Here is a 57671-nt window from a genome sequence, read left to right as displayed (position 1 = left end):
GAGATCAGCCGCGAGTACCGCGAGTTCGAGCGGACGTCCACGGTGGTGGCCAACGCGTTCGTGGGCCCGCTGGTGAGCGACTACCTGGGACGCCTGGAGGACCGGCTGCGGGAGGGCGGCTCCGGCGCGGCCCTGGCGGTGATGCAGTCCAACGGCGGCGTGTCCGACGTGGTCACCGCGTCCGGCCAGTGCGTGCAGATGCTGGAGTCCGGCCCGGCCGGAGGCGTGGTCGGCACGATCGCGCTGTGCGAGGCGCTGGGGCACCGCGAGGCGATCGCGTTCGACATGGGCGGTACCACGGCGAAGTCGGCGGTGATCCGCGACCTGACGTTCCCGATGGCCAGCGACTACTTTCTCGGCGGCTACGCCACGGGACTGCCGATCCGGATCCCCTGCCTGGACATCGTCGAGGTCGGCACGGGCGGCGGCAGCGTCGCCTGGCTCGACCAGGCCGGCGGCGTCCACGTGGGGCCGCACAGCGCCGGCGCCGACCCCGGCCCGGCCTGCTACGGCCGGGGCGGCACGCAGGCCACCATCACCGACGCCTCGGTGGTGCTGGGGCATCTGGCGCCGCGGGGCACGCTGGCCGGAGGACTGGAACTGGACGGTGACGCCGCCCGGCGCGCGGTGGGCGCCCTGGCCACCGAGCTCGGCATGGACACGGCGTCCACCGCGGCCGGGATCACGGCCATCGGCGCCGCCTCGATGGCGAACTCGGTCCGTGCGGTGACCACCGAGCGCGGCCTGGACCCGCGGGACTTCGTGCTGGTCGCCTACGGCGGCAACGGCCCCCTGCACGTGTCGCTGGTCGCCCGCGAGCTGGCGATCCGGCGGGTGGTGGTGCCGCCGAACCCCGCCCTGTTCTCGGCGTTCGGCATGCTCATGGCGGACCTGCGGATCGACGTCGTCCAGACCGGCGTCCGGACGCTGAGCGAGGTGACGGCGGAGGAGATCGAGTCGTCCTACCGGGAGCTGGAGGACGAGTGCGGACGCGCGCTGGCCGAGGGCAAGCTGGAGTTCGGCTCCATCGAGTTCCTGCGCGCGGCCGACATGCGGTACGTCGGCCAGGAGCACACCGTCACCGTGAACGTGCCGTCCGGCCTCGACGATGTCGGCGACGTGAAACGCGCGTTCGACACCGAGCACGAGCGCCGCTACAGCCACAGCGCGCCCGGCGAACCCGCGCAGATCGTCAGCCTGCGCGTCTCGGCGGTCGGCCGGCTCCGCAAGCCCGAACTGACCACGATCCCCGAGGGGACGGCGGTACCGCCGGACGAGGCCGCGACCGGCGTCCGCGACGTCGTCTTCGTCCCCGCCGAGGGCGCGGTCCCGACCCCGGTGTACGCGCGGGACGCGCTACGTGCCGGCAACCGGATCGCCGGGCCCGCCGTCATCGAGGAACCCACCGCCACCACGCTGCTGCGCCCCGGCGACCGCGCCGAGGTCGACGGCTACGGAAACCTGCTGCTGGAGATCGGAGCCCGGCCATGAGCATCACCGACGCCGCGTCCGGCGCGAGCACGATCGACCCGATCACCGCCGAGATCATCCGTGCCGGGTTCGTCGCGATCACCGAGGAGATGAAGACGAACCTGATGCGCACGGCCTACAACCTGATCATCTACGAGGCCCAGGACTTCACCGTGGGGCTGTTCGACGCCAACGGTGACACGATCTCGGTCGGGCTCGGCCTGCCGATGTTCGTGGGCGGGCTGTCCGACGCCATCAAGGCGAAGCTGGAGTTCTACGGCCGGGACGGGATCAAGCCCGGCGACATCCTGCTCACCAACGACGCCTACATCATGGGCAGCCACCTCAACCACATGATCTTCACTCTGCCGATCTTCCACGAGGGCGAGCTGATCGCCTTCGCCTCGTCGATGGCGCACTGGATCGACGTGGGCGGCGTGCTCGGCGGCACCACCACCGACATCTACTCCGAGGGCCTCCAGGTCCCGATCGTGAAGATCTTCAAGGAGGGCGTCCAGGACGACGAGCTGACCCGGCTGATCGCGCTGAACGTCCGGTTCCAGGACCTGGCGATGGGCGACTTCCGGGCGCAGGTCGCCGCCGTCCGCACCGGGGAGACCCGGATGCGCGCGATGCTGGAGCGCTACGGCGCCGACGTCGTCAAGGCCGGGATCGCCGACGTGTTCCGGCGGGGCGAGGAGCTGAGCCGGCAGGCGGTGGCGCGGATCCCGGACGGCGAGTACCGCGCCGAGGCGTACATGGACGACGACGGGGTGAAGGTCGGCGAGCGGGTCCCGGTCCGGGTGCGGGTGGTGGTCGAGGGCGACACCATGACCATCGACCTCGGCGAGATGAGCCCGCAGGTCGCCGGCTACTTCAACTCGGGCGCCACGGCCGGGCGGTCCGCCGCCCAGGTCGCGTTCAAATGCCTCACCTCGCCGCAGGAGTACCCGATCAACCACGGGTCGCTGCGCCCGCTGAAGGTGGTCCTGCCGCCGGGGACGGTCGTCAGCGCGGTCCGCCCGGCCGCGATGCGGCTGTGGATGACCTATCCGATGACCGTCGTCGACTGCGTCTTCCGGGCGATGGCCGAGGTCATGCCGGACGCCACCATCGCCGGCCACCACGCCGACCTGGGGATGTCGCACACCTACGGCGTGGACGAGGCGACCGGGCGCTTCTTCCAGTTCTTCGGCGGGCCGCAGGGCGGCGGCTGGGGCGCCACCTCGCGGGCGGACGGGCAGAGCGCCACGATGTGCATCAACGACGGCGACACCCACAACGCCCCCGTCGAGGTGGTGGAGGCCAAGTCCCCGATGGTCACCATCGAGGAGTACTCGCTCGTCCAGGACTCGGGCGGAGCCGGGCTGCACCGCGGCGGGCTGGGGACCAGGCTGCGCATCCGCGTCCACACCGCGGCCAAGCTGGACACCTGGATCGAACGCACCTCCTGCGCACCATGGGGACTGAAGGGCGGGCACGCGGCGGCCGGCAACCACGTGCGGATCGAGCGTGCCGACGGCGAAGTGATCGACTTTCCCAACGGCAAGGTCGCGGCGCTCGACCTGGCCGCCGGAGACGCCCACGTCATCGAGCTCGGCGGGGGCGGCGGCCACGGCGACCCGAAGGCCCGTCCGGTCGATCGGGTGCTGGCCGACGTACGGGCCGGATACGTCTCGCAGGAGCAGGCCCGTGCGGCATACGGGGTCGTCATCACCCGGACGGGCGATGACCTCGCGGTGGACGAGGCGGCGACGGCCATGCTCCGCTCGGAGGTGAGCCGATGAGCGGCAGGACGGCCATCACGCTCGGAACGGCCGTGGCGAAGCGGACGCTGACCGACATCCATGGCGCCGCCGTCCCGATCCCCGAACCGGGCCGCCTCGTCCATCTACAGCTACGGCGCTTCGCCGGATGCCCCGTCTGCAACCTTCACCTGCGGTCGGTCGTGGGCCGGCACGCGGAGATCGAGGCGGCGGGCGTCCGGGAGGTCGTGGTCTTCCACTCGACGGCGGACCTGCTGCGCGAGCACGCGGGTGACCTGCCGTTCGCCGTCGTGGCCGACCCGGACAAACGGCTGTACGCCGAGTTCGGCGTGGAGTCCGCGCGCCGGGCGATCCTGCACCCCCGGGTGTGGGCGACGATCGTGCGGGCCGTGCTGCGCTCCCTGTGGGGGGTCCTCCGCCACCGGCGGCCGATGCCCGCGCTGTTCCCCGAGGGCGGCCGCTTCGGCCTGCCCGGCGACTTCCTGATCGACGAGGACGGCCGGGTGCGGGCGTACAAGTACGGCGAGCACGCCTACGACCAGTGGTCGGTGGACGAGCTGCTCGACCTGGCGCGCAAGGAGGGGCGATGACCGACTGGACGTTCGGCGGGCTGTGGCCCTACGAGCCGCGATGGTTCGACACCCCCGACGGGAGGCTGCACTACGTGGACGAGGGCCCCCGCGACGGACGTCCGGTGGTGCTGCTGCACGGCAACCCCACCTGGGGTTTCCTCTACCGCGACTTCATCGGCCCGCTCGTGGACGCCGGGCACCGGGTGATCGTCCCGGACATGCTCGGGTTCGGACGCTCGGACAAGCCCGACCGGCCCGCGCTCTACCGGATCGGCGAGCACATCCGGCGCACGGACGCGCTGCTGGAATCGCTCGACCTGCACGGCGCCGTCGTGGTGCCGCAGGACTGGGGCGGCCCGGTCGGCCTGGCCTGGGCGGTGGACCATCCCGAGCGGGTCGCCGGGCTGTTCCTGCTCAACACGGCCGTCCACGTCCCGCGCGGCAGGTTCAAGGTCCCGTTCTCGCTCACCTTGTTCCGGGCGCCCGGCCTCGGCGAGGTCATGGTCAAGGGCCTGGCCGCCTTCCACCGCCTCTTCCTGTTCAAGGTCGGCGTGATGGCCCCCGAGCGGCTGACCCCGATGGTGAAGCGCGCCTATCTCGCCCCGCATCCGACCTGGTCCAGCCGGACCGCCGTGCTGGTGTTCCCGCGGGAGATCCCCGTCCGGCCCGACGAGCAGCCCTGGGCGAGGCTCGCCGCGCGGATGGAGGAGGGACTGGAACGGCACTTCCGCGACCGGCCGGTCAAGATCGTCTGGGCGATGCGGGACCCGGGCTTCACCCCGGACGTCCTGCGGGAGATGTGGCTGGAGACCTTCCCCGACGCCGATGTCGTGCGTCTGGACGAGGTCGGCCACTACCTCCAGGAGGACGCCCACGAGCGCATCGTCCCCGAACTGCTCGACTTCCTGGCGAAAGAGGACTTCCATGGATGACCTGCGATCCCTGTTCGAGGCGCAACGCCGCGCCGCCCGCGGGCCCGCCCCCACCCTGGACGAACGCCTCGGCCATCTGGGCATGGTCGCCGAGATGGTCATGGCCAACCGCGCACGCATCGAACGCGCGATGTCCGATGACTTCGCCGTCCACCCCGAGCAGCTCACCGCCATGACCGAGGTGCTCGCCGTCGCCGGGCAGGCCGCCTACACCATCGAGCAGCTGCCCGGATGGATGGAGCCCGACCCGCGTCCCGCCGACCCGGCGCTGGCCGGCACCGCGACCGCCGCCATCGAGTACCAGCCCAAGGGCGTCACGGGGATCATCTCGCCGTGGAACTTCCCCTTCCTGCTCTCCCTCGGCCCGCTGATCGACATGCTCGCCGCCGGCAACCGGGTGCTGATCAAACCGTCGGAGCACACCCCCGCCAGCTCCGCGCTGCTGCGCGACATGGTCGCGGAGACCTTCGCCCCCGACCACGTCGCCGTCGTGACCGGCGACCTGGAACTGGCCAGGCGGTTCCCGACACTGCCCTGGGACCACCTCCTCTACACCGGCAACGCCGCCGTCGGCCGCGAGGTCGCCCTCGCCGCCGCCCGCAACCTCACCCCGCTCACCCTCGAACTCGGCGGCAAGAACCCGGCCATCGTCGAGGTCGTGGACGCCGAGACCGTCGCCCAGATCGTCGGCGGCAAGATGGTCAAAAGCGGCCAGGTGTGCATCGCACCGGACTACTGCCTGGTCCCCGCCGCGCAGGCCGCCGAGTTCGTCGACCTCGCCAGGTCCTACGTGGCCGACGACTACTCCCGGTCCCCGGACTGCACGGGCATCATCACCGACCGCCACCTCGACCGCCTGCTGGCCCTGCTGGACGAGGCGAAGGACAGCGGCTGTGAGGTGATCACCCTGGAACCCGGCGCCGAGGTCGACCGTGCCACCCGCCGGATACCCCTCACCCTCGTCCTCGACCCGGACGACGACCTGGGCCTGATGCGGGAAGAGATCTCCGGTGCCATCCTTCCGGTCAAGACGTACACGTCCCTCGACGAGGCCATCGACTACGTCAACGCCGGTGACCGTCCGCTCGGCCTCTACGTCTTCACCTCCGACGCCACGGTCGCCCGGGACGTCCTGGATCGCACGATCTCCGGTGGCGCCTGCGTCAACACCTGCGCGCTCCAAGGCGCCCTGCCCTCGCTCGGCTTCGGTGGCAGCGGCACGAGCGGCTACGGTCGCCACCGCGGCGTGGAGGGTTTCCGCGAATTCTCCAACGCCCGCGGCGTGGTCATCCGAGGCGAGAACGACGCCCTCGCCGCCTTTCACCCCCCGTACTCCGGCCTGGCCCAGGCCGTGGTCACCGCCGCCTTCTCCCAAGAAGGATGACCCACGGGCGCCGGGCGGCGACGCCGTCCAGCGATTCCCTGCCACGGCGACGGCTGTGCGGGCGCGTCGTCCTCGACGCCCTTCCGCATGCCCGCCGTGGCAGGGATGCCGGACGTCCTTCGCGGGGCGTGTCAGCGGTCGGCCAGGGCCAGGCGGGCGCCGAAGGCGACCAGGACTCCCCCCGCCACCATGTCCATGCCTCTGCGGAACCAGGCACGGATGATCAGTGCGCGCGCCTTGTCGATCACTACGCTGTAGAGGACGAGCCAGGCGAAGGTGAGCAGGCAGAACACCAGCCCCAGGGCCAGCATGACGGGCAGGGCACCGCCACCGCTCGGGGCGAACTGCGGCAGGAGGCTCATGAAGAAGGCCGCCATCTTGGGGTTGGCCAGGTCATTGATCAGGCCCTGTGACAGCGCCCGGAGCGGCGTCCCGGCGGCGCTCTTCGACGTGTCGGGCACGTCCTCGCCTCCGCGCCAGGCGGACCGCAGCGACTGGACGCCCAGAAAGATCAGGTATGCGGCGCCCAGGTATTTGAGAGCAAGGAACGCCGGTTCGGAGGCATAGACAAGGCCGGCGATGCCGACGCTCGCGGCGATCGTCCAGACGCACTGCCCCAGCGAGATCCCGGCGGCCGTCCAGATACCGCCGCGCCTGCCGTCGGCCAGCGCGTTGCGGACGGTGAGGGCGGTGTCGGGGCCCGGAGTGCAGATCACCGCGACAGAGACACCGATGAAGCCCAAGAGCTGTGTGACCATTTCCCCCTCCGCCCATCACACGCCGCCACCGCCCATGAAAGCCGCCACTGCCCATGAAACTAGCAGCCGTGAAAGTAGCGGACGCCGTGGGTGCGGTGACCTCCTCGATCCGGTCCAGCTCGGTGTCCTTGCCGGGGTCATTGGACTCCTTCCAAGTGCGGGTGCGCTGGAAGGAAATACCGCGCTTGCGCAGGAGCTGCCGCAGACGTTCTCGGCCGATTTTGACCCGGCGGACGGTGTTGCGTTCCAGGTAGTCGGCCAGCTTGCGCAGGCTCCAGTGCGTGAACGGACGCCCGAGCCTGACCGGGCGCGTGGTGGCCGCCGCGACGATGAACTCCTCGTCGTCGCTGGCGACAGGCGGGGACGGCCACCCGCCTGCTTAGGGTCCAGCCAGGCCAGCCCCCCAGGCGTTGAAATCGTGAAGGACATCGCGGACGGTGTCCTCATGCGCGGCGACCAGCCGCGCGATCGCCGGAACCGTCGTCCCGACGCCGACGCCATGGTGATCATCTCCCGGCGCACCCGGATCGACTCGTGCTCGCCCCGCCGCACGATCTGTTGCAGCTTGCGGCCTTCCTGATCGGTCAGGCCGCCGCGCTTTGGCCGGCTCTGCCATCAGCGTCCTCACTCTCAACAGCCCTCACGTTGCATGAGAGTGAGGCCCAGCGGCACCAGCGGCGGGGACATCACCCGGCGTGTCACCAGACCCGACGAACGTTCGTGGACACCGCACTATAGGGGCCGACCCGGAGAGAGCCTCGCCGACGGCGCCTTCTGGTCGCATTCCGGGCAGTCTGGCAGGCATCAGGGACCACCAGACTCCGCAGGCGGTGAACGCTTGGATGACCTGGGCGGCGATGACGGGCGGCATCTTGTGCCGCATCGACTCAGGGGTGTAGCGACCCTGGCGCTGCGACCGCGAAGGCCTTCGCCTCGCCGCGTAGCGGAAGCCCAGTCCTCGAGCCTGGCGGATGAGGGCGTGGGGGGCGATCAGCCGGCTGTCCTCGTGCCGGGCGGTGTGAGCAACTTGAAAAGTGCCGACTGCGGCCATGTGACTGGCCCGCGCCCCTTCCGGAAAAAGGGCGGTCATCATGGCCGCGCCGCCGTTGCAGCCGCCCCCCCACAGCACGACGAACCGCTGCACGAACGCACCCCACATGGTGAACCGGCCGCGCGCCGATGACGGACCTGCTGAATACTAGGCGGCCTTTCGTGGGATGTCGCGTCAGGGGGCTTGGCCGTGGTCACTTCACGGGGGCCTCCATGCCAAGGGTGATGCCGACCTTCTTGAGGATGGATTCGCCCGCGACAATCGGTTCCATGGAACGTCCGCCGCCTATGGGAGGGGGCAACGGGGTCACGACGGTGTCCGGGTCGGTCTCATAAAAGAAGATGAGCGATGTCAAGTCCTCCTCGGGTACCTGCGCACTCGGTGCTTGGACGCGGTGGCGCAGCGCCGACCAGCGCCCGTCCGTCCATACCTCCATGAGGTCACCGATGATGATCGTGAGCGACTCGGGGTCATAGGGTGGGGTGAGCCAGCCCTGCGTCGGATGCCAGACCTGCAGACCGCCGACGCCGGGTTGCCGGTCCAGTATGGCGATCGTGCCGAAATCCGAATGAGGCCCGACACGCAGTTGACCCTCCTCGATTTTCCCCACCGTTCGCAGCGATGGGTACCATTGGACGTTCTGAGTCCAGGTGGCACGTTGCGATTGAGCGACAAAAAAATCATCGGCGACGCCGAGCGCTTGTGCCAGCACGGTGAGAAGGTCACGTGTCAGGGCGAGCATGCATTCGATATAGCGGTCCGCCGCCGACTTGAACTCCGGGAGGTTGGGCGGCCATTTATTGGCCGGATAGTACAGCGCGTCGAATTCTTGCCGCCCCGTCTTGAGTTCGGGCCCTATATGGAAGACCTCATGGAGGTCGGGCGCGCCGGCGGCCCCCTCCAGTGCGGTGGCATGATGCGCTCCCAGCCCGCGCCAGCCGTTGTCGTAGGGCCGTCCCACCTGATACTTGTTCTTTTCCTCGACCGGTAGCCGGAAGAATGAGCGGCCGCCGGCACGAAGCTCGTCCGCCAAGGTACTCGGCACCCCATGGCCCCGGAGCTGGAACACCGCCATGGTCTTGAGACCCGCGTCCAGCGACCTGGCCATTCGCCTGCGCTCGCCCGAGTCGGCGGCACGCCACTCGGCCAGATCGAATACGGGAATCTCGCTGTTCACGCTCACAACCTCCTGGCTGAAAGACGGCTGGGCATAACGATTCGTCTGTGATCGTCATCGGGCCGCTGTGTCCACCTTTTGAGCACAGTGGAGTACTGCCGCGGAATAATGTGCACGATCGACCGTGGCCAGCCATCCGAATGCCGTCCACAGTGCGGCACGGATCAAGTATCCGCCTGCGATATGCAAGAGTTAAGTCTCGATCGGGCGCCCGACCTGCGTAGCCGAACAACCGTGACCGACCGGGGCATGGCCGGAGGTGTCCCGGTACAGCCGCTCACCCGTCCCAGCGTGGCGCCGCGCCCCGACTTGCGCTTGAACCATCGGCTCAGCGGTGATCGCTGGACCATTCATCCACTACGCCGGTCCGCTCCACCGTCGTCGATCCCGGCCCGCGCCACGGGACGCGGCAACACGATATGAATGGGCATATCCGCTCAACCATGCCTGGTCGCGCGCCGGATCGAGCTTATGCGGGATCCTCGTGGCTGGCAGACTTGAAGCGACGGCGACGAATGAAGGCAGCGTGGGCACGCAAGCCGTGTGCAAAGCCTTCCGGCTCGCCGGCCGCAAAGGCCGAGCCCGGGACTCGGCTGGATTCACCCTTCCTTCGATAATCCGATCACGACGTTCGTTCCCGCCAAGGTTCGGCGGTCGAGCCCGGAAGGCCATGGGTCGCGATGATTTCTCCTGTCGGTCATGCTCGATTCACCGATGAGCTTCCGCTGCACCACAACCCGGACGAGCCGATCACCGCCACGGCCGCGCGTTCGGACCGATATAGCGTGCATGTCCTGCCGTCGGAAGCGGACTCGGTGAAGACCTTGCTGGGCGAGATAGACGGGCGGCGGGTGGCGCTGATCACCGATGACACGGTGGCGGCCCTGCACGCCCGTCGGCTGTCCCGCATGCTCGCCGACAACGGTGTGGACGTCTCTATGACCTCGGTTCCCCCGGGTGAGACCAGCAAGAGCCTCCGTACGGCCTTCGAGCTGCTCGACTGGCTCGCCGGCACGGCCATGGCACGCCGCGATGTCCTGATGGCCGTCGGGGGTGGCATGGTGATCGACCTTGTGGGTTGGGTGGCCAGCGCGTACATGCGAGGCATTCCTTACGTGAACGTACCCACCACCCTGTTGGCCCAGGTCGACGCCGCGCTCGGGGGCAAGGTGGCCGTCGACCATGACTCGGCCAAGAATCTGATCGGTGCCTTCTACCAGCCCAAGTCCGTCGTCTCCAACGTCAGCTATCTGAGCACCCTGGACGACCGGCAGATGCGCTCGGGACTGGCGGAGGCCATCAAGAAGGGCGTCATCGCCTCCCCCGACCTGTTCGAGCTGATCGACGTCACCGCGGCGGAGATCCTCAGAGGGGAGACCGTGGCCTTGGAACGCCTTGTGGCCGGCGCGAGCGAGATCAAGTGCCGGCTCATCGCTCGCGATCCCTACGAGGAGGACCTGCGTCGGCCGCTCAACTTCGGCCACACGGTGGGCCACGCCGTTGAGACCGTCACCGGTTACGGCCCCGTTCTGCACGGTGAGGCCGTGGCTTTCGGCATGGCGGTGGCCGTGCGGATCGCCGAGAACCGGGGGCTTGCCGACCCCGCCGACCTGGCGCCGCTCCTCGCTCTGCTGCGGCGGATCGGCCTGCCCACCTCGCTGGGCGACCTGCCGGTGCAGGTGAGCGCCGACGAGATCGTCGGCGCCCTGGGCCAGATCCGGAAGATACGAGGCGGCAGCCTCCGTTTCGTCCTGCCGATCCGGCTGGGAGAGACGCTTATCGCCGACGACCTGACGCATGAGGAGATACGGTCCGCCCTGCTGTCCGCCAACGGCGACCGCCCGGACCCGGCGCCCTCCCGGTGACCTGTCCCGACCGCACAGAGCCCGAGAGGAGCTGTCGATGTCGTTTCTCATGCCCACCGATCGCGCGGTTCTCGCGGCGGCGGTCGCGGACTGCCTGGTCGTTTCCGCGGATCCGTACGCACGCGAGGCGAGCGTGACGTTCTGGAACGCCGCGCGCCCCTGGCACGATCGCGTGATCGCCGCGATTCGCGGAGCCGACGATCTCCGGGTGCGCGACCTGGCGGGCGCGTTGATCGACGACCCGGCCTCCCCGGAGCGGCACGCGGCCCTCCGGGCGGCGCTGCGCGAGGCGAAGACCGACGATATCGCCGGTGTCTTCGACCTGGCCTGGCAGGCGGAGTGCCATTCCCGGTTGGGCTTTCATCTCGGCCGGCGTTACCGCCCCGACGGTGTCCTGGTGACGGCCGACGAGGTGAGGTCATGGTCCCCGGGAAGACCGTCGGCCGATCCGGGCGCCGCCGAGATCCTGATCGTCGTGCCGTTCCGGGACCGTGGGACGGGTGGCGAGCGACTGCGCAACCTCCTGTCGTGCCTCCTCGCGCTGCGGGACCAGTCGACGCCCCGCGAGCACTACCGGGTGCTCGTCGTGGAATCCGACGACACACCTCGCTGGCAGGAGATCATCGAGCCCTTCGCCGACTCCTACCTGTTCGCGGAGAAGCCCGGGAAGTTCAACAAGTCATGGGCGGTCAACGCCGGTGTGGTCAACGCACTCGGACGGGCCGAGGCGATCTGCATTCTGGACGCCGATGTTCTGGTCGACCGCGATTTCGTGGCGCGTAACGCCGCCCGTCTGCGGCGGCCCGGCACAGGCGGGCACCTTCCATACCGGGACATGCTGTGCGTGGACGCCACGGCCACCTCCTGGGCGATCCGTGAGCGCTTGACGCGCCGGTGCGCCGATATCGGCCGTGAGAGTCTGCGAGGCTTCGCGGTCCGGCGCCCGGTGGGGTGCTGCCTGTGGGTGCGAGCCGAGGCGTTCCTCCGCATCGGAGGGATGGACGAGCGTTTCGAGGGTTGGGGCGGCGAGGACAACGATTTCGCCTACCGGTTCGACATGGCCAACGCGTTCGACAGTTTCGAAGATCTGCTTGTGCACATGTACCACCCCGCTTCCTCGCGTGAGGACGGCTGGCTGCTGGACTCGGAGGTGCCGGCGCTGAGCTGGCGGCCCAGCGAGCCGATCGGCCGGCTGGACCGCTTCAGTGCCGATCCATCAAGTGCCGATCCATCACCCCGTCGTCGAACGGATGCTGGCATAGCTCGATGACCACGCCCCAGGGGTCACGACCGTAGACCCAGCGTCGGCCCTTTCGAGGGCCGGAGTAAATGGTGACCGGCCGACTGTTGAATCGGATGCCCGCGGATCCCAGTCGCTCGCAGGCCCTGTCGATGTCGGTGACGGCGAAGGCCACATGCCCGATTCCGGTGTCGCATACCCGTCGTACGCCGGTGCCCCGAGGCGTAAGGTATTCATGCAGTTCTAGCTGACCACCGCCCACCCTCAGAATGGCCCCGCGAAGGCGGACGCGTTCGCCCGGCAGTCCGATCGCTTCCGCGTCAACCTCCGTGTCGTGCTCGCGGCTCACGAGCACGGCACCGAAGGCACGTGCATAGAACGCGAGGGCCTGCTCCAGGTCGGGCACGACTATCCCCGTGTGGTCCAACCCGATCACGTCCGGCGCCGCGCCGACGGCAGTACCGGGCGTGGGCTCTGGACGCGTCACAGCGGGCTCCTGCCGGAATCCGGGATTGCGACAAGCCGGTCGGCGTGCCGCTGTACCTTCTCGATCGCATCCGCGATCACCTGCATCCTCTCCGGCTCCGCCAACAGAGCGGAGTGATGGAGGGTCACGCACTCTCTGTGCGCACGTTCCGCCTCCGGGAGGTGAGCCTTCTCCATGCTCCGTAGGTTCTGGATCCCCTGGTAACGCCGCTTACTCCCTGGCCGAAGGAGCGGATGCCGTGACAGTGGCGGATACACGGGATGGAACTGCGCCCCTGTCTCGGCCCGAAGTGCGGCCGCGATGGTCGGCGCGGTGTGGTCCGCGAACGCGGCGGGATCGATTCGGAACGTGTAGTAGTAATGGGTCCGTTCGGTCACCTGAGGCAATGCCTGAACCGGTGCGACTCCCGGAAGCTGCTCCAGCAGAGCGTCGAGCCGCTGCGCATTGGCCGCCCGATGCGTGTTCTGCCGGGGCAACTCCTGAAGCTGGGCGAGCAGTACGGCGGCCGACAACTCCGACATGCAGTAGTTCGACCCCATGACCTCCCCCAGCATGCTCAGCTCCATCTCCCCCGGCCGCGGCACCTGAACTCGGGAACGGCCGTCCGATCTGAGCTGGTACATACGCCGGTACAGCGCTTCGTCCCGGGTCGTGGCGGCGCCGCCCTCTCCTGCGGTGAGCAGCTTCGTCTGCTGCATGCTGAACGCGCCGATGTCGCCCCAGCCTCCCACCTTCCTGCCCTCCCAGGCCGCGCCGTGCGCCTGCGCGCAGTCCTCGATCAAGGCCAGGCCATGGCGCCTGCACAATTCGCGCAGGGCGGTCAGGTCGCAGACGTTGTTGTAGAGGTGCACAACGTTGACCGCGCGGGTTCGCGGGCCTATCGCCGCCCTCACCGCCTCGGGATCGATGCACATCGTTCGGCCGTCGACGTCGACGACGACGGGAAGCGCGTTCACGGCCATGACGGTGGAAGCCGAGGCTACCCAGGTGAGACCGGGCACGATCACCTCGTCGCCGATCCCTATGTCCAACGCCTCCAGCGCGATGACGAGGCCGGAGCTGCCGTTCGCGGTGGGAACGCAATACTCCAGTCCAAGAAAATCAGCGAACTTCTGCGCGAACCGCTCCTCGAACCCCGGATCCTCCAGCCTGGGGCCGGAGATCGCCCACCGGTGTGACGCCAGGCATCTCAGCACGTTCTCAGTCGTCGCCGGAGTCTGCGACGGCCAGGCCGGCCAGCCTCCGGACCATACTTGTGATCCACCGTTCACGGCCAACTCAGTCACGGACATCACCCAACAGTTCGTTATTGAGCTCCGGACCGGTACGGGTCCTCGGCCAAGATGCTCCCCAAATTACGCGAGGGCCTTCCGGAACCGCCATGACCGGAACTTGATTTTCCGATTTTTCCGCCGTTTTGCCGATCGAATTCCTGGCGCCCGCGCCGGCGGCTCACTTGACTGTTCCCAAGCCGAATCACATCGATATCGAGGGGGGATCTCGTGACGAGACGAGGCCGCACCGCGGAGCTGGGAACCGTCCTGACCGAGCTCCTGGCGGAGCGCGAACGGCCGATCACGGGAGCGCACCAAGTGAAGGCGGCTCGGTCCCTTCGGCGACCACGGACGACCGCCCTGCCGCCGCTCGACGAGACAGCGCTGCGCCTCTATTCCCACGCGCTGAAGAACGGCATGCTCCGAGAGGCGGATCTGGCGGATCTCTCCGGCGGGCACGCTACCGCCGCCTTGCGGACGGCCTTCGCCCAGCTGTGCGAACTGGGCCTGCTGAAAGAGCACGACGGACGCCTCGGCACCTACCTGCCGGTCGATCCCCGGCTGGTCGAGGCGCGGCTCGGCGGCGAGTGGCGGGCCACCGCGGGGCACCTGCTGGAGCAGGCGGCCCGGCTGTCCGAACTCCTACCGCCGTTCGGGCGGGAGTTTCGCGAGCTTGCCGAGGGCGGCGGCCATGACGGCGACGAGCTGGTGTACCTGACCGACGAAGACCTCATCCGCGCGGCCGTCCGTGAGGCGGTCGAGCAGAGCACGGACGAGGTGCTCACCGCCCAACCCGTGGGCCCTCGCCCCGCGGGCGTCCTTGAGGAGGTGCACGAGCACACCATCGCTCTGCTGGAGAGGAAGGTCGATGTACGCATGCTCTACCAGCACGCGGCTCGTCATGATCCGCAGCTGCGGTCCTATTTCGCGGACCTGAAGGCACACGGTGCTCAGGTGCGCACCTTGGACCACTTCTGTGAGCGGCTCATCGTGGTGGATCGCAGCACGGCGTTCCTGCCGGCGGACGCCCGGCACAACACCGCCATGCTGATCCGAAGCCGCCCGCTCGTCCGCTTCGTCGCGGAGGTCTTCGAGCACAACTGGAATCGTGCGAAGGTGTTCGACGGCACCCACAATCCGAAGGCCGCCGCCCTGGTCAGCGACTGGTTGAAAGAGACGATCGTCCGCTGCCTCATCGAAGGCGAATCGGACAGTGCCATCGCCAAGCGGATCGGTCTCAGCCCGCGCTCCTACGCCACGCACGTGGCGAAGCTGAAGGCCACCTACGACGCTCAAAGCCGATTCCAGCTCGGCTACCGGCTGGGACTGGCGATGGCAGCCGACAGGTCGAACGGCGACGCGGCCGAGGGAGCCTCCCGACCGTCTGATCCAAGGCACACCGCCGCGACGTAGCCGTCGGGCGCGTCGATGTCACAGACCCGGCCGGGTTCATCGGCGCGCATTTCCGCCACCGGATGGCGCAGGGCGTGGATCACGCCGAGGCCCCGGGCCTTGGCCCACGCCTCCTTGCGCACCCAGGTCCTGTGATAAGCGCGGGGACGCTCGGCCGGTGACACAGCAGCTATTTCCTCCCGGTCGCTGCGAGGAAAGTAGCGCGCGAGCGACGGCACCGCGGCCGCCCGCACTCGCACGAGTTCCAGATCGACGCCTACCGGCCGTCCCGGGGAGATGCCGAGCAGCGCCCAATCGCCGGAGGTGCTCAGGTTCCAATGAACGCCGACGGCAGCGGCGGGGGCGACCGTTTCCGGCTTCCCCCGTGGGCCCAATGAGTAGCGGAGTTGAACAGGGTCCACGTCGCAGAATTCGGCGAGCACCATGCGCACCCTGCCGTGGACGAGCGCGTAGTTCTCCCGCAGCGCCGCCGTGGGCAGCCGGCGCATCCGATCTCTTTCGTCGTCGTCCAGAAGCCCACGCAGCATGGGCCCGCACCGTCTTTCCTCCGCCAAGCGGATGTACCGAACGACCGGCCCCGCCGACGTGCGCGTCAACGCTCGCACGTTCCCAACTCCTTGGCGCCGATCAGGCGCACCCGCCAGACGGTCAGCGGAACGACGACCGGGGCGCCCACCACATTCGCCCCCACGATGATCCAGAAGAAGGTGTCGTGGGCGCCGCCCGGCTCGACGAGGGCGGCTCCGAGGCAGATGACCGTGGCGAAGTAGACGATATTGAGGGTCAGCGCCAGCGAGCCCTCTCCCAATTGCTCCAGCACGGTGAGCGCCATCAAGACCAGGCACAACAAGGGCAGTGTGGGACCGATCAGTTCGAGGTACCGCTCGACCAATGGGGCCACCGTCGAGGCTCCTGAGACGATCCGGGCAAGCGGCCCGGCCGCCGCCCAGATGATGAGGGCGACGACGGTGTACCAGAGAAGGGTCAGCTGCGCGCCGGCCCGGAAGGCGGCGCGCAGCTCCTGATGCCTTCCACTTCCGATCCTGTGATTCATCACGATCGCGGTGGCAGAACCGAGAGCGATCGTCGGCACGATGACCAGCATTTGTACTGTGTAAGCGGTCGAGTAGGCGGCCTGGAGGTGTGCGCCGAGCGGCGCGAGCACCCACAGCGCGGCCAGGCTGAAGCTGCTGAGCAGACCGAACGAGGCGGCGACCGGCAGCCCGACCCGGGCAAGCAGGCTCGCGGCCGAACGGACGTCGGGATGGGCGCGCAGGCTCGGTGGCAAGCTCCGGCGGCCCATGGCGAGCAGAAGACAGGCGCCCACCGCCGCCTCCGCGAGGATCGCCCAGGGGACGCTGAACACGCCCAGTCCGGCCGCGCCGGCCAGCCCGGCGACGACCGCCACCTCGGTGGTGGCGGCCGCTCCGGTGACCACGGTGGCCATGCCCGCCCGGCCACGACCGCGCAGTATCCCGGCCCCGACGACGGGCACGATCCGCACGATGTTGGCCAGCGCCGTCCAACGCAGGAAGGACTCGAAGCGCCCAGACTGGTCGGCGCTCACGTCCATGACATCCGCGACGAGCGGAGCGCAGACCAGCAAGGCACATACCGCGATGGTCATCCATACGGCGCCGAGCAGCAGGAAGCCGGCGCCGAGGTGGGCCTCCTGGTCACGGTCGCCGCGTCCATGGGCCCTGGCGGCGGCCACCTGAGTGGCGATGCCGATGCCCTCGCAAACGGCGGCGAAGCCGAACGCGACGGGCATGTACAGGGAGCGGAGGTACAGCTCGGTGTCGCCCGCTCTGCCGAGCGCCATCACGATCAGGGTCTGGGCCAGGACGCTGATCAGTCCGCCCGCGGCCAGCGGGAGCGCGAGGCGGCGTATCTCCGCCCGGACTCCCGACCCGGGACGTGATGGCCGGGGCACTGGTGAAGGGTTTGCCGCTACCGCGGGGCACTCCGCATCCTCATGTGATGCGCGTCGTGCCGCGGCCCCTTCAGACACCGGTCAGCCGCCCCTTCAAATGGCTCTGCACATAGGAGAGCTTCTGCATGTGGGACGTGCCCTCCATGAACTCCAGCCCCAGCGCGTCCCGCGCCAGTTTGTCCAGCAGCGGGTGGTCGAGGCGTGCCCCGGAGCCGAAGAAGCGTGGAGCGAGAGCGGTCGCCTGCTCGGCGAGCGCCACGGCGCGCACCTTCGCCACCGAGCCGAGGGCACCGTCCGTCGGATCGGCGTCGACACGCGCCGCCGCGAGCCGCACCAGGCGTCTTACGGTGTGGATGCGGGCCGCCAGCTCATCCAGCCGGTGCCGCTCGGCGACCCGGAGCGTGCGACGGTGGTCGGTGACGTACTTGTGCGCGGCTCTGGCCACACCTAACGCCATCGCCGCCACGCCTGGGCGGAACTGGTGGAAGGTACGGGTCACCGCGTTCATGCCGCGGGCGGTAGCGGGCAGATGCCTACCCAGGAACCGGTCCTCGCTGACCGGCACCTCCCGTAGCGTGATCGCCGACAGCCCGGCCGCCCGCAGCCCGACGGTCGGCAGCGGTACGGCGGCGAACCCGGGCTCGGACGTTTCGACCAGGACGGCGGTGACGCCCAGCGGCCCGCCCGAGCGGCGTGCCACGACCACTCCGAGGTCGGCCCGGGCCGCACCGCCGACGTAACGTTTCGCGCCGGTCAACCTCCAGGCATCGCCGTCCCGGTGCAGACGGGTCGTCAGCTGTCCCGCGTTGGATCCCTGCGCGGGTTCGGTGAGTGCGAAGAAGGTCCACCGCGGGGCGCTCAGCAGCCGCTGGTAGTACCACTCCTTCTGCTCCTCGTCGGCGAGTTGCGCGACGATCACGCCGGACAGGGACGGCCCCGGTGCGGCGAGCACGGCGGCGGCGTCCGCCGAGGCCAGCTCCTCGATCGCCACGACACGCTCGATACAGCGGGTGCCGTCGTACACGTGGGGACCGAGCCTCAAAGGTGAGGGCTGGCGGTCGGCGGGGATGAGCAGGGTGGCCAGGTAGCGCAGCGCCGGCAACTCGATCAGCTTCTCGATGTTCTCCGGGGAGGCGTCCACCTCCAGTGCCAGCCGGTGCACTTCACCGGACCACTCACGCATCTGGGCCTGCAGCCGCTGGAGCCGTTCGTCGAGCTCAAGCACCGTCGCTCCCCTCGTCCTCCACCGGATCCGGCAGATAGGCGTCGGCGATCAGTTCGGAGATCCAGGTGACCGCACCGACCCCGTTCGCCTCGAAACCGCTGGCTCCCATCAGGTGCAGCAACAGCCGGTCGGCGGTGCTGATCCCCAGGGACGCCTGGACCGCGGGCCGCCCGTCGTCCAGCGTCGGCTCTCCGAGCAACAGCGCCTCCGCTTCCAGCTGTTCCGCGAGCGCGTCGGCGAGCGTGTCCTGCACCATCTGCCGAGCGACGAGCCGCTGCTCACCTGAGTGACGCTCCCGCAGCCGCTCAACGGCCTGCGCGCGCAGCCGGTGGGACAGGCCAAGGCGTAGCCAGGCCACCGCGCTCCGCCACCAGGGCGGTTCCTCCCCGAGGCGTTCGCCGGAGGACCGGCGAAGCATGGCGACCTGGTACTTTCCCTCGTCCGGCCGTTCCACGGCCACGATGTCCAGACAGGCGGAGCGCTGCCGGTCGGTGAGCACGCCTAAGGGGACGACGGCATGCCCGCCCGGCCCGTAGGGGATGTCACCGTCCTCGCTCTGCATCCGACCGGCGACAAGATCGTCGAGCGCAGGGGCCAGCCCCTTCTCCGCCGCCAGCCGGCACAGCCGCGGACCTCTTGTCAAGGGCCCGGTCATGCCGCTGCTTCCTTTGTGGCGGGTACGGCGTCAAAAACGCACAGGTCCCAGCTGCCTCCCGTGTTCTCTTGGCGGGCGATGTAAAGCCGTTGACAGCCATCGGTGGCTCCCTCCGTCAGAACGTCGACCGCTGTAAGCCACAGCCGCATAGGTTGCGCCGGCCCGGCGACCGGCCAGAGACCGACGGCCCCGTAGGCCGTTCCAGGCAGCCGGGACAGGACCTCCTCCTGCAGCGCGTCCGCGGGGCCCACCACAGCGATCCGGGCACGATCGCGCAACGGTGGCAGGGACCCTTCGAGTGACGCCAGAGCGGTTACGAGACCTTTCGGCCCGTCATGGGGCACGGACACCCCGGTGCGGGTTGCGCGCAACGCCCAGCCGTGCGAAGCGCCCCGGTCGGCCGACCGGAAGACCATGCCGACCGCCAAGTCCTCCGCGGGTCCGGGAGCGGCATCGATACCGGCATGCGTCGTCTGATCGAGCAGGACCACGAGCGCGTTCTCTGCCCATCCGTGCCGGAGGTGGCGCCGGACCAGATCGAGGGCCGTGACGGCCGCGGTCTCACCCTGGTCGCTCACGGCGAAGCACAGCGGGTCCCCCGCGCATTCCAGGCTCACCGTCCCCGACAGCGAGCGCCTCGGGTCACAGTCCACTCGTGCGTGAGCGAACACGACGAGGTCGAGCGATGGCAGCGGACGCAACTCGGCCAGGATTCGTTCCAGCAGCAAGGAGTAGCCGTTGTGGTTCCCCTCGATCCTCCCGGAACTCTCCGCGCCGTAGGACGACAGCATGTCCCGCAGATACCGCTCGATCATCGGATCGGCCGTTCCCGCCCCGGCGGGCTCTCCCAGGACCGTCCGGGACTGAGCGGCCAGGAACGGATCCCCCGACCTCGTCCGGGGGTCCACCCGCACCGGCCGGTAGGTCCTTATCCCCTCTCTTCCCTTCATGAGATCGCTTTTTTGATGTACGCGCTGAGCGATCCGACGGTGGCGAAGTGGTCCTGCTCGAAGGTGTCGGGGTCGAACTCGACGCCGAGCCGGCTCTCCACCGCCATGAGCAGTTCCAGCACGGCGGTGGAGTCCAGGCTGAGGTCCTCGAAGAGGCGTGTGCCGGAGTCGGCGTCCGGCAGCTCGCGGTTCAGGACCTCGGCGAGTGCCTCGATGACGCTGCGGACGATGGCCTGGAGGTCGTGGTCCTCTGCGGTGGTACCGGTGCTCATGTTCGATCAACTCCCGATGGGACGGTGGTGGTGTGCAGCGGCAGTCGCTGCTTGGCGAGAAGTTCCTCAGGGAGATCGCGCTCCCGTACAAGGTGGGGCGTGCCGTCCACGACCAGCACCTCGGCGGGATGGCCGTGACCGAGGAACAGGACGGGCGACGCGGAGGGACCATAGGCGCCCGAACGGTGAACGCCGATCAGATCCCCTGGCCGGAGCGGCGGCAGCTCGGCCCGCTTGACCAGAGTGTCGTTCGGCGTGCAGAGCGGACCGGTGACGTTCCACAGCTCGGCGCCCGGCCGATCGACGTCGGTGAGCACCTGAACGGGGAAGTTCCGTTTGACGAACGACCCGGTGCCGACGGCCGCCATATGGTGGTTGGTGCCGCCATCGGCCACGGCGAACCGTTCGCCGCGGGAGGTCTTCACATAACGCACCCGCGTGACGTAAATGCCCGCCGGGGCGGTCAGATAGCGGCCGAGCTCCATGATCACACGCAGTCCCGGCCGGCGCCGCACGGCGTCGCGCACGAGCGGGTTGATCCCGTCCACCACGGTGCCGATGTCGAGGTCCCGCTCGCCCTCGAAGTACGCCACGCCCAACCCGCCGCCGACATCGACGATGTCCAGCGGGAAGCCCGCCGAGGCCGCGAGCCGCTCCGCGAGCTCAAGGATGCGGCGGGTGTTCTCCACGATCGCGGACGCGTGCAGCAGCCGGGTTCCCAGGTACGCGTGGACGCCGCGTACGCGCAGGCGCGGCCACCGTGCCGCGACATCGCCGAGGGCGTCGAACTGGTCCTCGTCGATACCGAACTGCCGCGGCTTGCCCCCCATGGTCAGCCCGGAACCCTTCACGCTGAAGGAGGGGTTCACACGCAGCAGGACGTCCGGAGTGCGGCCGTGATCGGCGGCCAGGTCGTCGAGCAGGTCCAGCTCACCGAACGACTCGCACACCACGAGGCCCACGCCCTCCTTGACACAGGCGGCGAGCTCGTCGGCGCTCTTGCCCGGGCCGAGGAACATCGTCCGCTCGGCCGGGACACCGGCCCGGGCCGCGGTCAGCAGCTCGGCCATGGACGACACTTCGGCTGAGGCGCCGACCTCGTGAAGTTGCGCACAGACGGCGACGTTCGGGTTGGCCTTGAGTGAGAAGTACACGTCCACCGCGGGATCCAGCCGTTCCCGCACGGTGCGGTATTGGGATCGGAGCACGTCGGCGTCGTAGATGAAGAGCGGCGTGCCGAAGGTACCGGCGAGGTCGCTGATGGGAATGCCCTGAACCGTGAATTCCGTGGTCATCGAGATCATGCTCCGAAGCGTTCGTTCAGCCTGGCCGTGATCTGGTCGTCCAGCGCGGCGACACGGGCGCGGTCGGCGCCCACCACCAGCCCGTACAACCGTCCCTCGGCCTCGGCGCCGGGCTCGCTCACGGCCAGGGGGGCGTTGACGGTGGCGAAGTTGTTGACGATGAGGCCCTCGCCGCCCGGCTCCGTGACGAGCAGGTCGTCCAGCACCGCGGCCAGCTCGGCGAACGAGACCGGCGCCGTGCAGCGCACGAGGTAGTGGCGGGCCAGGGCGACGCGCTCCGGGCCGACGGCCTCCGAGCGAAGCCGCTCCTGATAGCTGGACATGTTGAGCCGTGCGTTGATCTCCACGATGGGGTAGAGCCCGCCGGCCGGGTCGACCATCGCGTCGACGCCGACCACGCCCACGTAGCCGTCCGCCGCCAGGGCCCGCCCCACCATCTGGGCCGTCCGGCGAAGCTCCTCCATCTGGGGGCCTGTCAACGATGCCGGCATGAGATGGCCCTTGTGCACGCCGTTCTCGGTGACGGCCTCCTTCACGAAGTCGAAGTGCACGGACCCGTCGCGGCCCACGGTGAACTGGTAGTTGAGGTCCGCGGACTTCGGGACCCACTCCTCGATGAGAAGGTTGAGCACCGTCGCGCCGTGCCGTTGCCACCGTCGCCGGGTCATGGTGTCCAGACGGCTCAAATGCCGCGCGTCGCGGATCCTGACGATGCCCTTGCCCGAGACGCCGTAGGCGTCTTTGACGGCGATGCCGCGGCCCTCGGCCAGCAGCCTTCCGGCTCCCAGCAGCGCCTCCCCCCACTCGTCCAGCGAGGCGCAGGCCCAGCCGCGAGGTTGCCGGATGCCAAGCCGATCGGCGAGCCGCCTGCTGTAAAGCTTGCTGTTGACCTTCTTGCAGATGTCGGGCGCGGCGGTGCCCAGCGGAAGGCCGGCCTCGACCGCCAGCCGGACCTCCAGGTCGGAGGCGCCGTGCGGTATCAGGATCCCCCCGCGCTCGGCGACGCGCCTCAGCTCGCCGATCAATTCAGGCCGGTCGAGCGCCTCTTCGGTGACCGAGCGCGCCGGATCCGTGCTACCGCTGATCAGCACGCGCGGCAGCTCCAGGCCCGCCTTGCCGAGGTAGTCCAGGTACACGGGGTCGGGCGGCTCCTTGAGCACGACGACGTCGCCCGGGCCCGCGAGCAGCAGCGCGAACTCGTCCATGTGGCTCACCATGGCGTCGGAGGCCGCGAAACCGACGGAAGGCAAGCCGAACTCTCCGTGCCCCCACCGCCGTTCGACCTCGAAGTTGGCGAGCATGACGAGCGGCGCCTGTGGGGCGGCCCGCATGGCGCTCCTGAGCCGGTGCGTGAAGTTCTGAACGGACACAGGTGTCCCCCTGCGTGGTTGGTCGTTTGCGGAAGGCTCAGACCTTCGGGTCGGCCTTTTCGAGGACCATCGCCGAAAACGTCGCGCCAAGGCCGACCGCGACCATCAGGTAGATGTCGCGTGCCTTCAGTCGTCCCGCGGCCTCGGCCGAGCAGTGGTTGATGAAGGCGTCGGCGCAAAAGCAGTGCCCGGTGACGGGCACGTTGTCCAGATAGACGCGGTCGACGGGGTAGCCGAGGTGACGGCTCAGGCGCACCCATGAGATCCGGTTGACATTGTGCGGCAGGATCAGGTCGACATCGGCCATGGAGATCCCCGCCGCGTCGACGGCGGCCTGCATCACTTCCGCCACCGTTTCGGTGTAGATCTTGCCGAACCGGGCCGCCTGTTCCGGGGAAATGGTCAGCCCTTCGCGGAATTCGCCGCGCGTACGGGTCGCGTAGGAGAGCACCGCGTCACCCGGTCCGGCATCACCGCCGACGAGGACGGCCGCCGCGCCCTCCCCCATCACCGCCGTGCCCGGGATGAACTGGGCGCTGGTTGTGAACGCCTTCTCTCCCGTCAGCACCAGTGCCAGCGCCTCCGGGTCACCGTCCGAGGCCAGGAGCCGACCGGCCAACTCGACCGCCAGCAGTCCCGAGGCGCAAGCATGCTGGGTGAGCGCGAAGGCTTGGGCATGCTCCAGGTCGAGTTCCCGGAGGACCCGCCGGAGCACCGTGCCGGGGTCCGGGGCGACCACCTGCAGGGTGCGGGCAGCGATCACGTACCGGATCCGGTCCCGCTTCTCGGGGAGCGTGGTCAGCCGTTCTCCGGCGGAGACCAGCAAACCGGCCAGGTCCAGTTCCGGCGCCCAGCGCACCGAGTTCAGCCCGTAGTAGCGGCGCAGCAGCCGAACGTCCGCCTCGCTAGGACCTCCCGGTCCGCAGACCACTTCGATCGGCACCTCCTTCTCCGGGAGGAATGCTGCGACTTCCGCCAGTCGTGTCATGTCTGAGCCTTGCGGAGGAAGGCGGCCACCGCGTCCGCGAGCCGCGTGACGGTGTCGTGATCCCAGACCAGTGTCGCGGGCACGGACACGTTGAAGTGGTCTTCGATGTCGCCGCAGAGCGCGACGGCGTAGAGGGAGTCGAGACCATAGGCGGTGAAGGATTCATCCGGATCGATGTTCTCCGGCGACACCTTCACATAGTGGGCCACCTGCCGGGTGACCCATGCGTGGATGGTTTCCGCGTCCTCGCGCGGCTGCTGTGCGGTCGTCACCTGGTTCACTCACCTTGTCGCTGCGGTCAACGGTCGGTCATCCTGGGATCGCACGTGCGGTCAGATCGAAGAGCCGTCTCTCCTCATGGCGTCGAAGCGACTGCTCGAACAGCGCTTGCTCCGACTCGGCTCGCTCCTCGTGCGTGAGCACCCTGCCGCCCGGCATCCGTGCGGCCAGCCGGTCGAGCGCCGCACAGAGCCACGCCTCCTCGGCGAGGAACGCCACGCCGGCGTTTCGCGCGTGCCACCACGTACCGAGGCACGCCGCCGCCGCCAGGACGGCGGTATAGCGAGCGGCCAGGTCGTAGGCAGCGGGTGAGGCGTCGATGGTGAGGTCCGCGGGAGGCATCTCGGCGCACTCCCGGCGCAGTCCGGCCAGCTCTTCGCGGAAGCGCCGCGCCAGCCGACCGGGCGGCCCGGCCAGTTCGGCGGCGAGGGTGACAAGGGTGCCGCTCAAATTGTCGGTGCGGGTGCCCCCGGGCAGAAGGGAGGTGAAGTCCACCCGAGCCGGGACGGAAGAGGAGGGCCCGAACAGCGCCTCGGGCGCGGGCCCGTCGCTGAACCAGGACCGGCGTGCCAGGCGCGGCAGGTGCGGCAGGATGGTCACCTGACACGCCGCCCGGGACGCATGTCCGAATCCAGCGGGTGCGAGGTCCCGTGCCAGTTTCTGGAAGATGCCGTAAGGGCCTTGGCGGAGGTAGGCCCTCGCGCCGATGACGCCGCGCAGTTCGTCCATGGCGTCGATGAGCAGCCGGGACACCAGGTACTTCACCGCCGAGGCGGTCACCGGTGTCTGGTCCGGTGCTACGCGCAGCTGCCGGGCGACCACCCGGCAAAAGGCGTCGGCCATCAGCAGATCGGCGAAGACCCCGGCCAAGGTCGAGCGGACCGGTGGGATCTCCGCCACCCTTCGCCCGTACAGCCGTCGGTCCAAGCCGCACGCCAGCGCGGTCCGCAAACCGGTGTCGACGATCCCGAGACCCATCGCGGGCAACGCCAGCCGGGTGAGCTGGAAGGAGCGCAGCGCCGTCTCGATGCCGCTCCCTTCACGCCCGAGCAGCGCCTTCTCTGGAAGGCGGCAGTCGCTGAACACGGCGCCGCCCAGGTTGACGCCACGCATGCCCGAACTCGGGAAGCGAGGCAGGAAGTCGATGCGATCATCGGTGAGGGCGTCCCTGGGCACCAGGAACTGCGAGTGGCTCCGGCTGCCGAGTGCCTCGTCGGTGCGCGCGAACAGGACGAGGGCGTCGGCCCGGTAGAGGTTGGTGATGACCTCCTTCCGTCCGTTCAACACCCATTCCCGGCCGCTTCTGCGGGCGGAGAACTCGGCCCGTGAGAAGTCGTTGCCATGGGCCAGCTCGTGGTAGGCGGAAGCCACCCGCCGATTGGACAGCAGCAGCTCGGCCACGTCGGCCTGCTGGTCGATGCTCCCCGCGGCCCAGACGTTGACGCCAGCGATGAAGGAGCTGAAGCCGTAACCGAGTCCCAGGCAGGGGTCGCGACGCCACACCGTACGCATGATGTCGGCGAAGGTCTCCATGTCGTGGAACCGGCCGCCGTGGTCGGCGGGGACGAATTCCGCGTTCAGGCAGTAGGTGTCGAGCACCTTCTCCGCATCCGGGCTGGGTTCCGCGCGCTCGTCGGCCTGCAGCAAGGCGGCGAAGCCGACCGGGTTGGCGTCGTCCCAGGGGTCGCCGAAGAGTTCATCGAGATGGTCGAGACGAGCCGTAACCGAAGAGAAGGCCGGGCCGTTCTCTGGCCGTCCCGCAAGCGGTGTGGCGCCGGTCATGGTCGCACTCCTTCATCGGCGGCGAGCAACGAGCGCAAGGAAAGCGGCGCGCCCTCCGCGACCGCGTGGAGGAGCCAATCCATCGCCGCCTCCGTGGCCGGGATGGAGACATGGCCGCTGCCCGGCTCGGACGGCCCATGGCTCATACGTGGCAGCAGCTCGGCCAACGTGACCGGAAGCCACCAACCGACGCGGCCACCGCGTCCGCCTTGCCACAGGTGTAGGCAGGCCGCCGCCGCGTAGGCCGCTTCATACGCCTCGGCCAGTTCAAAGGCGACGACTGACGGGAACGGCGACGGGCTGACGCGTGAGAGCCCCTCGTGTAGTTCGTCCAAGCACTTCTTCAGGTCGGTGGCGAACGGAATTTCCGCATTGCCTTCCTCCTCGGAGAGGATGCGGGGGAGGGCCTGGACCGCGCTACAGCCGCGTGTCGCCGACAGCACGAGCCGGGTAGCGTCCAACGGCGGCACTTCGCGTCCCAGATCGGCCGTCAGGGCCAGCGCGGTGGCATCCTCGCGGCCCTCGGCGTACCCCCGCACCAGCCGTGGGAACTGGCCGATGAGCGCGGCCCGGTTGACGAGCGTGCTGCCGTCGAAGATGGCGACGATCTGGTGGTCGCGCTGCAGTTTCTGGAACATCCCGTCAGCGAAGGCCGAGAGGAGGAACGAACGCGCGCCCAGCAATTCCGCCAGTTCCTTGATCACCCAGTCGATCCATGTGGGCACGGCCGCCTTGACGACCGCGGAGACGATGCTCAGCTCCTCCGTCAGGGTGTGGACGCTCCGGGCGGCGAGGGTGCAGGCCGCTTCGGCCGCGAGCAGCACGCCGAGGCAGCGGACCAGCCTATGGCGAACGATGGGACGCTCGATGAGTGGCCGATCCTGGATGATCCGCTCGCTCGCGAAGCGTACGGACAGCCGCAGCGCGTGCTCGGCCGCGCCCAGCGACAGGCCGGTGGCGGCGACGCGGGTGAGCTGCAATGCTCGAAGCACCGTCTCCACCCCGGTCCCCTCCGGGCCGACCATGGTGTCCTCGGCGATGACCGCGTGGTGGAACGCGATGCCGCTGATGTCGGCGCCGCGAATGCCGACCGTGCGGAACTTCGGCAGGATTTCGTAACCACCCTCCGCCAGCCGGGCCTTGTCCACGAGGAACAGGCTGTGGCCGCGACCGCCGCCGACGGGATCGGTGCGGGCGAGCACGCAGATCTGATCGCTTCGCGTGGCGTTGTTGATGAGCCACTTGACGCCGTTCAGCTCGTACCCTCCGGGCACGCGTAGCGCGGTGACCTCGCCGGAGAGCAGGTCGGCACCGTGGTCGGGCTCCGATAGCGCCCAGCTGACGGGGCGACCGGCCAGCACCACGTCCGCGAGCCGGGCGCACTGGGCGTCATCGCCGGAGAGCCACACCGAGACCGAGCCGAGAAAGGTCTTCATGTGGGCGACGGCCACGGTGATGTCATGCGCCGCCACCGCCCGGACCAGCCGCAGCAGCCGCTCGTGATCGGACCATGTCCCGCCAAGCGTCGTGGGCACGTACGCGGCGGCGAGACCCAGCCCATCGAGGATGGCGCAGGCCACGTCGGGGAAGGACTCGTCGTGGTCGGCACGTGCGGACCACTCTGCGGTGAACGTGCCGTCGGCGGTAAGGGCGTGGGCCAGCGTATCGGGGAGGCCGGACGCGTCCCGGTCGGCGCTCCTGTTCTCGGCCGCCTTCATCGCCCGGCCCCCACGGCCTGCTCTCGGCGGGCGTCAGCGCGCCGCCGGGTACCCGCGTCGAGCAGCGCGTGGCGCCAGGTGAGGTCGCCGCGCAGGAACCGGTCCCGCATCGCCAAGCGTTGGATCTTCCCGCTTGTGGTCCGGCGCACGGAGCCCCGCCGAACCAGGACGACGTTGTCCACCGCCAGGCCGAGGCGCGCGGAGAGGCGTTCCTGGATGGCGGTGACGATCGCGGGCAGTTCGTGCGCCGCGGTGCGCGGATGAACCTCGTGCACGATCACCGGGATCTCGTGGGTCTCGCCCGGCACCGAGAACGCGGCGCCGACCAAGCCGTGCAGCGCGGAATGGGAGGCGCGCGCCTCGACCTCCAAGTCCTGCGGGTAAAGGTTACGGCCCCGGATGATCAGGATTTCCTTACGTCGGCCAGTCACGTACAGTTCGCCGTCCACGACCGCGCCCAGGTCGCCCGTGCGCAGCCAGCCCGTGTCGCCCCGGGTGGTGCCACGGAACGTCCGCTCGGTGGCGCCGGGATCCCGCCAGTACCCGAGCCCGACGCTCGGTCCACGCAGCCAGATCTCACCGATGGTGCCCGGAGGGACCTCATGGCACAGCTCGGGATGGACGATGCGCAGGTCGAAATCGTTGGGAAAACCGCATCCGACAAGCGGCCAAGCGGCCTCGCCGCCGGCTTTCAGTTCGCCGTGAGCCAACCGGTCCAGATCCGCGTGGAAGACCCGTGGAAGGGTATCCGATGAATTCGCGCTGACGAATACCGTGGCCTCCGCGAGGCCATAGCCCGGAGTCACCACACCTGGGGCGAGCCCGGCTCGCGCGAACCGTTCCGTGAATTCCCGCAGCACTTTTTCGACGATCGGCTCGGCGCCGTTTATCGCGAAGCGCAGGCGGGATAGGTCCAAACCGTCCAGATCGGCGTCGGAGACGGTGCGCAGGCACATGTCGTAGGCGAAGTTCGGGGCGGCGGTGATCGTGATCTCGTGACGGTCGATCACTCGCAGCCAGTCCTTCGGGCGTTTCAGGAAGGCCATCGGTGGCATGAGGACGCACGTCATGCCGAGCACCAGCGACGTGCTAAGCATCGCGAACAGCCCCATGTCGTGGTGCATGGGAACCCAGCCGCCGATACGGTCGTCCGGCCCCAATCCGAGGGCCTCGGCGAGGGCGCCGGCGTTGGACTTCATATTGGCGTTGCTGATCATCACGCCCTTCGGGTCACCGATGGATCCCGAGGTGTACTGCAGCACCGCGAGGTCGCCCGCCGCCGCGGTGGCGAAGGGCTCGATACCGTCGTCCGGCAGGGGTTCCACCAGCCGCACCAGCGCCCGAGCCTCCGGCGCGAGCGCGTTCCGCAGTTCTTCGACATCTCGTTCCATGGCCAGCACCGCGCCCGCTTCGGCGTCCCGGACGACGCCGGCGAAGCGGTGCGCGGCTTCCCGCGAGCTTTCCGGCGTGGGCACCGGGACGGCGACGAGGCCGCCGATAAGGCAGGCGACGTACGCCTCGGCGAACTCCAACCCGGTCGGCAACGCCAGTACCACTCGATCGCCTCGGTTCAGGCCATTCGCCCCGGCCATGAGCCAGTGCGCGCGCCGTGCGGCGCGGACGGCCAGTTCCCGGTAGCTGACCGACGTCCAGGCATCGTCGGCCGCATTGGCGACCACGATGAGGGCCGCCTTGTCCGGGAATGCTCGTGCATGCCGGAGAATCAGGTCCCCAACGCTGAAGTCATCCAATGTCTGGGGCATGTCCCATGGACCTCGACACTACTAGGGTTCGTTGTGTACGACTCATCAGAAGTGTCGACGACCCAGCGTTTCCCCGAAAGCTGCACATTGCTGCACTGCAGGCTTCTGCACCCGGCTGTTTTCCTGCGGACCGTGTGGTCGCTCGCCATCCCTGGGCCTGCCATCTTCGCAACCAAGCAGCTGGCTGACGTATAGGCGAACGGAATCGTGCAGCCGGTAGCGGTGGATTCCGCCGACCGTGGGGCTGGTCATGCGCACCATCTGCCAGTGCACCAGATCGTCGACGACATCGGCCGCGGCCACAGTGGTCATTTCCAGGACGTGGGCCGCTTCCTGAACGTCGAAGGCGCCGCGCAAAGAGCCGAGCCGATGCAACGCATGCCGTGCGGTCTCCGGCAGCCTGCGGAAACCGGCTTCGACGCTTGAGGCCACCGACAGGTCTCCGATGCGGAGATAGCGCATGCGCAGGTTCTCGTCCGCCAGCCGGTCAGCAAGGTCGCCCAGTTTCCGATGTGGTCGGGCGGCGATCCACCACCCAGCGATATGCAGCGCCAGCGGAAGACCTTCGCACGACCGGACGATGCTGTGGACGGCGGCGGGCTCGGCTTGCGTGCGCTCCCGTCCGGCCAATCGCGCCAGCAGCAGAACGGATTCCTGTAACGACAGCGCTCCCAACTCGATGGTGTGGCCCCCTGGGAGGGCCCAAAGTTTGCAGCGGGAAGCCACAAGCACTGCGCTACCGGACAGGCAGGGCAGCAACGGGCGGATCTGTGCCTCGCTGTCGACGTTGTCCACGACCAGAAGCACTCGCCGGTCGGCGAGGACGGCGCGAAGCATGGCCGCGCGCTCCTCCGCGGATCGCGGCCACCGATCCACCCCCAGCGCCCTGAGCAGGCGAGCCGTCACGTCGCCGACGAGCGGCACGTCATGGGAGCCGTCGAGGTCCACGAAGACCTGGCCGTCCGGGAACCGTTCCCGCAACTGATACGCGGCGTGGAGGACGACCGCGGTTTTGCCGCTCCCAGGCGGGCCCGTGACCATGAGGAGCCGGCCGGAGTTCGGCGCCGCGAGGTCGTTGGCCAGCCGCCGGCGCACCTCGGCCAGGACGTGACCGCGGCCCACCAAGATCGATGTCGCGGCCGGAAGCTCAGAAGGGCGTTGCGGGTACGTGAGGGTCGGCGGTTTCCACACGCCGTCCGCCCACCCCGCGGCCGCCATCAATCGTCCCGCCTCGCCGCCGGACAGTTCCAGGGCCGACGCGAGCAGTTCGCAGGTTCGCTTCCGGGGACGTTCTGTGCGCCCGGTCTCCAGATTGCGAATGGTCCGTACGCTGAGCCCAGACCTCCCCGACAGTTCCTCCTGGCTGATCCCGATGGTCCTGCGCAGGTCGCACAGAAGCCTGCTGAAGGCCCGCAGTCCGATACGGTCCGTGCCCTGCTCCGGCCGTTCCTCGAGCAGCACCGACGACGTCATTTGATTCCTGTCCCTTGATGCCTCATCCGGTCTTGTCGGCTCTCCTCGGTTCGAGGAGAGCCGGGCTTCGCCGGGGGACGCCCCGGCCCTCGGGTCGCCGACACGATGGGCGGCGTCATGCATCCTTGGTGCTCGTACGGCCGCTCCGCCAGCCGCGCCCGAGCGGAGGAGCAGGCGCCGAACTGGGCATGGCCGCTCGATCGGCTACGGGAGCAGGCCCTCTTGGATCGCGGTCACCACGGCGCTGGTCCTGTTAGGACTGTCGAGTTTGATGAGCACGCTGGCCACCAGTCTTTTCGCACCGTGTTCGGAAATGCTGAGCCGCCTGCCGATCTGCTTGTTGCTGAGGCCGTCCGACAGAAGTCGCAGAGTCTGCAGCTCCCGGTCCGTCAGAGCCCGGGAGCGGAACCTCTCCTGCTGCGGAGGCGCGGCGCGACCGGCGAGAAGCCGCTTGGCCAGGGCCGCCGGGAGCACCACCTCGCCGATCATCACCTGCGTCAACGCGCGGGCGAGAGTGCCGCGGTCCAGCTCGGACTGGAGCAGCAGACCATCGGTTCCGGCGACGTCGTTGGACTGGATCATCATGTGCGGATCCGTCAGGAGCAGCAGCACCTTGAGCGATCCCCAGGCGAGTACCTGGCTCAGCGTGAGGGGCCAGTTCTTCTCCGCCGTCGAGAGTATGAGAATGCTCCGTGATCCGGAGGCCAGCCCAGGAGCGATCTGGTCGAAGGTCTCCCCGGAGCGGACGGACGCCACGAACGGGATTCCGACCAACAGCGTCTCCAGGCCGCTGCGGACGACATCGTCCCGCATCACCAAGGTGACGTGCGCGGTCCTTTCCTCGGCGACGTATCCCTCCCGCGCGAGGCCGAGACGGCGATTGAGCTTGTCCTGATCGGTCACGGCGTGCGAATTTCTGTTCATGATTTTCCCTGATCACGAGTCCGACGCGTCATGCTGACGTCCGTCCCTCATTCATGGGAGCGCTCCCACACGCACCCATGAACCCCCTGTGGTCACGACTTGATTGATTGACGCTCGACCGTCTGCGGTGAACAGTCCCGCAGCCGGTTGCCGGATGAAGGTGAGGTCACGGTCGGCAGACCGGGACGCTCACGGCCGAGAAGGAGAAGGAGGGCACTCTTCCGGTTGATCGACGTGCCACTCCCGATGCGGTCCGGCCCGTTGAACGGCGTGGCCGGCCTGCTGCTGGCGTGATCATTGAGTGTGCCGGGGCCTCCCGCCGCGCTCTGTCAGGTCCTGTCCTGTTCCGTGTCGTGCGCGCACCACGTCCAGGCCCTAGCTCTGTGCATCTCCCGTGCGGATCGTGTTTCGGTCCGGCCCGGACCCGTACAACCCGTCGGCGGCATCGAAAAGCTCCGGAAGCGAGTCCGCCGCCTCCTTTTCCGCGGCGACCACGAGCAACGCCTCGAGATCACGGAGGAACCTTCTCGCGCGGTCCCGCGGGAGCATGCGCGAGTCGGAACGCAGGTGCAGTTCCAGGGCGCCCGCCGTCGAACGCAGGCGCAGGAAGAAGGTCAGGTTGTCCCGCTCGACCCCGGGATCGCTGCCCAGGCGGGTCTCGGGAAGCGCCGCCCTGATGTCCCCTGGGGCGACGGCGGCCCTCGATGCCGACCGGGGACGGGTGTCGTTCAAGTAATACGAAAGGTCCAGCTCGCAGCCTCGTTCGACGCCGATCTTCGCACGGAGTCCGTCGCTCGCCTCACGATCGCACTGGGCGTTGCGGTAAGCGGTGAGTGACGCGGACCAGGCGCTGTGAATCACGTCACCGAAGGTCGGCCCGGTCAGATCCACCGTCGCCGGCACCTCCTGGACCAGCGGGCCGACGTGTTCGCGGAGATCCGGGTCCGTCCTGTTGCCCGCGATGAGCAGGACGGTGGCATGGGACGTCCGCGCCGCGCGCCCGAGCAGGAGCGCCATGGCGGCGAGGAGAACCGCCGACGAACTGCCGCCGTATCGAACGCTCAGGGCATCGGCCGCGAGCGCGGCCGCCCGGGAACGGAGCCAGACCGCGGTGTAGCGGGGTGTCTCCGGTTCCCCGGGGTCACCCGGGAGGAGCGTGACGGGCATGCGCTCCAACTGCCTGCGCCAATGCTCGATCGAACGTTCCAGCCGGCGCTGTCCCGACGGTTCCCTTTCCCGGGCGGCCAGTTCGATCGGCTGGATGGCGGGGGCGGGCATCGGCCTTCCGCTCATCATGGCCCGGAGCTCACGGGCGAGTACCTGCTGCCCCTGGTAGTCGGCCGCCATCTGGGAGATGACCAGGCCCATCCGCCGCGGCTTCCCGTCCACTTCCAGAAGCAGAGCTCGCACCGGCCACTCGACGGCGTGATCGAAGCCTCGCTTGATCGCGTCGGAGATCGCCCGCTCGACCAGTGCCTCGGTATCGACGTCCTCCGCGGTATCGATTTCGCACATCTCGACGACCACCTCTCCCTCCGGGCACACGGTCTGGACGACCGCTCCGGAGGCGTCCCGGTGGAAGAGTGTGCGTAGCGATTCCTGTCGCGTCACGATTTGGGACAGCGCATGGAACACGCCTTCCCGAGTGGTTCCGTCCGGTACGTCGATGGGGGCGAGCGATGTGTAGAAGGATGTGTCGGGCATCAGGCGTTCGACGTCGATCCAGGCGCTCACTTGCCCACGCGTCGCCGGTGCCACAGCGCCACGCGCGTTGCGCACGGGAACGTTGTGCCTCGTGAATCGTGGCATCCGGAGCTCAATCCCTTTCGTGCTGCTCGCCGATGCGGTCGCCGGTCTCGACCAGTCCGATGACCCGCGACTCGCCGTCCGAGCGCATCGTCGGCGGGCCCGATCGCGCCACGGTGGTGTTGATCTCTTGTCTCACTCGATCAAGCATCGGGGGCGGCGGTTGCGGGATGGTTGCACCGTGGTTGCGCCGCAGGTGTGCCGTGGTTTCACAGGAGGTCCCCACGACGTGCTGGTCATGCCGGATCAGGGCATGGACCCCTGCGGCCCGGCGCACGCCGCCACATCGCCGGAAACCATAGCGTCCAGCAGCCTGGTCAGCGTGGCGGCCTCAACGGTGTTGGGAATCCGTTCGAACAGACGGTGAGCACGCCACCAGGAGGCTAGGGCCGCGTTGGGCGCACCAAGGCTGCACTGGGCGTGACCCAGGGCCTTGAGAGCCAAGGCATGTTCGTGGATGCTGCGTAGCTTGGCGCTGATCTCGACGGCCTTGGCGAGGTGGGCGACCGCCTGTTTCGGACGGTTGAGGGCGTGGACAAGCTGACCGAGCATGCGCAGTCCCGCGCCTTGGCCAAAGAGCACGCGGTGTTCGTTCAGCACCGAGAGCCCCGAGAGCAACAGATCGCGAGCCCCGGGACGTTCGAACCTGCGGTGCAGGTCACCAAGGGCGAGCTCGTGATAGGCCCTGAGGAGTCGTTCGCCACGCTGATCGCACTCGGCGAGGCCATCGTGCAGCCGGGCGATCACCTGATGAGCGGTCTCCTCATCGCGGCAGGCCGCCGCCAGCTCCCAGAGCGCGAGCACTCTCTCATACGCGGAGCCGGTCTCCTGCGCCAGGTCCAGGCTGCGCCGCGCGCAGGCGATGGCGCGATCGTAATGTCCTCGCTCACGATTGATGAGGGCGCGCATATACCACAATCGGGCCTGGCCGAGCCTGTAGTCGATGCGTTCCGCCTGGCTCATGGCCCGGTCCGCCGCAATGAGCGCGCCGTCGTAATCGCCCTTACGGCGCAGCGAGAAGAGCTGGAGGGAGAGCACGTCGACCTCGCCGTGCTGGATGCCCAGTTTCCGGAACGTCGTGAGCGCCTGATCCTTATTGTCCAAAGCGGTGAGAGGCGAGGTCCTCAATCCGACGACCCGCAAAAAGCCGAGATTGCGGGACATCACTGCCTTGCCCAGGTCGTTGTGCGCGCGGATGCACATGTCCAGCGCGAGTTCGTGGGTCTGTTTCCAGTCCTCGTGCAGTCCGCGGAAGGCGAGATAGTTGACCACGCATGCCGACAGCTCCCAGGCGAGCTCGTCCAGCCCGGCATGGCAAGCCTGCGCTACGCAAGCCACCAGAGCGCTTCGCTCGCTGTCGAACCACGCCAGCGGGTCGGCGACGAGCGCGCGTGTCGTTCGCTGATCCGGCTTCCAGCGAGGCGCCGTGCCCCGAACGTCGGCGACCACTCGCTCGGTGAGCCCGTTGTCGGCCATTTCGGCCACGGTGAGCCAGGCTCCCAGCGCCCGAGTGAGGGCGCCGACCCGTTCGCCCGCGGTCTCCTCGGCCTCGGCGCACTCGCGACCGTACAGCCGTACCAGATCATGGAAGGCGTAGCGAAACTGGCCGCAGTGATCTGTGCCGGTGAAGCGCAGCAGTCCGGCATCGAGCAGTTCATCGATGTGCTCGTCGGCTTGTTCGACGCTGCAATCGACGACCGCGGCGAGCGCCCACGATGTGAAGGTGGGCGCGTCGAGCAACGCCAACAGCCGGAACGCCCTTCTCTCCTCGGCCGTCAGCGCGCCATAGCCCAAGGCCAGGCTCGCCCTTACACTCAGATCGCCCACCGCCAGTTCGTCCAGGCGTCGGCGCTCGTCCCGCAGCAGGCGGGACAGATGCGCCAGGCTCCAGTGCTCACGGGCGGCAAGGCGCGCCCCGGCGATCCGGATCGCGAGGGGGAGGTGATCGCACAGCTCGGCGATCTCCATCGTGGCCTCCGGCTCCGCCGCCACCCGCTCAGCGCCCGCGACCCGCTCCAGCAGCACCTGGGCCCATTGCGGATCGAACCCGTCCAGCTCCAGGACATGGGCGCTGAGCCCACCCAGCCGACGGCGGCTGGTCATCATCACCGCGCATGTCGCACTGCCCGGCAGCAACGGACGAACCTGCCGCTCGTCACCAGCGTTGTCCAAGACCACCAATATCCGGCGACCTGCGACCAAGGCCCGGTACGACTCCGCGCGCGCCTCCAGTCCCTCGGGAAGCGCCCGCCCCTGCATACCCAAGGTGGTCAGAAACCGACCGAGCACCTCGTTGGGATCGGCGGGCGTCCCTGTGCCATCGCCGACGCCGTGCAGATCGACATAGAGCTGCCCGTCCGGAAACGCCGCGCGCAGGCGATGCGCCACGTGCACGGCGAGGGTCGTCTTCCCTACCCCGGCCCGGCCCACCACCGACACGACCGGCACCGCCGGTGACCGACGATCGCCGGACAGCCGTTCGAGCAGGAACTCCACCTGTTCGCCACGGCCGGTGAAGTCCTCGATGTCAGCGGGCAACAACGCCGGGACGGCCGTCGCGGGCTCGACCTGGGGGACCGGCTTCGTGGCCTGACCCGAATCCGGTCGCGCGGCCGCCATCCGCCCGAACGCGCTGGTGACCGGCTCGTCGGCGTGCAGCAAGATTTCCTGTGCGGGCTTGGTCAGAATCTCGTCCTCGCGAAGAATGGACTCGTGGATGCGCCGCAGCAGCGGGCTGGGCTGGACCCCGAGTTCTTCCACCAGCGTGGCGTGCGCCCGCCGGAAGACCTGCAGCGCCTCGGCCTGACGGCCCGTCCGGTACAGCGAGACCATCAGCAGGGCGCACAGCCGTTCCCGGTAGGGCAGCTCGTCGGCCATTCCCGACAGATCGACCACCACCTCGGCATGCCTGCCCAGATCGACCTTGACGGCCAGCAGGTCCTCCCGCGCCCGTGACCGCTGCTCCGCCAGCCGCCGCGCCTCGTCCGCGATGGTCGGGACCTCGCCGAGTCCGGCGTACGCGGGCCCCCGCCACAGCTCCAGCGCCTCTTCCAGGCGTGCCCCCGCCGTCTCCAGGTCCGCTTTCGACCAGGCATACCGTCCGCGTTCGGCCAGTTTCTCAAAACGCCACGAGTCGATCTCATCGGGTGTCACGGTGGCCGCATATCCGCCCTCACCGTAGACGATGCGCCCGTCCTCACCCAACGTTTGGCGCAGGCGACGGACATACACTTGTAGCGTTTTGCGTGCACTGCGTGGCGGAGCGTCTCCCCACAGTCCCTGCAACAGCACCGGAACCGGCACTGACCTACCAGCCCGGCACAACAAGACCGCGAGCAGACGCCGCAACATCACGGCACCCGGCGTTATGGTTTGTCCGTCGCGCGCTACCTGTAGGGGTCCAAGGACGCCGAACTCGATCACGACACAAGTATCTCCGCCACTGCCAGCCACTAGGAATTGCGATCATTCGAATGGTACGGCAACGGTCATGGAAGCGCTGCGCGACGAGAAATCTCCCAAGGAGGCACTCTCCCAGGTTTCCCATTGTGACGAGAGGCTGACAGCCAGTGCGGACGCGTGCCGAGAATTTCATCCGAGGGGCTACCCCCATACCGAAACCCACCCGCGAGTGCAAGGTGTACCGCCGTGTGGTCCTGGACACTTCCCGGACACTTCCCCGCGCACGGTGGTGGGTTGGCCGATCGCCTTGGCCCAGACCGCCGCACTGGCCACCAACGCCCTCGAAATGGCCGCCAGAACCGGCGGCCGTCGCACGGAACGCTGAAAAATTCGATCGGTGCGATACATTTCCTGGACGTTCACCCAACGCGTCAGGGGCTTCCGGCCGCCAATCGGACTTGACGCGGGCAGAACAAGATCGTGGCACCAAAATAGCCGGACCTATATTAGTTCTACATGGCTGCGGGAGCCCCGGCCCAGGGCTTTGAGGACGCGGACATCCTGGTCACCGCAGCGATCCGCCTGAACGCCTATTCCACTCGCCCCGCTCCGAGGCGATCGTCGACGCCATCCGATCGACTGTCTTCCATTTCGGACGTTTTTCGATCCGCATTACATTGTGATCAAAGGAAGGTTCGTGTCGTCCTCGTCGCCGGACACGTCCACTGCGCCGCGGCCATCGTTGCGGAAGCGCTCGCTGGATGCCGCGCTGGTGATTCCCCGTGGAATCGCCCAGGTGGAGTTCCAGCCAGGGCCTCGGCACAGTCGAATGATGTCCGTTTTCAGATGAGGCCGAGGAGGGCGAGCGGGCGGGTGGCGTCGCGGGCGTTGTGTCGTAGGCGGGTGGCGATTTTCGTCGCTCCTGCCAGGCGTAGGGCGCCGATGGCGAGGTTGCGCCAGGTGGCCATGGCTCGTGGTGCGTTCCCGGTGCGTAGCTGGGAGGCGTCTTCGGCGAAGGTGGTGTCTTTGATGTGGTGCAGGGCCTCGATCCGCCAGTGATCGCGGATCAGCTCGGCGAGCTGTGCAGGTGTGGCCTGTTCTGCGGTCAGGCTGGTGATCGCGTAGACGGTTTTGATGGTGATCTTTCCGGTTCTGCGGTGGACGCGGCGGCGTTTGAGCTGGATGGCCTGGCGGGCGCCGGGGAACAGCAGGCCGGTGACGGTGCAGACCTTGATCCGGCGGATCTCGCCGCGGCCGTGGCCGGTGCTGCGGGTGCGGCCCTGCAGCGGAACCCGGTTCCACGGGAGTTTCTTCAGCTGCTTGCGCAGGGTGCGCTGGTTGGCCTTGACGATGGCGATGTAATGGGCGCCGCGGGCAGCTATGTCGAGTACCTGCCCGCGACGACGATTCCCTTCGCCGGAGCCCGGTTCTACCAGCGCATGAGCGTCACCGCCGACCCGGAGGCCACCGTCGTCCTCGGCGAGAAGCTGATGGCGGGACGGCTGGCACGCGGGGAGCGGCACGCCTACACCGCGTACTGCACCGACCTGGAGGTGCGCGATCCGGACAGCGACCTGCTGTTCGCCGACCCGATCAGGCTCGTCCCGGCCGACCGCGCCGCGACCGGCGCCGCGGTCATGGGCGACTTCGGCCTCATGGCCAGCCTCTACGTGCTCACCTCGGCGAGGCCCGCCCAGGAGGTGTCCGACACGATGCACGAGGCGCTCACCCGGACCGGGATGCTCGGCGGAGCGAGCGTCCTGCCCGGCGGCCACGGAGCGTGGGCCCGGATGCTCGGCGAGCGGTCACCCGAGGTGGACGCGGCCTTCTTCCAGACCTGGGACGCCGTCCGCCGGCTGCTGCTGGGCGTACCCGCGCCGGACAGAAGGGAACAAAGGCCGGAGCCATCGTGAGGGAAACGATGAAAGGCCGCCTGGCCGATCGTGAACACGCCGAGGCCGTCGCCCTCAACCCGCACAAGGGCCCGCCACCGCCGCCGAAGCTGAGACCCCGCGTCATCGTGGAGATCGCGGCGGGCGGTGCGGCGGGTGTGCTCGCCAGGTACCTGCTCGGTGCAGCGATCCCGGCCACGAGGACGGGATTCCCGTGGAACATCTTCACCGTCAACATGCTCGGATGCCTCGCCATAGGCGTGCTGACCGCGTACTTGCTGAACGGCAGGCCGCACCCGCTGGCACGGCCGCTGGCGGTGACGGGTTACCTGGGCGGCTTCACCACGTTCTCGCACCTCATCGACGGCGTCTACACCATCGGTGACGGCGGCGGAGCGGGCTTGGCCGCCGTGTACGCGGTCGCCAGCGTGGTACTCGGCTGGATCGCCATCGCCATCGGCCTGGTGATCGGCCGGAGGATTCCTCGCCACCCGAACGAGGCCACATGACGACGCCGACGATGGGCCTGGTCCTCGCGGGCGGTGCCGTGGGAGCGTCGCTGCGCTACGTCATAGACGGCTACGTCAAATCGGCCGCAGGCAAGTCGTTCCCCTGGGGCACGCTCTCGGTCAACCTGCTCGGTGCCGCCGCCCTGGGCGGCCTGCACGGGGCCGGCACCGGAACCTACACCGAGGCACTACTGGGCACCGGCCTGTGCGGTGCGCTGACCACCTTCAGCACCTTCGAACTCGACACCATCCATCTCTCCCAGGACGGCTCGTACGGCAGGGCCGCCGCCAACGCCATCGGCAGCCTCCTCCTCGGGCTCGCAGCCTTCATCGCCTTCCACGCCCTCTTCAGCCGGCTCACCTGAACCAACCCAGCCCGCCACGCACACGCATCCACGTCCAACGCAGACGGCCCCCAGACCACACGCACGAGCCCCAACTGTAAAAGCCGCGCTGGAGGACGCCCGGATACGGTTCGCCGGGCTTGGAGCAGGCCAGCATTGCGGGGGCCCCTCGCCTCGTCCCCGCGGCAACAGCACCTGAGGCAGCCTGGCAGGGACGATCCATTCCGCGTCCTTGGGCATCCTGGCCGAGAACCGCTCCAGCGGGACGGTGGCTTCGCAGGCGGCGACCCGTGGACGGGCACCGCTCACATCGCGAGAGCTACCTCCGCATCGCGGCAGTATCGGGGCGACCACACCTTGTCATGGAACGCTCCTTCCATCAGTCTGGTGCCGTAAGCGCCGTCAGATGGCGCAGCGAGCCCGGTAGGCGGGCTTCAGCTCTCTGTCGACCCCCCAGCCCTCTACCGGCAAGGAGTTCCCGTGCACCCGCGTCTTTCCCGTACACCGCTACTGGCCATGGTCGTCGCAGGTGCGGTCGCTCTGGGGGCGTGTTCCGGCGGCGTGGACGAAGGGTCCTCGACAGCGTCTTCCGGCAAACCCGCGGGCGCGGACGACTCCCAGCAGACGAACGGCTGCCACCCCGAACTGCACTCCGGTGAGCTGCCGACGTGGGCGCGCAGCGGGTTTTCCGAGAACGCAAAGCAGACGTACGTGCTCGGTGAGCGTGGCTTGATCGCGGGGGTGATTTTCGGCCACCCCCTGCACGTGCCACCGGGGGGCGAACGACAGAACAAGATCCTTTGGGTCGCGAAAGAGCGGGGTTCCGGCGGGGCCGGGTCGGCGAAGGACGCGCAACTGAAGATCACCGCAGTACCCGCGGACGGAGGGCAGGCGGTCGAGCGTGCGGTCGAGGGCGGTCCCGGACCGTCCATCATCGACATGCCGAAGACCGGATGCTGGTCGTTCACACTTCGCTGGGGAGGGCTGACCGACACCCTCGACCTGCGCTACCAGGCGGCATGACACGGCAGGCGGATCTCGTCGCCTCCATGGCCGCCGGCTCCCTGTTTCCACCGCGTGACCCGGACCGGCTGAGGAGACACGGCAGTCTCGCAACGAGGCCATTGCGCGGACGCCTTCTCAAGCCAACATCTCCGCCCGTGGCCCAGATGGAAGATGACCCCAGGGGCGGGTGACCCATCCATGTCGGCCAACAGAGCACCCTCCCCTCCCCCGGCGTCAACAATGAGCGAGAAGAGCCCATACCCCAAGGTCGTCGTAAGTTCGTTGGAACTGCACGGCGCTACGTTGTTCGAGATTGACAGCCCGAAGCCCTGTCGCCGCCACCGGTTCATAGGGGAGAAGTATCCGATCGACCGCATGATGCAGCCCCGCCGCGAGTTGCTTTTGGGAGAAGAGGTACTGCGAGAACTGGGGCATGCGGTCAGCCTCGACGATCTTCATGATGAGAATCGGAAGAAATCATGATCGCCGACCAGCCGGGCTGCCCTTTCGCCCCGGCGACTGTGTGGCCGATCCTCATAAGCCTGTCATCGACCTTGCGCGCAGACTGGAGCCCGCTCCTGTGGTCATAGGACGAAGAGATCGCGGCTCGCGACCTCCTCACGGCGCAGATCATCACCTTGACCTGCTTGCACCGCTTCGCCGTGGCCGAGCACGCCCCACCGGGTTCACATCGTGGGCCTCACAGCGAGCTCGACCAGGCCCGGGCACTCCAGCAAGCCCGCAACCTCATGCTCGGCCTTGGTGAACGCGCGTCGGCATCGTGCTCACGGCACTTCCCACCATGCCGACACCGAGATCAAGATCACTCGACAAGACCGAGAACGGCGTTCTTCCGGCGCCCACACCGCCCATCGGCCACCTCGTGGGACTGGCCGAAGCCGAGCCGTCCATACGCAGCATCAGGCCACGTCAGGAACCATCGCCGGGTGTGCGATGCGGTCCGGGCGCACACATGGAGTCGCCGTTCGGATCGTCATCGAGTCGGATCTCGGAGATCCGCCGCCAGGGCGCGGGACCTGGATTTCGGTCATCCGGAAGCGGGCGGCACAGCCCCCTCGGATGGCCTCGCTGACCTGGTCGAAAAGGGTCCCCTGCCCGTCACCCTGACCGTCCCTCCGCACGTACGGCAGGGTGTCCGGCGACCCTCCGACCCCACGGATCACTTGACACTCACATGACATCCACTGGTTTGGTATGTCCGGAACAAGGTGGCAAAGTACTCCGATATTCGATGTAGCCAGGAGCCATTCGAAGAGGAGTTATGCGTGCCTTGGCCGGAGAAGACGGCGTCGGACCGTGACGTAGCGGGACGGAACGGGGGTGGCGCCGCCGGCGAGGCGCCTCCGGTCCGCGTGATACGGCATGTGTGGATCCCGCTCGCGGACGGCACCAGACTCGCCGCCCGGATCTGGATGCCCGCGGGCGCCGAGGCCGAGCCGCGCCCGGTCATCCTTGAGTACATCCCGTACCGCAAGAACGACGCCACGGCCATCCGCGACAACAGCCTGCACGCGCGTTTCGCCACGGCCGGGTACGTGGCCGTCCGGGTGGACATGCGGGGCAGCGGCGACTCCGACGGCCAGATGCAGGACGAGTACGCCCCGCTGGAGCTGTCGGACGGGGCCGAGGTCATCGAATGGCTGTCCAAGCAGCCGTGGTGCGACGGCAACGTCGGGATGATCGGCAAGTCGTGGGGAGGCTTCAACGGGCTCCAGATCGCCGCGCTGCGCCCGCCCGCGCTCAAGGCGATCGTCACGGTCTGCTCGACCGACGACCGGTACGCCGACGACGTCCACTACACCGGCGGGGCACTGATCGCCTCGGAGATGCTGCCGTGGGCGTCGACCATGTTCGCCTACAACGCCCGTCCGCCGGACCCCGCGGTGGTCGGGGAGGGCTGGCGCGAGCAGTGGTTCCGGCGGATGGCCGAGACCCCGCCGTACGGCCAGGAGTGGCTCACCCACCAGGCGCGCGACGCGTACTGGAAGCACGGCTCGGTCTGCGAGGACTACAGCGCGATCGAGGCGGCCGTGCTGGCGGTCGGCGGCTGGTACGACTCGTACTGCGGGGCGGTGCTGCGGCTCCTGGAGGGGCTGGACGCCCCGGCCCGCGGTCTGATCGGGCCGTGGGCGCACAACTACCCTCACCAGGGTGTTCCGGGACCGGCGATCGACTTCCACGAGGAGGTCGTCCGGTGGTTCGACCACTGGCTGCGCGGCCGTGACACCGGCGTGATGGACGAGCCCGCGCTGCGCGCGTGGATGCCCGAGTGGGCGGCTCCGGGCACCGACACCGAGGAGCGTCCGGGACGCTGGGTCGCCGAGGACTCCTGGCCCTCGCCGCGCATCGAGTACCGCCCGTATCCGCTGGCGGGCGGCGTCCTGGGAGCACGCGCGGAGGACGCGGACGCTCCGGTGCCGCTGCGCAGCGATGTGGCGATCGGCGCGTACGGCGGTAGCTGGCTGCAATTCGGCGACGTCGCTGGGCAGTTCATGGCGCAGGGCGCGGACGACGGCCTGTCCCACACCTACACCTCGTCCCCGCTGGACACGCGCGTGGAGGTCCTCGGGCAGCCGACGGTCACCCTGCGCGTGTCGGCCGACCGGCCCGCGGCGCTGCTGGCGGTACGGCTGTGCGACGTGGCCCCGGACGGCTCGTCCCGGCTGATCACCCGTGGCCTGCTCAACCTCACCCACCGGGACGGGCACGAGCACCCGAGCCCGCTGGAGCCGGGCGTCCCGTACGAGGTGACGGTGCCGCTGCTCCCGACCGCGCACGCGTTCGGCTCCGGGCATCGGATCCGGGTCTCGGTGTCGGCCTCGTACTGGCCGCTGGCCTGGCCCTCCCCCGAGCCGACCACGGTGACCCTGCTGCCCGGCGGCCCGTCCGCGCTGCACCTGCCCGTGCGTCCGGCCCGTGCCGAGGACGCCGACCTGCGCCCGTACGGACCGCCCCTGCCGGATCTGCCCGCCCCTCTCACGCGGCGGCTGTCGGAACCGGCGCGGACGATCGAGCACGACACGGTGCGGGGACGGATCACCATCACCCTCGACCAGGGCGGCGAGGACTTCACCGACCTCACCGACGGCGCGTACCGGCGGGCGGGCGCGGTGGACCGGTTCTCGCTGACCGAGGGCGACCCCGGCGCCACGCTCGTCGAATGCGAGCGGACCGAGGAGATCGGCCGCGGCGACTGGCACACCCGGATCGTGACCTACAGCCGGATGACCGCCGACGCGACGGCGTTCTCGCTGAGCGACAGCCTCACCGCCTACGAGGGCGGCGAGCAGGTCTTCCACCGGACTTGGAACGCGACAATCCCTCGGAGGGGCGTGTGACGAACCGCCGGACCTTCCTCGCCGGCGGGCTGGCCGTCGCGGGCGGCGCCGCCGTCCTGGCCTCGGCCCGTTCGGTCGCGGGCAGCGGGCCCACCATCAAGGTCGGCTCCAAGCAGTTCACCGAGTCCTGGATCATGGGTGAGCTGTACGCGCAGCTCCTCACCGCCCAGGGCTTCCACGTCGTGCTGAAATCCAACATCGGCAGCTCGACGATCATCGACCGGGCCATCGTCAGCGGGGAGATCGACCTCTACCCCGACTACACCGGGGTGATCCTCCAGTCGATCGCGCTGGCCGAGAAGCTGCCGCCCACGGCCGAGGGCACCTGGGCCGAGGCCAAGCGGTTCGAGGAGACCAGGGGCCTGACGCTGCTGGAGAAGACCCCGTTCCAGAACCGCAACGCGGTGGCGGTGCGCAGAGCCGACGCCGAACGCCATGGGCTGCGGAAGATCGCCGACCTGGCCAGGCTCGGGGACGTCCAGTACGCCGAGTACCCCGACAACATCACCGGGCCGTTCGGCTACGAGGCCCTGGTCAAGTCCTACAAGCTGCCGCGGCTGAAGGTCAGGCCGCTGAACATCGGGCTGCAGTACCCGGCGCTGGAGTCGGGACGGGTGCAGGCGGCCGACGTCTTCACCACCGACCCGCAGCTGCGCCGGTACGACTTCACGATCCTGGAGGACGACCTGCACATCTTCGGTTTCCAGAACGTGGCGCCCGTCGTCCGGCTGCCCATCCTGCGGCGGTACGGGGCCCGCGTGTCCGGCCCGCTGAACCGGGTGAACGCGTTGCTCACCGAGCCGGCCATGCAGGCGTTGAACGAAGCGGTGGCGATCTTGCGGCTCAGCCCGGCCGAGGTGGCGCGCCGTTTCCTGCGCGCCAACCGGCTGATCTAGCGCGAGGGTCCGGCCGACGAAGACGCGAAGGGACGAGAACCGATGACAAGCGAAGCCGCCGAGATCGTCTACGACCGGGTGACGAAGGTCTACCCCGGCGCGGCCGGTCCGGCCGTGGAAGAGCTGTCGATGACGGTGCCGGCCGGGGAGATCTGCGTGCTGCTCGGCCCGTCGGGCAGCGGCAAGACCACCGCGCTCACCATGGTGAACCGGCTGGTCCAGCTGACCTCGGGGGACATCCGCATCGACGGGACCGGGGTGGGCGAGCACGACGTGATCGAGCTGCGCCGCCGGATCGGGTACGTGATCCAGCAGGTCGGGCTGTTCCCGCACATGACGATCGAGGAGAACGTGGGCACCGTCCCGCGGGTGCTCGGCTGGAAGCCCGGCCGCATCAGGGACCGGGCGAACGAGCTGCTGGAACTGGTCGGGCTGCCGCCCGGCGAGTTCGGCCGCCGCTACCCGGCCCAGTTGTCGGGCGGGCAGCGGCAGCGGGTGGGCATCGCCCGCGCGCTGGCCGCCGACCCGCCGGTGATGCTGATGGACGAGCCGTTCGGCGCCCTGGACCCGCTCACCCGCGAGCACATCCAGGACGAGTTCCTGCGGCTGCACGCGCAGGTCCGCAAGACCACGCTGTTCGTGAGCCACGACATCGACGAGGCCGTGCGGATGGCGGACCGGATCGGGATCCTGCGCGAAGGCGGCAGGCTGGCCCAGTACGACACGCCCGAGCGGATCCTCACCGCGCCCGCCGACGACTTCGTCGCCAGGTTCGTCGGCGCCGACCGCGGGCTCCGGGCCCTCACCCTGCGCCGCCTGTCCGACCTGCCGCTGGAGCCCGCGGACGGGATCGCAGGGGAGCCGCTCGGCTCGTCCGAGACGCTGCGCACGGCGTTGGCCGCCTTCATGGCCTCCGGCGCGGACCGGCTGCCGGTCGCCGACGGCGACGGGCGGGTCATCGGCGCGGTCACCCTGGACATGCTCAGGACACAGACGAGCGAGCGGGCCCGATGACCGCGTTCACCATCCTCGCGGCCGCGGCGCCCGATCCGGTGATCCCGGACTTCGGGCAGGCCGGCGACTGCGTCTCCGACAACGGGTTCTTCTGCGTCGACTGGTTCACGGCGAACTGGTCGAGCGTGTTCTGGCCCGCCCTGCTGGAACACGTCCGGCTGACCGTCATCGCCGTGGGGGTCGGCTTCGTGCTGGCGTTCGCGGCGGCGCTGCTGGCGCACTTCAAGGGCTGGCTGGAGGCCCCGTTCGGCGGGCTGTCCGCGTTCCTCTACACGATCCCGCCGCTGGCGCTGTTCGAGCTGCTGGTGCCCGGCACCGGCGTCTCCATCCTCACCGTCGAGATCGCCCTGGTCGCCTACACGCTGATGGTGCTGTTCAAGAGCACCCTTTCGGGGCTGCGCGAGGTGCCCGCCGACGTCCGGCGGGTCGGTGAGGGCATGGGGCTGACCCGTACGCAGATCCTGCTGCGCATCGAACTGCCGCTGGCCGTCCCGTCGATCCTGGCCGGGCTCCGGGTGACCACCGTGACCACGATCAGCACCGTGGAGATCGCGGCGTTCATCATCGACCAAGGGCTGGGCTCGCCGATCCTGCAGGGCCTCCAATCCCCGTTCACCACCCAGTTCGTCGCCGCGGGCGCGCTGGCCGTCGCGCTGGCACTGGCCGCGGACGGGCTGATCGTCGCCGTCGGCCGGCTGCTGAGCCCGTGGGCCGCGATCCCCAGGGAAAACTGAATGAACACCTTTCTCGACAGCTTCGGTTTCATGGCGAGCAATCCGGGGCTGCTGCTCGGCAAGACCGGCTCGCACCTGCTGCTGTCCGCGACGGCCTTCGCCCTGGCCGCGGTCATCGCCGTGCCGCTCGGGATCTGGCTGGGCCACCTGGGACGCGGCGGCTTCATCGCGGTCAGCGTGTCCAACGTGGGCCGGGCCCTGCCCAGCCTGGCGCTGATCGCGATCTTCCTCGGACTGCTGGGCATCGGGTTCGCCAACGTGCTGGTGGCGCTGACGATCATCGCGGTGCCGCCGATGCTGACCAACGCCTACCTGGCGATCGAACAGGTGGACCGGGACCTGGTACGGGCGGCGCGCGGCATGGGGCTCACCTCGCGGCAGATCCTCTTCCGCGTGGAGCTGCCGCTGGCGCTGCCGGTGCTGTTCACCGGGATCAGGATCGCCGTGGTGTACGTGATCTCCAGTGCCACGCTGGCCGCGGTCGCGGGCGGCGGCGGGCTCGGCGACATCATCATCAACCAGGTCTCCTACGGCCTGTCCGGCGTGATCGCCGCCGCGCTCTGGGTGGCGGCGCTCGCCCTGATCGCCGACGCCCTGTGCGGCGGCCTCCGCACGTTCCTGACACCCCGGGGCGTCCGGCACCTGCGCACCGAGGACGCCGCCCGCAACTGACCGGCCTTCGCCTGGGGACGGCGAACGTGGAGACAGCGCGCCCCGCCTCAGTAGAGGCGGGGCGAGCCCAAGTAGTCCGCCGCGAAGATAAGCCACCCGAGCCCCAGTTCGCAGTACAGGCGCGGACGTGAGCTCCGGTCGTTAACAGCAGGCTGTCACCCACCGTTCACAAAACAGAGTTCTCCACCCGTGACCAAGGAGCGTGGCCGACTGGCGATCGCACCCCTGACAATCCCACTCGTCTTGGTGTTGTAGGCGTTCAACCACAGCGGCCCACGACCGATGAGAAGCGATCATGTCGGCATAACGCCATCCGCCGAGATCACAGCATTACCCGCGGATCGCGTAAAGGCGAAACTGATGCGCGATCCCGAAGCCGGCACACCGACGTCGCTTCCGTGGGCGACGTAAAAATCACGCCGTATCCCGAAAGAGCCTCACCAGAAGGTTGGTGGGCGTATATGGGGCGAGGCGCATCGTCACCCCGGTCAGCCAGGTCAGCCCGACGTCCTCTCCGCCATAGGCGTCCGATCCGATCGACAAGGTCACGGACATCGCTCGTTCATTCTTCACCCCGATATGCAGGAGCAAGGCGCCGTCAGCGGTCAGTCGCTCACGCTGCGTGGTTGTATATCGACATGCGCAGAGGCTTTGGGGAGCGGCCGGAAGAGGAGACCCCGGCGATCGCCGTGCTCGACGAGAACGGTCTTGTGATCGGATGGTCGAAGACCGCCGAGAAGCTCCTCGGCTACCCGCCGGAAGAGATCCTCGGCCGTCCCGGCACGACGGTGCGGGTGGCACGCGACCGTGCCACCCGAATCTGGACCTGGACGGGCGGATCCGGTGACGAGAACTACCGAGCCGGCATGATCGACCTCCGCCATCACGATGGCACGCAGATCGTGGTGCACGCCGAAAGCGCCCGCATCGCCACCAAGGACGGCAGGCACGCCTGGGTGGTGGCGGTCGTGCCCGCTGCCGCCACCGGTATCGAGCTTTCCGTGCTGGAGCCCCTTCTCACCCACGCGCCCGTCGTCATGGCCGTCTGGGACACCGACCTGCGGTCCGTCTGGCTGAACGAGAGCGCGCAGGGCCTGGCGGAGGTGTTCCCCTACTTCGAGATCGGCCGCCTGCTGACCGACAGCCCCTCCGAGGCGGACGCGCCGGTCCCGCCGGAGCTGATCCAGAGAGTGCTGGAGGACGGGGTCCCCGTGATCGATCGCGAGGCCCGCTGGGTTGCGGAAGACCATCACGACGAAAGGACCTACTCGACCTTCCTCTTCCGTGTGGAGGGAGTGGACGGGCGTCCGCTGGGCGTGTGCCTGATGGCCGTCGACATCACTTACAGCCGTGCTCGCGAGCGCCTCGCCCTGCTCCGCAAAGCAAGCATCCAGATCGGCACGACGCTCAACGTCGGGCGGACCGCCCAGGAACTCGCGGACCTGGCCGTGCAGGGCTTCGCCGACTTCTGCGTCGTCGACCTCACTGACGAGGTCTTCCCCGGTCCCGAACCCCTGCAGCGGCTGCCGTCCACGGAAGAGAGGGTCCCCGTGTTCCGTCGCGCGGCCGTGGCCTCGACCCGTTCTGAAGGCACCGAGCCCACGTTGCCGATAGGTGAGCCGGTGTACGTGCCGGCCTCGTCACCCTTCACCCACGTACTGGACACGGGCGAGAGTTACCTGGAACCGAAGCTCGACACCTCGTCGGACTCCTGGCCCGCCGACGATCCGGAACGCGCCAGAACCATCCGCGACACCGGCATTCACACGATGATCGTCGTCCCGCTGAAGGCCCGCGGCAGCATCCTGGGCAACGCCGTCTTCCACCGCAACGAGAACAAGACCCCGTTCACGCGGGACGACCTGTTGCTCGCGGAGGAACTCGCGGCCCGCGCCGCCCTCAGCCTGGACAACGCACGGCAGTACACCCGCGAGCGTGACACGGCCCTCGCCTTGCAGCGCCAGCTTCTGCCCAGCAAGCTGTCCGGCGGTGACGCCGTCGAGCTGGCCTCGCGCTACCTGCCGTCCGAAGTGCACGAGGGCGTGGGGGGCGACTGGTACGACACGATCCTGCTGCCCGATTCCCGCGTCGCCCTGATCGTCGGCGATGTGACCGGTCACGGCATCAACGCCGCGGCGAGCATGGGCCGGCTGCGTACCGCCATGCGCACGCTCGCCTACCTCAATCTGCCACCCGACGAACTGCTCACCCGCCTCGACGAGCTGTACGCCCGCGAGGCCGACGAGGGGGACGGCATCGCCGAGTCACCCATCGCCGCCACCTGCCTGTACGCGCTGTACGACCCGGCGACCCGAATCTGCACCATGGCCTCGGCAGGACATCTCCCACCTGCCGTCGCCCACCCGGCAGGCGAGGTGTACTTCCCCACTCTCCCCGCCGGAACGCCGATCGGGCTGGGACTGGGCCCACACCAAGCCGTCGAGCTCGAACTCGACGAAGGGACCCTGATGGTCCTCTACACCGACGGCCTGGTCGAACGCCGCGACTGCGACATCGACGAGACGATGCGCCGCCTCACCGAAGCCCTGGCCCGCACCGAAATCCCGCTGGACACCCTGTCCACAAACGTCATCCAAACCATGGTGCCCGAAACCGCCGAAGACGACGTGACCCTGCTACTAGCCCGAACCCGCACCCCAACCCCCTGAGCAACCACAACCACAACACCCCACCCGACCCGCAAAGTCGGCCCGTGGAGGAGCCTCCGGCAGCCGCCCGCCGCCTTCCCGGCCGTACATCGCACGGATCCGACCAGCGCCGAGTCCCCGGTCGCCCAGACGGCGGACGTGCGTTTCGGGACCGGCGCGCCCTTGACCGGCACCGCCGAGCGCGGCCCACGGCCAGGAAGGCGGCAGCGCGATGGCCTCCTCCAGCGACTGGGACAAACCCTCGTCACGCTGAGCCTGGTCGCCATCATGCTGACCGCAAAGCTCTCGCCCACCGTCACCGGCCCACGAACGTCCGACAGACGGGAACAGCGCGACAGCCGCCCGAATGCCACTGCGGCCAGACGGGTCTTTCGATCCCCGCATCGTCAACAGGCCGGAATCTCCGATCACACTCCACGTCTCGACCGACGAACTTGGTAACGAAGGCCGGCGGGCCTACGAGGGGGCCGGCTCCTCAGCTTCAGGACCGCCCGGCCCCACCAGTGCCCGCCGCTCACCCCGCGAAGTCCCGATCCGTTCAGCGGACGCATCTGCGGGATGATGACGGCCGAGATCTTTCATGGAGATCAGCCGGTTTCCGTGTCCGGACCGTGGCGCCGACCCCGTCCCAGGTTCACCAGTGGCCGTGGCAGCCCACACGACGAGGAAGGACGGCACAAATGACGATCCGGCGGATGGACAACATCCTCATCGTCGTCGAGGACCTGGAGGGCGCCATCGCCTTCTTCGCCGCACTCGGCATGAAAGTGGAGGGCAGAACCATCGTCGAAGGGGACTGGGCCGACCGCATCATCGGCCTCAACAACGTCCGCGCCGACGTCGTGATGCTCCGGACCCCGGACGGCCACGGCGGGGTGGAGCTGACCAAATATCACACGCCACCGGCGATCAGCAGCGAGCCGCGCGACGCACCGGTGAACACGCTGGGCCTGCGCCGCATCATGTTCGCCGTCGAGGGCCTCGACGACCTGGTCGCCCGCCTGCGCACCCACGGCGCCGAACTCGTCGGCGAAGTGGCGCAGTACGAGGACGTCTACCGCCTCTGCTTCGTTCGCGGCCCCGAAGGGATCCTCGTCGGACTCGCCGAGCAGCTCACCTGACAGCCAGCGAGGGAAGGCGTGCCACTTTGGACAGGATCCTCCTTGAACCGGGAGCGATGACCGGAAGAACGCCGGGTCCGAGAATCTCGCGAATATGATCGCTTGCAAGTTCTTTTCGCAGCACTTCAACCTGCAGTGAGTTGAATATTGTGTCCGCATAAGGTAGAATCTTGCCAAGAAAAGGAAACTGCTCTCTGTCGATATGGGCGATGGTCGAGAACCAATCGAGCTGACAGACACGGACGGCTGCCGGAAGAAGGTACCACCGCGTCCATGTGGCGGAGTAACCGTTGTCGGCCTACGTTCGATATAGAGCCCGCCGCTCGATAGTAGCGGTAGATGAGGACGTGCGGGTGATTCGGATTCATCCTGCTTAGAACGGCGCGGATGCCGCCATGCGCACGACGAAGAACTCTCCGAATCGAAGTCCCTGGCGGCGAACCCGGTGGCCTATTGCTGCGCGTCGGCTGCTGGCCGGATCCTGCGCAACCTTCTGGTCAACGCCGTCAAGCCCGGAGAGCGGGAAGCTGATCTTCGACCGCATCTGGCGTGCCTGTCAACCTCTTGTGAGGACGTCCAACCGCACTGCGGCCGCTGCAGCGTGGGATGGATCTGAGGCGGGATTCGCAACCCTGCGGTTGAGGCGTGCCGGTGAGCATCGTCGGGCAGGTGGACCAGTACGGTCCGGGTAACTACGAGGCCGACAAGAAGAAGCGCGCGGTCGGCATCACCGAGTCCGGTGTGCAGAAGGACGCGCTGAAGGCCGTTGAGCTGCACAGGCGGGACTACGTCGTCATGGACGCGAGGTTCTGATCGTGGATGAGTTCACCGGCCCGATCCGACGCGGGCGCGCCGTGATTCCGGCTTCGCGAGGAGCAAAGCGGGATTTCGGACGTCCATCCCGGTATCCGGCGACTGTCGGAGGCGGGGTCTACGGTGCCGGCATGAGCGATCGACTCCCCGATGAGGACGCGCTGGTGATTCCGGAGTCGTGGCGCGCGGAGATCCATCCTCGTCGCGGCGGGGTGGCGCCGGCGCGTGAGGTCGTGCTCGACCCGTCCGCGCCCGAGCGGCTGCGGCAGCGGTTGGACGCGGTCCGGCGTGACATCGACCGGGTCCTCAGTGCCCTTACGCGCGGCACCTCGCGGGACGTCGACGCGGAACTTCTCACGGCGGCTTGGGCCTACTTGCAGGGTAAGCCCGATCCCAAGGGCGCGGCCGCGATCGCGCAGATCGAGGCGGCGGTGATCCTCAGCGGGAAGCGGCGGCTCGCGTCCCGCGACGACTGGATCGACGCGTGGGTCATCGAGCACGGCCTCGCCTTCGCCGCCCGCGCGTCCGCAGAGGTCGACCAGGTCACCGCCATGAAGAGGGTGCACGACCGGTACATGCTCCAGTACGGCCGTAATCGCGAGTTCTACGTTGAACGCGCGGACTGGACACTGAGCACTCCCGGTCACCGGATGCGCGCTCTCCTCGCCGCCGCCTGCGAGAACGACTACGCGGAGGCCGTGGAATCCCTGGCGAACCACCGGAAGAACCCGATGCAGAAGCTCGTGGTGTCCTATCTGGTCCCGACGCGGCACGACTGGATGCAGGAATGCCTGCGGCTGCGCGTGTCATCGAGCCACGCCACGAGGCTGGTGTGGTGCGCGGTCGGGACCACCGATCAGATCGGGAATCTCCACCCGGGCCCTCCCTACGAGCCTTGGGAGCGTGATTTCGAGTTCCTGCCGGGAACGGTCGCCACGATGATCGAAGGCGTCGGCCCGGCCGTAGCGCCCGTCCTGGCGAAAAGCCTTGACGCCGAGTCCGAGGTGAAGGCCCGCAAGGCGTACATCGACGGGCTCGCCGTGATTCCCACCGACGAGGCGTTCGGGCTCGTGGTCGAACGGTTCGACCAGGCCGACGTCCGGTCCGTCCTGGCGACGATGATGGAACGCTTTCCAAGGCGTGCGCTGCGCCTGCTGGCGCCGCTCGCCGTGGGCGACTCCAAGCGGGCCCGGTCGGTGGCCGTTCTGCTCAACGAGCATCTGCGCACCTGGCCCGAGCTGGATACCGGGGACTTGCCCGTCCAGATCCGCGCGGTCATCGACGCGGCGGGACGCGCCTTGGTGCCCGAGGCCGCGGTGAGCGACCTGCCCAAGGCGTTGGCCTCCGGGCCTGTGCAGGACCCGCCGGCTTGGGCGGTGCCTGCGTTCCTGCCACAACTGCTGCTCCGCGGCCGTGATCGGGCCCTGCCGGCGGAGGCGACCGCTCGTCTGATCGTCGCGTTGTCCAAGACGGGCCCGCGGCGCGCACCGGCCGCGCCGTTCCGGACGGCCTTGGAGGCGTGCGACCCCGGCTCGCTGGCCGAGTGGGGCTGGGCGCTTTTCGACCGATGGCGGAACTCCACCGAAGTGGAGGACAACGGCTGGCCGCTGTCGCAGCTCCGCTGGACCGGTGACGCGGAAACGGCACGCCGGCTCGGTGCCATGGCCAGGGCCGCGACCTATTACGGCGGCTACAAACCGGCATTGAACGCGCTGACCGTGCTCGCCTCGATGGGGTCGGACGTCGCGCTGATGCAGCTGAGCATGGTCACCGCGAAGGCCAAGGCGAAAAGCGTCAAGAAGCGGGCGCGTAAACTGCTCGACCAGCTCGCGCGGGACCGCGGGCTGACATCGGAACAACTCGCCGACCGTCTCGTCCCCGACTTCGGCCTGGACGCCGCGGGCGGCATGACCCTCGACTACGGGTCCCGCCGCTTCCGGGTCGGCTTCGATGAGCAGCTCACACCGCAGGTGTTCGACGAACGCGGCACGCTGCGCAAAACGCTCCCCAAGCCGGGTGCCAAGGACGACCCCGAACTCGCACCCGCCTCCTACCGCGCGTTCGCCGGGTTGAAGAAGGACGTCCGCGCGCTGGCCGGCGAGCAGATCCGGCGTATGGAAGCGGCCATGGTGCAAGGGCGCCGCTGGGACATCGGTGACTTCCACGAACTCCTCGTCCACCACCCGCTCATGTGGCACATCACGCGGCGTCTGGTCTGGTCGCACCGCGACGGCGACGGCACGACCACGGTGTTCCGGCTCGCCGAGGACCGCACGCCGGCCGACCGTGACGACGAGGCCCTGACACTGCCGTCGTCCGGAACCGTGCGGATCGCCCATCCGGTGCACCTGGGCGACGACCTGGGGATCTGGGCCGACACGTTCGCCGACTACGAAATCCTGCAGCCGTTCCCGCAGCTCGGCCGTCCCATCTACGCCTTCGGCGACGACGAGCGCGACGCCCGTGAGCTGAAGCGGTTCGTAGGGTGTACCGTCCCGCCAGGCAAGGCGCTGGGCTTGGAACGCCAGGGATGGGTCCGCGGCGCCGCGGAGGACGGAGGCATGCAACCGAGGCTCACCTTCACGGTCCCCCAAGGCCCGACGCTCACCATCGAGATCAGCCCAGGCATCCCGGCGTGGAACCCGGGCCACACCGAAACCCAGACGCTCAAAGCCGTAAGAATCAACGGGGCGACCTTCGGCGACCTCGATGCGGTGACCGCCTCCGAACTCCTCCTCACCCTGCACACGATCACGGAGCCGTAGGCGAAGTCGGGCGTCCGGCTCCACGTGGCCGTGCCAACGCTGCCAGCTTTGACATCACGAACGGCACCAGACTGGCTCACCGAGCACGGCAGCACGGCGCTGGACCACCGGCTCTTGCTGAGCCTTCCCTTCCGCAGACCGTACGGAATAGCTCGTCAACGGCTGCCGAGCCTTCGACGCCCTCGTTGCCGTGGCCACTCTCGCCCGTAGCGGCATCTGGCCTGACCTGCATGGAACCGACACAAGGGCTCAAGATTGGGGCCTGAAACCGGGCTGTTAGTGACCGTCCGCATTCGCGTCCGCCAGGAGGGTCGCCGAGGCGCGGGTTAGAGTGCCCCTCACCACTCAGGACGGGGAGGCGGATGAGCGTGGGAGATCCCCCGGGCGAGGTCCCTCCGGTAGAGGGCTCTGGCTCGGACGCAGAAGGCAAGGTACGGGCAGTTGCCGAACGGGCTCGGGTGAAGTCACTGGAAATACATCCCCGCGCGATGGGACTCTCACCTGATGATCTGCCGGGACGGGCCGTCACAGCGATCAATGCCGCGTTGGACGGTGCCCAGATTACTTCCCGACCTCGTCCCCGCCATGGGCGCCGATGCTTTGGCCGATTACTTGAACGAGGTCCAGGCCGAGGGCCTGCGGAGCTTGGATGCCGTGATGGGTGCGCTGGGCGAGGCCATGACCGTGATTTGGCAGACCGCGACGGTGCAGGGCGGGCCGGTTCCGCACGGCCTGCAGAACCTGCTGGAGGAAGCCCAGCACATGCTCGCGTCACTGGCCCCTCCGCCCGGTGAGACCACCGATCTGGAAGGGACGCGCGAGGCCGCACAGGGGCTGGTGCGTGCCGTGGCCGGACCCGGAGGGCGGGTCCAGAGCCTGACCATCCCGCAGATCGGTGGCCTTCCCCAGGCCAATGCCTGCGGTTCGTCGCCCAACGGTCACCTCGGCCGAATCGAGTCGATCGTGTCGGCGAGTGAACGCATGAAGTCGGCGCTCTGCTGCATGCTCGACTCCCGCAGCCGGTCCAGCCTCTCCTGGTCGATGGCGCTGAATCCGGATTCCTGTTCCGAGCGGGACTGTAATTCGTCCAAGGCGGTGTTGCGCAGCGGGCACCGTACTTCAGATTCCGGGCCGCGCGGCATGCCCCACAGATCGGTCCGCGAGTGCCAGGCGATCGCTCCGTCTGGAGCGACCAGCTCGGTGGGGGACACGACCTTCGGTCGTGACCAGGCAGACGCCGAGGTCATCGACTTCGAGCCGTTGGTCCAAGGCGGACGACCAGCCCGGCCCGAACCACCGGCCCGCCCGGAACGTGGACACATGAGTGCGGTCCAGCACCAGCGGCAGTACGCCCGGCGACTCCAGATCGACCTCGTGGACGACCACCTCGCCGGTGACGACGTCGATCGGGTCGCCACCCGTGGTCCGGCCTCTCACCGAAGGGGTGGTGTCGCCGCTACCAGCGGCCTGACGTCCGCCCTGGCGTGGAGGCACCCGGCGTCCGCCGGCGCGGGCGCCTTGGCGGGCGGTCTGACGACCGGCCTGACGTGAACTGGCACGGGTGGCCTTGCCCGCCACCTTGGGCATGACGCGTTGGGCGGCCTTGCCGACGAGGCCGGTGGCGGCCCGGGTTGCGGCGTGGGATCGTCAGCTGGACGATCACGGTGATCTTCAGGGCGATGACGATCGCGGCGCAGGCGAACAACGCCGCACCGATCACCTGGGCGCCGGTGACGCCGTCCTGGGCCACGCTGTGGGCGGAGTCCTCGGCCTCCCACTTGGCCTTGAACGCCTCCATCCCCTGGCCCTGGTTGCCCGACAGGGCGGTCTGGGCCGCCTGGCCGGCCTCCTGAACGGTGGCCGAGACCTTGCCTCGTGCTCCATCCACATCCGGCCCATCTGGAACATCTTGGTCTCGTCGCTGTTGGGCCAGAAATAGCCGAGGTCCTCCAGCAGACCCGCCAATTGGGCGGGAAGCACCAGCCCCATCAGATTCGCATCCCGATCTGCCTGACCCCGCCGACGTTCTCCCGTTCGGTGTCGTCCAGATGCCCGGCCATCTTCGCCAGACCCGCGCCGAAATCGACGTAGCCTCCGGCGGCGGACGTGTAGCAGTCGGCCGCCACCCCTTCGGCGGAATCGTAGGACGCTTTGAGCAAGGCACTGATCATGTGCTCGCCGAACACCCCGCCCAGTCCCTTGATCTGCCCGGTCAGCGCCGTGTAGTCGGCATCCAGCCGCTGCCCGGCCCGGCGAAACCGGTCACCCGCCTTCCGCAGATCGCCGGTGCGCGCCTGCAGTCATTGCCCACTGGTCTACCTCGGCCGGATAAAGTTGATCATGTCGCTGCGCGAACCCCTGAACTCGGCACTGTGACGCAGCATTGACTCGCGGAGTTCGGACGACTGCTCATGAGGATCTCGACGAGTCCGGACTCCGGTCAGGCCGGGGACTGCGGATCGCCCAGCGCGACGCCGACTGCGGTGACGATCTATACGCCAGTGCCTGGTACGGCGAACGCATCGCCCGTTCTCCACGACCGACGACCGGATCCGGCCACTCGCCCACCGCACGAACCAGCCCCTGGTCGGCCTGACCCTCTCTTTTGGCTGATCGCCGACTTGGTGCAACCGCCAGGTGATGGC

Annotated in this window: 51 protein-coding genes (1 of these 51 running past the window's edge); 23 read left to right on the top strand and 28 right to left on the bottom strand. The window is 68.7% G+C overall.

Annotated elements, in window-relative coordinates; translation table 11 throughout:
* The 5 genes in view from ACGWYJ_RS08175 to ACGWYJ_RS08155 are tightly spaced (each overlapping or abutting the next) and all read left to right on the top strand, a layout consistent with a single transcriptional unit that may run on beyond the window.
* A protein-coding gene (locus ACGWYJ_RS08175) for a hydantoinase/oxoprolinase family protein (RefSeq protein ID WP_395105064.1) crosses the window boundary here: on the top strand, positions 1-1491 show its 3' portion. It extends 564 nt beyond the left edge of the window; only the last 1491 of its 2055 coding nucleotides appear in the window; its start codon lies beyond the left edge, outside the window; its stop codon occupies positions 1489-1491.
* A complete protein-coding gene (locus ACGWYJ_RS08170) occupies positions 1488-3257 on the top strand; it encodes a hydantoinase B/oxoprolinase family protein (RefSeq protein ID WP_395105063.1) in 1770 nt (589 codons plus the stop codon). The genes ACGWYJ_RS08175 and ACGWYJ_RS08170 overlap by 4 nt, the downstream gene beginning before the upstream one ends.
* The gene (locus ACGWYJ_RS08165) at positions 3254-3826 is read left to right on the top strand and encodes a peroxiredoxin-like family protein (RefSeq protein ID WP_395105062.1); all 573 of its coding nucleotides are present in this window, start codon (positions 3254-3256) and stop codon (positions 3824-3826) included. The genes ACGWYJ_RS08170 and ACGWYJ_RS08165 overlap by 4 nt, the downstream gene beginning before the upstream one ends.
* Positions 3823-4740, top strand: a complete 918-nt coding sequence (locus tag ACGWYJ_RS08160) for an alpha/beta fold hydrolase (RefSeq protein WP_395105061.1) — start codon at positions 3823-3825, stop codon at positions 4738-4740. Before ACGWYJ_RS08165 ends, ACGWYJ_RS08160 begins: the two co-directional genes overlap by 4 nt.
* A complete protein-coding gene (locus ACGWYJ_RS08155) occupies positions 4733-6124 on the top strand; it encodes an aldehyde dehydrogenase family protein (protein ID WP_395105060.1) in 1392 nt (463 codons plus the stop codon). Before ACGWYJ_RS08160 ends, ACGWYJ_RS08155 begins: the two co-directional genes overlap by 8 nt.
* Positions 6125-6255: 131 nt before the next feature.
* On the opposite strand, the gene ACGWYJ_RS08150 is transcribed toward ACGWYJ_RS08155, so the two are convergent.
* Positions 6256-6882 (bottom strand): LysE family translocator, encoded by a 627-nt coding sequence (locus ACGWYJ_RS08150; RefSeq protein WP_395105059.1) that lies wholly within the window; start codon positions 6880-6882, stop codon positions 6256-6258.
* Here ACGWYJ_RS08150 and ACGWYJ_RS08145 point away from each other — a divergent pair.
* Positions 6857-7462 (top strand): hypothetical protein, encoded by a 606-nt coding sequence (locus tag ACGWYJ_RS08145; RefSeq protein ID WP_395105058.1) that lies wholly within the window; start codon positions 6857-6859, stop codon positions 7460-7462. The genes ACGWYJ_RS08150 and ACGWYJ_RS08145 overlap by 26 nt on opposite strands.
* A 664-nt stretch (positions 7463-8126) precedes the next feature.
* Here the strand turns inward: ACGWYJ_RS08145 and ACGWYJ_RS08140 are convergent.
* Positions 8127-9110, bottom strand: a complete 984-nt coding sequence (locus ACGWYJ_RS08140) for an isopenicillin N synthase family dioxygenase (RefSeq protein WP_395105057.1) — start codon at positions 9108-9110, stop codon at positions 8127-8129.
* A 680-nt stretch (positions 9111-9790) separates the two neighbouring features.
* Here ACGWYJ_RS08140 and aroB point away from each other — a divergent pair.
* Positions 9791-10975, top strand: coding sequence for a 3-dehydroquinate synthase (gene aroB, locus ACGWYJ_RS08135; protein ID WP_395105056.1), 1185 nt, complete (start codon positions 9791-9793; stop codon positions 10973-10975).
* A gap of 37 nt (positions 10976-11012) precedes the next feature.
* Positions 11013-12245, top strand: a complete 1233-nt coding sequence (locus ACGWYJ_RS08130; protein ID WP_395105055.1) for a glycosyltransferase — start codon at positions 11013-11015, stop codon at positions 12243-12245.
* On the opposite strand, the gene ACGWYJ_RS08125 is transcribed toward ACGWYJ_RS08130, so the two are convergent.
* Positions 12178-12702, bottom strand: coding sequence for a VOC family protein (locus ACGWYJ_RS08125; protein WP_395105054.1), 525 nt, complete (start codon positions 12700-12702; stop codon positions 12178-12180). The genes ACGWYJ_RS08130 and ACGWYJ_RS08125 overlap by 68 nt on opposite strands.
* Positions 12699-13988 carry a DegT/DnrJ/EryC1/StrS family aminotransferase gene (locus ACGWYJ_RS08120; protein ID WP_395105053.1) on the bottom strand — a complete coding sequence of 430 codons (1290 nt, stop codon included), beginning with the start codon at positions 13986-13988 and terminating at the stop codon, positions 12699-12701. Before ACGWYJ_RS08120 ends, ACGWYJ_RS08125 begins: the two co-directional genes overlap by 4 nt.
* A gap of 216 nt (positions 13989-14204) precedes the next feature.
* Here ACGWYJ_RS08120 and ACGWYJ_RS08115 point away from each other — a divergent pair, with 216 nt between their 5' ends.
* Positions 14205-15389 (top strand): hypothetical protein, encoded by a 1185-nt coding sequence (locus tag ACGWYJ_RS08115; RefSeq protein ID WP_395105052.1) that lies wholly within the window; start codon positions 14205-14207, stop codon positions 15387-15389.
* On the opposite strand, the gene ACGWYJ_RS08110 is transcribed toward ACGWYJ_RS08115, so the two are convergent.
* The 19 genes from ACGWYJ_RS08110 to ACGWYJ_RS08020 form a co-directional block, all read right to left on the bottom strand.
* Positions 15290-15916, bottom strand: coding sequence for a 4'-phosphopantetheinyl transferase family protein (locus ACGWYJ_RS08110; RefSeq protein WP_395105051.1), 627 nt, complete (start codon positions 15914-15916; stop codon positions 15290-15292). The genes ACGWYJ_RS08115 and ACGWYJ_RS08110 overlap by 100 nt on opposite strands.
* A 65-nt stretch (positions 15917-15981) precedes the next feature.
* On the bottom strand, positions 15982-17322 hold the full coding sequence (locus ACGWYJ_RS08105; RefSeq protein WP_395105050.1) for an MATE family efflux transporter: 1341 nt from the start codon (positions 17320-17322) through the stop codon (positions 15982-15984).
* Between the two features lie 70 nt (positions 17323-17392).
* Positions 17393-18547, bottom strand: coding sequence for an acyl-CoA dehydrogenase family protein (locus ACGWYJ_RS08100; RefSeq protein WP_395105049.1), 1155 nt, complete (start codon positions 18545-18547; stop codon positions 17393-17395).
* Complete coding sequence (locus ACGWYJ_RS08095; protein WP_395105048.1) at positions 18540-19202, bottom strand: hypothetical protein; 663 nt, start codon at positions 19200-19202, stop codon at positions 18540-18542. Before ACGWYJ_RS08095 ends, ACGWYJ_RS08100 begins: the two co-directional genes overlap by 8 nt.
* The gene (locus ACGWYJ_RS08090; RefSeq protein ID WP_395105047.1) at positions 19199-20017 is read right to left on the bottom strand and encodes a hypothetical protein; all 819 of its coding nucleotides are present in this window, start codon (positions 20015-20017) and stop codon (positions 19199-19201) included. The genes ACGWYJ_RS08095 and ACGWYJ_RS08090 overlap by 4 nt, the downstream gene beginning before the upstream one ends.
* A 131-nt stretch (positions 20018-20148) precedes the next feature.
* Positions 20149-20424: an acyl carrier protein gene (locus tag ACGWYJ_RS08085; RefSeq protein ID WP_395105046.1), complete on the bottom strand. Its 276-nt coding sequence runs from the start codon at positions 20422-20424 to the stop codon at positions 20149-20151.
* Positions 20421-21719, bottom strand: coding sequence for a type III PLP-dependent enzyme (locus ACGWYJ_RS08080; RefSeq protein ID WP_395105045.1), 1299 nt, complete (start codon positions 21717-21719; stop codon positions 20421-20423). The genes ACGWYJ_RS08085 and ACGWYJ_RS08080 overlap by 4 nt, the downstream gene beginning before the upstream one ends.
* 5 nt (positions 21720-21724) lie before the next feature.
* Positions 21725-23059 (bottom strand): ATP-grasp domain-containing protein, encoded by a 1335-nt coding sequence (locus ACGWYJ_RS08075; RefSeq protein ID WP_395105044.1) that lies wholly within the window; start codon positions 23057-23059, stop codon positions 21725-21727.
* A 76-nt stretch (positions 23060-23135) separates the two neighbouring features.
* Complete coding sequence (locus ACGWYJ_RS08070) at positions 23136-24086, bottom strand: 3-oxoacyl-[acyl-carrier-protein] synthase III C-terminal domain-containing protein (RefSeq protein ID WP_395105043.1); 951 nt, start codon at positions 24084-24086, stop codon at positions 23136-23138.
* Positions 24083-24358, bottom strand: coding sequence for an acyl carrier protein (locus ACGWYJ_RS08065; protein WP_395105042.1), 276 nt, complete (start codon positions 24356-24358; stop codon positions 24083-24085). The genes ACGWYJ_RS08070 and ACGWYJ_RS08065 overlap by 4 nt, the downstream gene beginning before the upstream one ends.
* A gap of 37 nt (positions 24359-24395) precedes the next feature.
* A complete protein-coding gene (locus tag ACGWYJ_RS08060; RefSeq protein ID WP_395105041.1) occupies positions 24396-26147 on the bottom strand; it encodes an acyl-CoA dehydrogenase family protein in 1752 nt (583 codons plus the stop codon).
* Positions 26144-27865 carry an acyl-CoA dehydrogenase family protein gene (locus ACGWYJ_RS08055; RefSeq protein ID WP_395105040.1) on the bottom strand — a complete coding sequence of 574 codons (1722 nt, stop codon included), beginning with the start codon at positions 27863-27865 and terminating at the stop codon, positions 26144-26146. The genes ACGWYJ_RS08060 and ACGWYJ_RS08055 overlap by 4 nt, the downstream gene beginning before the upstream one ends.
* The gene (locus tag ACGWYJ_RS08050) at positions 27862-29628 is read right to left on the bottom strand and encodes a fatty acyl-AMP ligase (protein ID WP_395105039.1); all 1767 of its coding nucleotides are present in this window, start codon (positions 29626-29628) and stop codon (positions 27862-27864) included. Before ACGWYJ_RS08050 ends, ACGWYJ_RS08055 begins: the two co-directional genes overlap by 4 nt.
* A gap of 45 nt (positions 29629-29673) precedes the next feature.
* Positions 29674-31101 carry an NB-ARC domain-containing protein gene (locus tag ACGWYJ_RS08045; RefSeq protein WP_395105038.1) on the bottom strand — a complete coding sequence of 476 codons (1428 nt, stop codon included), beginning with the start codon at positions 31099-31101 and terminating at the stop codon, positions 29674-29676.
* A gap of 204 nt (positions 31102-31305) precedes the next feature.
* Complete coding sequence (locus tag ACGWYJ_RS08040) at positions 31306-32025, bottom strand: response regulator transcription factor (protein WP_395105037.1); 720 nt, start codon at positions 32023-32025, stop codon at positions 31306-31308.
* A gap of 375 nt (positions 32026-32400) precedes the next feature.
* Positions 32401-33759: a condensation domain-containing protein gene (locus ACGWYJ_RS08035; protein WP_395105036.1), complete on the bottom strand. Its 1359-nt coding sequence runs from the start codon at positions 33757-33759 to the stop codon at positions 32401-32403.
* A gap of 82 nt (positions 33760-33841) precedes the next feature.
* Positions 33842-33970, bottom strand: a complete 129-nt coding sequence (locus tag ACGWYJ_RS08030; protein ID WP_395105035.1) for a hypothetical protein — start codon at positions 33968-33970, stop codon at positions 33842-33844.
* 107 nt (positions 33971-34077) lie between these two features.
* Entirely contained in the window at positions 34078-37254 is a 3177-nt protein-coding gene (locus ACGWYJ_RS08025) for a BTAD domain-containing putative transcriptional regulator (RefSeq protein WP_395105034.1), read from the bottom strand.
* A gap of 821 nt (positions 37255-38075) precedes the next feature.
* Positions 38076-38756, bottom strand: a complete 681-nt coding sequence (locus tag ACGWYJ_RS08020; RefSeq protein WP_395105033.1) for an ISAs1 family transposase — start codon at positions 38754-38756, stop codon at positions 38076-38078.
* On the opposite strand from ACGWYJ_RS08020, the gene ACGWYJ_RS08015 reads away from it, so the two are divergent.
* The 4 genes from ACGWYJ_RS08015 (at position 38640) to ACGWYJ_RS08000 (ending at position 41001) form a co-directional block, all read left to right on the top strand.
* Positions 38640-39146, top strand: coding sequence for an urease accessory protein UreD (locus ACGWYJ_RS08015; protein ID WP_395105157.1), 507 nt, complete (start codon positions 38640-38642; stop codon positions 39144-39146). The genes ACGWYJ_RS08020 and ACGWYJ_RS08015 overlap by 117 nt on opposite strands.
* On the top strand, positions 39143-39634 hold the full coding sequence (locus ACGWYJ_RS08010; RefSeq protein ID WP_395105032.1) for a CrcB family protein: 492 nt from the start codon (positions 39143-39145) through the stop codon (positions 39632-39634). Before ACGWYJ_RS08015 ends, ACGWYJ_RS08010 begins: the two co-directional genes overlap by 4 nt.
* The gene (locus ACGWYJ_RS08005) at positions 39631-39999 is read left to right on the top strand and encodes a fluoride efflux transporter FluC (RefSeq protein ID WP_395105031.1); all 369 of its coding nucleotides are present in this window, start codon (positions 39631-39633) and stop codon (positions 39997-39999) included. Before ACGWYJ_RS08010 ends, ACGWYJ_RS08005 begins: the two co-directional genes overlap by 4 nt.
* A 459-nt stretch (positions 40000-40458) precedes the next feature.
* On the top strand, positions 40459-41001 hold the full coding sequence (locus ACGWYJ_RS08000; protein WP_395105030.1) for a hypothetical protein: 543 nt from the start codon (positions 40459-40461) through the stop codon (positions 40999-41001).
* A 216-nt stretch (positions 41002-41217) separates the two neighbouring features.
* Here ACGWYJ_RS08000 and ACGWYJ_RS07995 read toward each other — a convergent pair whose 3' ends face one another.
* Complete coding sequence (locus ACGWYJ_RS07995; RefSeq protein ID WP_395105029.1) at positions 41218-41442, bottom strand: hypothetical protein; 225 nt, start codon at positions 41440-41442, stop codon at positions 41218-41220.
* An 827-nt stretch (positions 41443-42269) separates the two neighbouring features.
* Here ACGWYJ_RS07995 and ACGWYJ_RS07990 point away from each other — a divergent pair.
* Genes ACGWYJ_RS07990 through ACGWYJ_RS07970 form a run of 5 tightly spaced genes read left to right on the top strand, consistent with a single transcriptional unit; the run spans position 42270 to position 47658 of the window.
* Positions 42270-44342 carry a CocE/NonD family hydrolase gene (locus ACGWYJ_RS07990; RefSeq protein WP_395105028.1) on the top strand — a complete coding sequence of 691 codons (2073 nt, stop codon included), beginning with the start codon at positions 42270-42272 and terminating at the stop codon, positions 44340-44342.
* Positions 44339-45238 carry a glycine betaine ABC transporter substrate-binding protein gene (locus ACGWYJ_RS07985; protein WP_395105027.1) on the top strand — a complete coding sequence of 300 codons (900 nt, stop codon included), beginning with the start codon at positions 44339-44341 and terminating at the stop codon, positions 45236-45238. Before ACGWYJ_RS07990 ends, ACGWYJ_RS07985 begins: the two co-directional genes overlap by 4 nt.
* A gap of 42 nt (positions 45239-45280) precedes the next feature.
* Positions 45281-46252 (top strand): ABC transporter ATP-binding protein, encoded by a 972-nt coding sequence (locus ACGWYJ_RS07980; protein WP_395105026.1) that lies wholly within the window; start codon positions 45281-45283, stop codon positions 46250-46252.
* A complete protein-coding gene (locus ACGWYJ_RS07975) occupies positions 46249-46986 on the top strand; it encodes an ABC transporter permease (RefSeq protein WP_395105025.1) in 738 nt (245 codons plus the stop codon). The genes ACGWYJ_RS07980 and ACGWYJ_RS07975 overlap by 4 nt, the downstream gene beginning before the upstream one ends.
* Positions 46987-47658, top strand: coding sequence for an ABC transporter permease (locus tag ACGWYJ_RS07970; protein WP_395105024.1), 672 nt, complete (start codon positions 46987-46989; stop codon positions 47656-47658). It begins immediately after the preceding gene.
* A 414-nt stretch (positions 47659-48072) separates the two neighbouring features.
* Here the strand turns inward: ACGWYJ_RS07970 and ACGWYJ_RS07965 are convergent, their stop codons facing one another.
* The gene (locus tag ACGWYJ_RS07965) at positions 48073-48207 is read right to left on the bottom strand and encodes a hypothetical protein (protein ID WP_395105023.1); all 135 of its coding nucleotides are present in this window, start codon (positions 48205-48207) and stop codon (positions 48073-48075) included.
* Between the two features lie 89 nt (positions 48208-48296).
* Between ACGWYJ_RS07965 and ACGWYJ_RS07960 the strand changes: the two genes are divergently transcribed.
* The 4 genes from ACGWYJ_RS07960 (at position 48297) to ACGWYJ_RS07945 (ending at position 55026) form a co-directional block, all read left to right on the top strand.
* The gene (locus tag ACGWYJ_RS07960; RefSeq protein ID WP_395105022.1) at positions 48297-50327 is read left to right on the top strand and encodes a SpoIIE family protein phosphatase; all 2031 of its coding nucleotides are present in this window, start codon (positions 48297-48299) and stop codon (positions 50325-50327) included.
* Between the two features lie 680 nt (positions 50328-51007).
* Positions 51008-51448 carry a VOC family protein gene (locus ACGWYJ_RS07955; RefSeq protein ID WP_395105021.1) on the top strand — a complete coding sequence of 147 codons (441 nt, stop codon included), beginning with the start codon at positions 51008-51010 and terminating at the stop codon, positions 51446-51448.
* Between the two features lie 651 nt (positions 51449-52099).
* Positions 52100-52261, top strand: coding sequence for a hypothetical protein (locus ACGWYJ_RS07950; protein WP_395105020.1), 162 nt, complete (start codon positions 52100-52102; stop codon positions 52259-52261).
* Between the two features lie 131 nt (positions 52262-52392).
* Positions 52393-55026: a DUF4132 domain-containing protein gene (locus ACGWYJ_RS07945; RefSeq protein WP_395105019.1), complete on the top strand. Its 2634-nt coding sequence runs from the start codon at positions 52393-52395 to the stop codon at positions 55024-55026.
* A 938-nt stretch (positions 55027-55964) separates the two neighbouring features.
* Here the strand turns inward: ACGWYJ_RS07945 and ACGWYJ_RS07940 are convergent.
* Both ACGWYJ_RS07940 and ACGWYJ_RS07935 read right to left on the bottom strand, forming a co-directional pair.
* Positions 55965-56117 carry a hypothetical protein gene (locus ACGWYJ_RS07940; RefSeq protein ID WP_395105018.1) on the bottom strand — a complete coding sequence of 51 codons (153 nt, stop codon included), beginning with the start codon at positions 56115-56117 and terminating at the stop codon, positions 55965-55967.
* A gap of 28 nt (positions 56118-56145) precedes the next feature.
* On the bottom strand, positions 56146-56613 hold the full coding sequence (locus tag ACGWYJ_RS07935) for a DUF6531 domain-containing protein (protein WP_395105017.1): 468 nt from the start codon (positions 56611-56613) through the stop codon (positions 56146-56148).
* 92 nt (positions 56614-56705) lie between these two features.
* Here ACGWYJ_RS07935 and ACGWYJ_RS07930 point away from each other — a divergent pair, with 92 nt between their 5' ends.
* Positions 56706-56879 carry a hypothetical protein gene (locus ACGWYJ_RS07930; protein ID WP_395105016.1) on the top strand — a complete coding sequence of 58 codons (174 nt, stop codon included), beginning with the start codon at positions 56706-56708 and terminating at the stop codon, positions 56877-56879.
* Positions 56880-57014: 135 nt separating this feature from the next.
* Here ACGWYJ_RS07930 and ACGWYJ_RS07925 read toward each other — a convergent pair whose 3' ends face one another.
* The gene (locus ACGWYJ_RS07925) at positions 57015-57212 is read right to left on the bottom strand and encodes a hypothetical protein (protein ID WP_395105015.1); all 198 of its coding nucleotides are present in this window, start codon (positions 57210-57212) and stop codon (positions 57015-57017) included.
* Positions 57213-57671 lie beyond the last annotated feature (459 nt).

Source organism: Actinomadura sp. SCN-SB (genome assembly GCF_043906805.1).
In the GTDB taxonomy this organism is placed as follows: domain Bacteria; phylum Actinomycetota; class Actinomycetes; order Streptosporangiales; family Streptosporangiaceae; genus Spirillospora.
This window is presented reverse-complemented; position numbering and strand designations above follow the sequence as displayed.

Excerpts from the sequence above, each read along its gene's own strand:
- ACGWYJ_RS08170 (WP_395105063.1), top strand. The coding sequence starts at position 1,488 with ATGAGCATCACCGACGCCGCGTCCGGCGCGAGCACGATCGACCCGATC.
- ACGWYJ_RS08165 (WP_395105062.1), top strand. The coding sequence starts at position 3,254 with ATGAGCGGCAGGACGGCCATCACGCTCGGAACGGCCGTGGCGAAGCGG.
- ACGWYJ_RS08160 (WP_395105061.1), top strand. The coding sequence starts at position 3,823 with ATGACCGACTGGACGTTCGGCGGGCTGTGGCCCTACGAGCCGCGATGG.
- ACGWYJ_RS08155 (WP_395105060.1), top strand. The coding sequence starts at position 4,733 with ATGGATGACCTGCGATCCCTGTTCGAGGCGCAACGCCGCGCCGCCCGC.
- ACGWYJ_RS08145 (WP_395105058.1), top strand. The coding sequence starts at position 6,857 with ATGAAGCCCAAGAGCTGTGTGACCATTTCCCCCTCCGCCCATCACACG.
- ACGWYJ_RS08150 (WP_395105059.1), bottom strand. The coding sequence starts at position 6,882 with ATGGTCACACAGCTCTTGGGCTTCATCGGTGTCTCTGTCGCGGTGATC.
- aroB (WP_395105056.1), top strand. The coding sequence starts at position 9,791 with ATGATTTCTCCTGTCGGTCATGCTCGATTCACCGATGAGCTTCCGCTG.
- ACGWYJ_RS08130 (WP_395105055.1), top strand. The coding sequence starts at position 11,013 with ATGTCGTTTCTCATGCCCACCGATCGCGCGGTTCTCGCGGCGGCGGTC.
- ACGWYJ_RS08110 (WP_395105051.1), bottom strand. The coding sequence starts at position 15,916 with ATGCTGCGTGGGCTTCTGGACGACGACGAAAGAGATCGGATGCGCCGG.
- ACGWYJ_RS08095 (WP_395105048.1), bottom strand. The coding sequence starts at position 19,202 with ATGACCGGGCCCTTGACAAGAGGTCCGCGGCTGTGCCGGCTGGCGGCG.
- ACGWYJ_RS08090 (WP_395105047.1), bottom strand. The coding sequence starts at position 20,017 with ATGATCGAGCGGTATCTGCGGGACATGCTGTCGTCCTACGGCGCGGAG.
- ACGWYJ_RS08085 (WP_395105046.1), bottom strand. The coding sequence starts at position 20,424 with ATGAGCACCGGTACCACCGCAGAGGACCACGACCTCCAGGCCATCGTC.
- ACGWYJ_RS08080 (WP_395105045.1), bottom strand. The coding sequence starts at position 21,719 with ATGACCACGGAATTCACGGTTCAGGGCATTCCCATCAGCGACCTCGCC.
- ACGWYJ_RS08075 (WP_395105044.1), bottom strand. The coding sequence starts at position 23,059 with ATGCGGGCCGCCCCACAGGCGCCGCTCGTCATGCTCGCCAACTTCGAG.
- ACGWYJ_RS08070 (WP_395105043.1), bottom strand. The coding sequence starts at position 24,086 with ATGACACGACTGGCGGAAGTCGCAGCATTCCTCCCGGAGAAGGAGGTG.
- ACGWYJ_RS08060 (WP_395105041.1), bottom strand. The coding sequence starts at position 26,147 with ATGACCGGCGCCACACCGCTTGCGGGACGGCCAGAGAACGGCCCGGCC.
- ACGWYJ_RS08055 (WP_395105040.1), bottom strand. The coding sequence starts at position 27,865 with ATGAAGGCGGCCGAGAACAGGAGCGCCGACCGGGACGCGTCCGGCCTC.
- ACGWYJ_RS08050 (WP_395105039.1), bottom strand. The coding sequence starts at position 29,628 with ATGCCCCAGACATTGGATGACTTCAGCGTTGGGGACCTGATTCTCCGG.
- ACGWYJ_RS08045 (WP_395105038.1), bottom strand. The coding sequence starts at position 31,101 with ATGACGTCGTCGGTGCTGCTCGAGGAACGGCCGGAGCAGGGCACGGAC.
- ACGWYJ_RS08040 (WP_395105037.1), bottom strand. The coding sequence starts at position 32,025 with ATGAACAGAAATTCGCACGCCGTGACCGATCAGGACAAGCTCAATCGC.
- ACGWYJ_RS08005 (WP_395105031.1), top strand. The coding sequence starts at position 39,631 with ATGACGACGCCGACGATGGGCCTGGTCCTCGCGGGCGGTGCCGTGGGA.
- ACGWYJ_RS07995 (WP_395105029.1), bottom strand. The coding sequence starts at position 41,442 with ATGAAGATCGTCGAGGCTGACCGCATGCCCCAGTTCTCGCAGTACCTC.
- ACGWYJ_RS07980 (WP_395105026.1), top strand. The coding sequence starts at position 45,281 with ATGACAAGCGAAGCCGCCGAGATCGTCTACGACCGGGTGACGAAGGTC.
- ACGWYJ_RS07975 (WP_395105025.1), top strand. The coding sequence starts at position 46,249 with ATGACCGCGTTCACCATCCTCGCGGCCGCGGCGCCCGATCCGGTGATC.
- ACGWYJ_RS07970 (WP_395105024.1), top strand. The coding sequence starts at position 46,987 with ATGAACACCTTTCTCGACAGCTTCGGTTTCATGGCGAGCAATCCGGGG.
- ACGWYJ_RS07960 (WP_395105022.1), top strand. The coding sequence starts at position 48,297 with ATGCGCAGAGGCTTTGGGGAGCGGCCGGAAGAGGAGACCCCGGCGATC.
- ACGWYJ_RS07955 (WP_395105021.1), top strand. The coding sequence starts at position 51,008 with ATGACGATCCGGCGGATGGACAACATCCTCATCGTCGTCGAGGACCTG.
- ACGWYJ_RS07945 (WP_395105019.1), top strand. The coding sequence starts at position 52,393 with ATGAGCGATCGACTCCCCGATGAGGACGCGCTGGTGATTCCGGAGTCG.
- ACGWYJ_RS07935 (WP_395105017.1), bottom strand. The coding sequence starts at position 56,613 with ATGCCCAAGGTGGCGGGCAAGGCCACCCGTGCCAGTTCACGTCAGGCC.
- ACGWYJ_RS07930 (WP_395105016.1), top strand. The coding sequence starts at position 56,706 with ATGACGATCGCGGCGCAGGCGAACAACGCCGCACCGATCACCTGGGCG.